Here is a 57,048-nt window from a genome sequence, read left to right on the forward strand (position 1 = left end):
CCACTTCTCCCATCCAGCCCGACCGGGGTGATTACGCTCGCATACCGTCTCGCCGGAAACCCTGTTTATACCCCGTCGGCGACCCGACGTGTACGCATGCCTTCGGAGATGACCGCATACGTCGTCGAGGAGTACGGTGACCCGGACGTCTTCACCGAGCGACGCGTCGACGTCCCCGACCCCGCGCCGGACGAGATTCGCGTGGAGGTCGCGGCCTCCAGCGTCAACCCCGTGGACTACAAGATCCGACAGGGCGCCATCCCGGACTTCACGCCGCCGCTCCCCGCGACGCTCGGCTGTGACGTCGCGGGCGTCGTCGACGCCGTCGGCGGCGACGTCGAGCGCTTCGAGGAAGGCGACGAGGTGTACGGCATGCCGGGCGGCGCCGGCCGGCAGGGCGCGCTCGCCGACTACGCCGTCGGCCACGCCGGGACGTTCGCGCACGCCCCCGATTCCATCCCGCTCGAGGACGCCGCCGCGCTCCCCGTCGTCGCGCTCACCGCCTACGAGATGCTCGCCGACAAGACCACCGTCGACATCGGTGAGGACGTTCTCGTCTACGGCGCGAGCGGCGGCGTCGGCCACATCGGCGTCCAGCTCGCCGACTGGTTCGGCGCGGACGTCACCGCCACCGGCTCCACCGAGGCGAAGCGCGACCTCGCCGCCGACCTCGGCGCGGACGCCACCGTCGACTACACGACCACCGACATCGCGGACTACGTCGCCGACCACACCGACGGAGCGGGCTTCGACACCGTCTTCGACCCCATCGGCGACGACCACCTCCAGACCGCCTTCGAGGCGGTGCGTCCCTTCGGGAGCGTCGTCACCACCGAGTCCTCCTCCACGCAGGACCTCGCCGCGATGCACGCGAACTCGCTCGAACTCGGCGTCGTCCTCGTCATCCTCCCGGTCCTCCTCGGCGAGCGCCAGGAGCGCGTCGGCGCGGAACTCGCCGACATCGCCGCCCTCGTGGACGACGGCGCCGTCGAACCCGTCATCGACGAGCGCTTCGCGTTCGCCGACGTCGCGGACGCCCACCGCCGCGCCGAGTCCGGCGACTTCGTCGGGAAGCTCCTCCTCGTCAACGAGTAGACGGCGCGACGTCGCGCGCGTGACCGGGTACTTATGACGGTGGCTCCCCAATCGGGACCATGACTTACGATACCGTCGTCTTCGACAACGACGGTGTCCTCGTCGGTCGGACGCGTTTCGACGTCCTCCGCGACGCCACCGCGGAGACGTTCGCGCAGTTCGGCGTGACCGACCCGGACACCGAGCACGTCGAGGACATGGCCGTCGGCGCCACCCCCGAGCGCGTCGACGACGTCTGCACCGTCTACGACCTCGACCCCGAGTCCTTCTGGCGGACGCGCGACCGCACGCTCTCGGCGGCCCAGCGCGTCGAAGCCCGCGAGGGCCGCAAGACGCCCTACGAGGACATCGACACGCTCGCGGACCTCGACGCCGACCTCGGCGTCGTCAGCTCGAACCAGCAGGAGACGGTCGACTTCCTCGTCGAGCACTTCGGACTCGATGCGTTCGTCGACACCGCGTACGGCCGCGAGGAGACCATCGAGAGCCTCGACCGCCGGAAGCCGAACCCCCACTACGTCGAGCGCGCGCTCGCGGACCTCGACGCGGACTCCGCGCTCTTCGTCGGCGACAACGAGTCCGACATCGAGGCCGCCGAGAACGCCGGCATCGACTCGGCGTTCATCCGCCGCCCGCACCGCGACCGCTGGGAGCTGAACGTCTGGCCGACGTGGGACATCGACTCGCTCGAGGACCTCCACGACATCTGCGCGCCCTAACCCGCGTCCCGACACGCCTTTTCGACGGCCGGTCGTAGCGCCGCGCATGGATGAGGGCATCCACCCGGACGCGCGCGCCGTCCTCGAGCGCCGGCGCTCGCTCGGACTGACGCCGGTCCACGAGCAGGGCCGACACCGAGTGCGCCTCCTCGAACGCCTCACGAGTCGTATCGGCGACGGCGGCCCGGCCGTCGCGGCGACCACGGACCTGACGGTGCCCGGCCCCGGCGGCCGGATTCCGGTGCGCGCCTACCGGCCGGAGGGCGAGGGGCCGTATCCGACCGTCGTCTACCTCCACGGCGGCGGCTTCGTCTTCGGGAGCATCGCGTCGCACGACGCGCTCTGTCGCACGCTCGCGAACGCGAGCGACAGCGTTGTCCTCTCCGTCGACTACCGCCTCGCGCCCGAACACCCGTTCCCGGCGGCGGTCGAGGACGCCTATGCCGCGACCGCGTGGGCGGCCGCGAACCCGGAGAAGCTGCGCTCGACCGGCGACCTCTCGGTCGTCGGCGACAGCGCGGGCGGGACGCTCGCCGCCGTCGTCGCCCTCGTGGCCGCCGAGCGCGCCGCCGGTGTCGAGCGCGACGGCGTCACCGTCGCGGCGGACGTCGTCCCCGATATCGACCGCCAAGCCCTCCTCTATCCGAGCGTCGGCGTCGCGGAGCGGCAGGCGTCCGTCGAGGCGTACGACGGCCTCGTCCTCACGCGCGCGGACCTCGAGTGGTTCCACGACTGCTACTACGGCGACGACGCCACCCAACGCCACCCCTACGCGGACCCGATCCACGCCGACGACCTCTCCGGCGTCGCGCCCGCGACGGTGCTCACCGCCGGCTTCGACCCGCTTCGCGACGGCGGGCGCGCGTACGCCGCGCGACTCGCCGAGGCCGGCGTCGACACGGATTTCGTCGAGTACGAGGACATGATTCACGGCTTCGCGACCGACCTCGCGCGGATCGAGCGCGCCCGCGAGGCCGTCGAGCGCGTCGCCGCCGGCCTCCCCTAGCGGCGGCTCGCGCGCCGAACCGACGTCTCGGGGCGTATCCGACGGGCGAGGCGTCGAACGAGAGCGAGGGGGCGGCGGTGTCCCGGACGGACCGACTCGCGCTCGGGTCGCGGCGAGCGCACCGTCCGACGCGTCTCGGTGACCAACGCTTATGCCGTCGGGTCTTGAGTCGGCGGATATGGCACCGGAAATCACGAAGATCGAGAGCACGGAGTTCTCCTACACGCTCGACGACGTCGGGACGGACGAGCACGGCTTCAACCTCGTCTACGAGCCCGGCGAGAGCACGGAACGCAAACTGTTCGCGGTGAAGATCCACACGGACGAGGGCATCACGGGCGAGTACGTCGGCGGGAATTCGCCGGGCGCCGCCCAGTACAACCTCGTCGCGAACTACCTCGTCGGGAAGAACCCCCTCGAGCGCGAGAAGCACTGGTCGGAGCTGAAGCGCGCGCTCCGCAAGTACGACCGCATGGGCATCGGCCCGATGGACATCGCGCTCTGGGACTTCGCCGGGAAGTACTACGACGCGCCGATCCACGAACTCCTCGGAACGTACCGGACGAAGGTGCCCGCGTACGCCTCGACCTATCACGGCGACGAGAACGGCGGCCTCGACTCCCCGGCGGCGTTCGCCGAGTTCGCCGAGGAGTGTGCGGAGATGGGCTACGAGGGCTTCAAGATTCACGGGTGGGGCGGCGGCGACCACGCCCGCGACCTCCAGCGCGAGATCGACGCCGTGCGCGCCGTCGGGGACGCCGTCGGCGACCGCATGGACCTCATGCACGACCCCGCCTGCGAACTCGAGACGTTCGCGGACGCCCTCAAACTCGGGCGCGCGCTCGACGACGCGGGCTTCTACTGGTACGAGGACCCGTTCCGCGACGCGGGCATCAGCCAGCACGCCCACCGGAAGCTCCGGCAGAAGCTCGACACGCCCATCCTCCAGACCGAGCACATCCGTGGCCTCGAGATCAAGTCCGACTTCGCGGCGAGCGAGTCCACGGACTTCCTCCGCGCGGACCCCGAGTACGACGGCGGCATCACGGGCGCGATGAAGGTCGCGAACGTCGCCGAGGGCTTCGGTATCGACGTCGAGTTCCACGCGCCCGGGCCCGCCCAGCGCCAGTGCATCGCGGCGACGCGCAACACGAACTACTACGAGATGGCGCTCGTCCACCCCGAGGCCGCGAACACGACGCCGCCGGTCTACGAGGAGTACGACGACCAGCTCGACTCCATCGACTCCGAGGGCATGATCGAAATCCCGGACGGCCCGGGTCTCGGCGTCACTTACGACTGGGACTACATCGAGGCCAACACCACCGGGAGCGTCCACACCTACGAGTAACGCGGCTCGCGCCCCGTTCGCGCTCTGCTCGCGGCCTGCTCGCGCCTCACTCCCGGACGGTGTCCGCGAGCGCGACGAACGACTCGACGGCGTCGTCCGGGTCGCCCGACGGCGCGAACTCCCCGGAGACGGCGCCCTCGTAGCCCGCCTCATCGAGCGCACCGAGGACGTGTGCGTAGTCGAGTTCGCCCGTTCCGGGTTCGTGGCGGCCCGGGACGTCCGCGACGTGGACGTGCCCGACGAGGTCGATATGCTCGGTGAGCGTCCCCGTCACGTTCCCCTCCGTTATCTGCTGGTGATAGACGTCGTAGAGGAGCTTCACGTTCGGCGAGTCGACGGCCGCGACGATCTCGAAGCCACGGTCGCTCGTCCGCACGAAATAGCCGGGATGGTCGACGCGCGCGTTCAGCGGCTCGAGCACCACCGTCACGCCGTGTGCCTCCGCAGTGGGCGCCACCTCCCGGAGGACGCGCACGACGGCGTTCTGCTGGGCGGCCGCCGAGCGCGTGTCGACGCGCTGGCCGACCGTCGTGATGACCGTGGACGCGCCGAGGTCGGCGGCCGCCTCGATCGACCGCTCGAGGTCCGCGACCGCCTGTTCGCGGTCCTCGGGATAGCTGACTGCGGGGCGTTCGGTGCTGTCGATGTTCGCGCCCGCGCCCGCCGCGAGGACGCCGCTCACCGCGACACCGCTCGCCTCGGCGGTCTCCCGGACGGCGTCGATGTTGGCGGCCTCCCAGTCGAAGAACTCGACGGCGTCCGCGCCCGCCGCCGCCGCGCGCTCGATGCCTTCGCGGAGGCCACACGAGTAGACCATCGGCACCGTGACGCCGACGTCGAAGCTCATCGCTCCACCGCCAGTTTCCCGTCGGCGTCGACGGCTTCCGTGACGGCGAGCGTCGTCGCGAACGTCCCCATCGCGTCCGCGTAGGGCGAGCGACACAGCGAGGCGTCGCCCGCCGCGACGGCGTCGACGAACGCGTCCACCTCCGTGTGGTGGCCGTCGTTCTCGCCCTCGAAGCGGACGTCCTCGCCGTCGACGACGCCCTCGCAGACGTTCTCGTGGACGCGCAGGTCGAGGTGGACGCCGTCGCCGACGAGCGTCACGCCGACGTCGCCCGACGGCGAGGCCGAACTCGTCGTCACCTGACTCGGGAGGCCGTCCTCGTGGTGGAGCGTCGCCGCGACGGCGTCGGGGAAGTCGAGGGCGTCCTCGCGCACCCGCAGGTCGCCCTCGGCGGCGACGCGCGCGACGTCCCCGCCGAAATACCGCACGAGGTCGAAGACGTGCGTGGACTGCTCGACGACCTGCCCGCCCGAGCGCTCTCGGCGCCGCCACCAGTGACCCTCGCTCCCCGGAACGCCGCCGACCCACTGGCCGTAGACGGTCGCGAGCGACCGGTCGGCGACGAGGTCGCGCGCGTGCTCGACGCACTCGAGGTAGCGGAAGTGGTGGCCGACCTGCGTGATGACGTCCGCATCCCGGAGGGCGGCCTCGACCTCGCGGGCGTACTCGCGCCCGAGCGCGAGCGGCTTCTCCACGAAGAGGTGGACGCCCTCCTCGACGGCGCGGAGTTCCTGACCCTCGTGGGCGAACGGCGGCACGCAGACGAACACCGCCTCGAAGCCGCCCGCGTCGAAGAGCGCTTCCCAGTCGTAGTAGGCGTCGGCGTCGTGCGTCGCCGCCCACTCGTCGGCCGCCGACTCGTCGATGTCGCAGACGGCGACGACGTTCGCGCGGTCGTTCCCCGTGAGGTGCTCGAGGTGCTTGCTCGCGATGCCGCCCGCGCCGACGAACGCGATGTCGACTGTCATTATCGACCACACACTATCGGCGGTGTTGTAGCTACGGGTGGCGGAAAACGTGCGCCCGACTCAGAACGTGAGTCCGACGTCCGCGACCGTCTCCGCGAGGATGTCGGCACAGCGCTTCCAGTACTGGGGCGTGTGACCGGCGTTGTGGGGTGTGACGAGGCAGTTGGAGAGGCCCCAGAGCGGGTGGTCGGCGGGGAGCGGTTCGGGGTCGGTGACGTCGAGGGCGGCGCTCCCGATGTCGTTGCCCCTGAGCGCGGCGACGAGGGCGTCGGTATCGACGACGGGGCCGCGCGCGACGTTCACGAGCATCGCGTCCGTCGGCAGGGTGAGGAAGGCCTCCTCGCCGACGAGGCCCTCGGTGGTGTCGGTGAGCGGGCACGCGAGCACGAGGTAGTCCGAGCGGCCGAACGCGTCGAAGAGCGCCTCGTCGTCGAAGCCGACGACTTCGTCGGCGTTCCCGCCCTTCTCGGGGGTGTAGCGGACGCCGATGGTTTCGACGCCGAAGTCCCGAAAGCGGGCGATGATCTCCTCGCCGATGGGGCCCATGCCGACGACGGTGGCGGTCGAGCGCCGGAGCTCGCCGCCCTGGAAGTGGTTCCACTCGGCGCGCTCGGTCTGCTCCCACGCCTGCCGGAGGTTCCGGACGTCCGCGAGTACGTAGCCGAGCACCTGCTCGGCGATGTTCGGCCCGTGCACGCCCGAGGCGTTCGCGACGGTGACGCCCGCGTCCTCGAGGGCGTCGAGCGGCAGGTGGTCGGTGCCGGCGAACGTGCAGACGAACGCCTCGAGGGTGTCGGACTCCGCGACGAGCTCGGGGTCGATCTGGAACCCGGTCGCGACGCTCGCCTCCATGAGGAGCTCGCGCTCCTCGGCGGGCGTGCGTGCGCACTCGACGTCCGCGTCCGGGAGGACGTCGCGTATCTCGGCGGCGTAGTCCGCCGGGTCGAGACCGTGAATCTTCTGTCGGAGGACGACGACGTCGGTCATCGCTTCGTGATAGCTCCGCCCGCCCAATAAAGCACGACGGTACCGGTAGTGACTCCGCCGACTCGCGGCGCCTACTCCCGGACGCGGACGTTCCCCATCATCCCCGCCGGCAGGTGGGGGATGCAGAAGTAGTGGTACCACCCCGGCACCTCGAAGGTGTGCGCGTAGCGCTCGCCGGGCGCGATGGCGCCCCCGCCGTTCGTCTCCTCGATGAACGAGCGCGTCGCCGCGACCTCGTTCGCGAAGTCGCCCGAGGAGAAAAAGGAGGCGCCCTCCGGGAGGAACGACGGGTGGGAGTGTCCGCCGTCGTCGGGGATGCCGAGGACGGCCTCGACCTCGCCGTGGCGCCGCGTCGCCGCCGTCACCGTGTGATTGCGCGCGCCCGTGTTCTCCCAGACGACCTCGTCGCCGACCGACACCTCGAGCGTCGGGACGTCGCGGGGCACCCAACTCGGGGCGTCGTCGGGCACCGCGACGGTCGACTGCGGGACGAAGCCGTCCGAGACCATCGCGACGTCGTAGGCGTCCGCCGACCCCCGGCCGAGACAGCCGGCGACGGCCGTGCCGAGCGTCGCCGCGCCGCCCGCGAGGAACGCGCGCCGATCCATGCACGACTCTTGGGGTGACGCCGGACAAGTATTGTGCGGTCTCCCCGTCGAGGACCGCGAACCTGCAGGCATTTATAGCGGGTGTCCCTACCCCGGCGTATGGACACGTCGACGACGGGCGCGTCGGCCGCCTCCCTGCCGCGACGCGTCGGTGGCGTCTTCGTCCGCCACGCGCGCGGGTTCGCCGCGCTCACGCTCGCGGTGACCTTCCTGCTCGTCCTCCTCGGGGAGTACACCGCCGCCGCCGGCGCCGGCGCGACCTGCAACAACACCTACCCGGGCTGTGCCGGCCAGTTCTCGCCCGCCGGCCTCTCGGTCCCGCAGTTCATCGAGTGGTTCCACCGCCTCGTCGCGATGGGCGTCGGCTACCTCATCGTCGGGAACGCCGTCCTCCTCTGGTGGACGCACAAGAAGAGCCGCGTCTCCCGGAGCGCCGGCCTCGCCGCGCTCCTCCTCCCCGTGCAGGTGGCGTTCGGCGCGCTCACCGTCACCGTCGCCGGCCTCTTCCCCGGTGGGTATGCGCCCCCGACCCAGCTCGTCCACCTCACCACCGCGCTCGCCATCTTCGTCGCGCTCGTCGCCGCCGTCGTCTGGCTTGACGCCGCCGAGGGCGCGGGCGCGACGCCGACGCGCCTGCGCTACGCCGCCACCGGCGGCCTCCTCCTCCCGCTCGCGCAGGCCGTCTTCGCGCGCGACCTCTTTTTCACCTTCTGGCCGGCCGTCCAGACCGCCTACCACTTCTTCGGCCTGCTCGGCCTCGCCGCCCTCCTCGCGCTCGCGCTCTGGGCGCGCGACCTCGAACGCGTCGACGTCGGGATTCTCGCGGCGCTCGGCGCGCTCTGCACGCTCCTCAACAGCTACCTCGTCGCCGGGCTCTTCGTCGTCACCGCGCGCGTCGAGGCCTTCACGTACGTCCTGCTCGTCGCACAGGTCGCCCTCTTCTGTCTGCTCGCCGTCGCCGCACGCCGCGTGAACTGAAAAAGGGGGTTACTCGCTCGCCGCGACGGGTTCCGCGAACGCCACCGTCTCCTTCACGTCCGTCACCTCGACGTTCAACTGGTCGCCCGGCTCGGTGCCGGGGACGATGACGATGAAGCCGCGCTCGACCTTCGCGATGCCGTCGCCCTGATCGCCGAGCGTGTCGATGGTGACGGTGCGGATGTCGCCCTCGTCGACCGGCGGGCGCTGGGTCTGCTGGCTCGACGACGCCGTCGACGTGCGCTCGGTGTCTCGCTCGGTCGTCGCGGAGCGCGAACTCCCGCCCGCCTCCGCGTCCGTGTCCGCGGTCGCGCTCGCCCCGCCCTCGTCGTCGGCGGCGAGGAGCGCGACGCGGTACGCATCGCCCGCCGAGAGCGTGCCGTTCTCGACGAGCTCGCGCGGGATCTGGATGTGGTACTGGTCACCGTCGGACTCGATGGACGTCTCGTACAGCAGGCGAAGCGAATCAGATATCTCAGCCATTACCTCCGCATACGGCCCGCCACGCTAAAACCTGCGGGGATTCCGCTCAGTCGTCCGCGCGCGCCTCGAAAACGAACGCCGTCTCCGCGTCCACCACGTCGCCGTCAGCGGCTTCGACGCGAAGCGTGACGTCGCGCGTGCTCCCGCAGCCACAGCTCACGAACTCCGCCCACTCGTCGCCGATCGCGACGGGGCCCTCGTGCGCTCGCGTGAGGTAGCGCCGATACGAGGGGGCGTCGAGCTCCGATGCGGTCCGCTCGTCCGCCGGCGCGAACGACACGACGACCTCGTCGGCCCGAGTCCGGGTCTCGCTCATGTCGAGTCGTAGGGGTCGAAGCCGAAAATAGCTGTCCGTGACCGAGGCGGATATTGCCCGCACCGCACACTCAATCGAGTCGAAACCACACGAAAGAGGCTCCTGTATCGGTATTCTTTATCGCAGTTGTCGGCTACGGACACGGCTACCTCTGTACTTTTCCCTCTGAGGCGACTACATCGTCGCTATGCGCACAGCGAGATACCCTGACGGCGGGCGACCCGACGACTCGGAGGTGCGCTCACCGTGAGCGGCGCCGCGACGCCGCTCCTCCTCGGCGCGAGCGAGTTCTTCCCGCGCGGCGTCCTCCCCTATCTCCTCGGTGGCGTGCTGATCGGCGTCGGAACCGCCGCCATCTACCTCGGCACCGGCATCCACGCGGGCGCGAGCACGTTTCTCGAATCGACGCTCTCCTACGTCTCGGACGTCCCGCGCTTCCGGCGCTACACCGGCTCGCGGCGCTGGCGCCTGCTCTTCACCGCCGGCATCGTCAGCGGCGCCGCCGTCTACGCGCTCCTCACGCAGTCCGCGCCGTGGACGACGGACGTCCAGTGGTGGCGCCTGCTCGGCGGCGGCCTCCTGGTGGGAGTTGGCACGCGCCTCGGGAAGGGCTGTACGAGCGGGCACGGCATCTGCGGCGTCGGCTCGCTCTCCGAGACGTCGCTCGCGAACGTCGCGACGTTCCTCGCCGTCGCGATCGGCACCGCACAACTCGTCGCCGCGCTCGGGGTGAGCCCCTGATGGGCGACGACGGACGCGGCCCCGCGTTCGGTGCCGTCGTCTACCTCGGCGGCCTCGTCTTCGGTGTCGGCCTCGCCGTCAGCGGGATGGCGAAACCCGAAGTCGTCCTCGACTTCCTCCAGCTTGAGGACCTCGGCCTCCTCTTCGTCATGGGCGGCGCCGCCGCCGTCGCCGGCACGGCCGTCTTCCTCGCTACGCGCTCCGGACGTCGCGCGCCGCTCACCGGCCGCGCGTACGGCCGCCGCCTGAAGTCGATGGACCGCAACGTCCTGCTCGGCGGCGCGGTGTTCGGCGTCGGCTGGGGGATTTCGGGGATCTGTCCGGGCGCCGCCTACGCCAGCGTCGGCATCGGCAACCTCCCCGTCCTCTGGGCGGTCGCGGGGATGTTCCTCGGCGCCTACGCCCAAGGGTACGTCCGCAGTCGCCTCGCGGGCGCGTGAGCGCCGTCGCCACTTCTTAGCGTCTGGTCGCCGTCGGTCACCCCATGTCCGAGACGGAACTCGACCCGACGGTGCTCGCCCGGCGCATCCACGCCGGTGACGCGCCGTTCGTCCTCGACGTCCGCGCGGAACCGGAGCACGAGGCGTGGCACATCCCCGGGAGCGTGAACGTCCCGATCTACGAGGACCTCCTCGAACGCGACTTCGGCTCGCTCGCCGAACACCTCGACGACCTCCCGGACGGCCGCGACATCGTCGTCGTCTGCGGCGCCGGCGTCACGTCCGCACGCGCCGCGCGCTTCCTCCGCGAACGCGGCTACGACGCGTTCTCCGTCGCGGACGGGATGCGCGGCTGGGCGCGCGTCCACCTCGACGAACCCGTCGAGGGCGTCCCCGGCGTCGTCCGCGTCGTCCGCCCCGGAACCGGCTGTCTCTCCTACCTCGTCGGCGATGGCGAGCGCGCGCTCGTCGTCGATCCCAGCCAGTACGCGGGCGAGTACCGCCGCCTCGAAGAGGAGTACGCCCTCGAGGTCGTCGGCGTCCTCGACACGCACCTCCACGCCGACCACGTCTCCGGCGCGCGTCGACTCGCCGACGCCCTCGACGTCCCGCACTACCGGCATCCGGCGGACGTCGCGGCGACCGAGGACGGCGTCACGCCGCTCGCGGACGGCGGGACGCTCGCGGCGGGCGAGCGTACCGTCGGCGTCCTGCACACGCCCGGCCACACCGAGGGGAGCGTCACGCTCGACCTCGGCGGGGCGCTCTGCACGGGCGACACGCTCTTCCTCGGGAGCGTCGGTCGCCCCGACCTCGCGGACGCCGACGACGAGGCCGTCCGCGCGGCCGCACGCCGCCTCTACGAGAGCCTCGAACGGCTCCTCGACTACCCGGACGACACCGTCGTCCTCCCCGGCCACGCCGCCGACGGCACCACCTCGCCGCTCACGGCGTCGCTCGGCCACCTCCGCGAGTCCGAGGGGAACGCCTTCCTCGCGCACGTCGTCGCCGGCGACGAGCGCGCGTTCGTCGACGCCGTCCGCGACGGCCTCGGCGAGGAGCCCGCGAACTTCGAGCGCATCAAGGAGATAAACCGGGGCGCGACGCCCGGCATCGACGTCGAGGACCTCGAACTCGGCCCGAACAACTGCGCCATCGAGTGAGCTGGCGCCGCCGAACCGCGCTCGCTCGGTCCGTTTTCACCCCGGCACGGTCGGTCGATGAGAACTGGCTACCGGCGACCACAGCCACCCCGCCGGCCTTCGGGGGGTGATGTTTTTTGTCCGCGATACACGTCCCGTCGCGTGTATGCACCCCGCCCTCCGATACGTCGCGTCGCTGTGCGTCGCGCTGATACTCACCCTCCCCATCGCGGCTTTCACAACGGCGAATCGCTTCCTCGTGGTCTCGCTGCTCCCGCTCTACTGGACCGTCGCCTCGCTGACGCTCGCACATCGGCACGCGCTCCTCTCCATTCCGCGTGACGCCGCCCCCGCCCGGAAGCGTGGCGCACTCGTCGGCGGCGTCGGCGCACTCACCGGGGGATTCCTCTTGCAGACCTCGATCCCGGCCGGCGCCGCTGGCCTCGGGCTGCTCCTCCTCGGGACCGTCAGCACCGTCGCCGACGTCGACGACCGGTGACCGACTGCACGGTGAGCTATCCGGCGTCCGCGAGGCGCTCGCCGACCTCGAGGCCGGAGCGGAGCGCGACGTGGACGCGCGCCGCCCCGCCCACCCAGTCACCGACCGGGTAGAGGCCCTCGGCCTCGGCTCGACGGCGGACGTCGGCGTCGAGGCCGGCGTCCGGGAGCGCGTAGCGCCATCCCTGATGGTCCGTCCAGTCCGGGTCGCGCAGGCGCTCGTCGTCGAGGAGGTCGGCGGCGACGCCCGCGAGCGCCGCGACGTTCGCGTCCGGGTCGGCGTCGTAGTGCGCGCGCGACCACTCGTCGTTCGCCTGCACGACGAGAAGCGACTCCCCGTCGGGAACGTGCCCGGGCTTGCACGCCTCGCGCGCCACCCACCCCACCTCGTGGTCCCGCTCCGGGTTCACGAGCGCGTAGTACGGCTTCGAGAGCGCGAACGGGTAGTGAAGGACCGCCGTCCAGATGGTGCGATACGGGACGGCCGCGGCCGCGTCCCGGAGCGCCCCGCGCACCGGCGCGTCCCAGTCGGCGTCGGCGAGCAACTCGGCGCTCTGCGGCGCCGGCGGGTTCAGTACGACGGCGTCGAACGGCCCGTGCGACGCGCCGTCGGCGTCGACGAGCGTCCACGACTCCCCCCGCTTCCGTATCGTCTCGACGCGCGTCTCGCGTTCGACCGTCGCGTCCGTCTCCGCGAAGAGGCGTTTCGCCAACTGGGTGATCCCCCGTCGATACGTCCACTTCGGGCCGTCCGGCGGGCGGCCCTCGCTCACCGCCCCCGCTCCGTCGAACGTGTAGATGGGGTCGGTGACGTCCACGAGGCCGTCCGCGTCGAGGTCCTCCGTGAGCAGATCGTTCACGCGCTCGTCCTCGCTTCGGACGTAGTTCGCGCCGTAGTCGTACGTACAGCCCTCGCGCCGGCGGGTGGCCGCGCGCCCGCAGACGCCGCGGGACTTCTCGAGGACCGTCACGTCCGCGTCCGGGCGCCGCTGTGCGAGTTCGTACGCCGCGCCGGCCGCCCCCGCGCCCGCGCCGACGATGCCGATGTGCGTCATACGCCGCCTTCTCGCGGGTTCGTGAAAGCCCTACTGCCGGCGTCGCCGACGCACGGGCGCGCACCGCTACACGTCGCCGTCGCGGACGCGTCGGCGCACCTCGGCGGCGCGCTCGCGTATCCCTCCGAGGGCGTCGGCGTCGCGCTTGTCGTCGAGGTGCGCGTAGACGAGCCCCATCCGGTGGTTCGAGCGGAGCTCGGACTCGTGCTCGGCGAGGAAGTCCCAGTAGAGCGCGTTGAACGGGCAGGCGCCGTCGCCGACGGTCGCGTCCGGGTCGTACTGACAGCCGGCGCAGTGGTCGCTCATCCGGTCGATGTAGTTCGCGGACGCCGCGTACGGCTTCGTCGCGAAGCGGTCGCCCGCGTACTGCCCCATCTCGACGGTGTTCGGCGTCGATACCCAGTGATACCCATCTATAAACGCGACGTGGAACCACCGGTTGAGCTCGTGCGGGTCGACGCCGTAGAGTAAGCCGAAGTTCGAGAGCACCATCAGGCGCTGGATGTGGTGGGCGTACCCCCGCTTTCGGACGCCGTCCACTGCGGCGTCGAGACACGCCATCGCGGTGTCGCCGTCCCAGTAGACGTCCGGGAGCGGGCGCGTCGCGTCGAGGCGATTCGCCTCGCCGAGGGCGGGCATGCCGCGCCGGTAGACGTGGCGGACGAACTCGCGCCACCCGATGACCTGCCGGACGAAGCCCTCGACGCTCGCGAGGGGGACGTCGTCGCGGGCCTCGTAGGCGTCGATGGCGGCCTCGACGACCTCGCGGGGGTGGAGGAGGCCGAGGTTCAGCGCGGGCGAGAGGAGGGCGTGGTCGAGCGCCCACTCGTCGCCGACCATCGCGTCCTCGTACGGGCCGAAGTCGCGGAGGCGGTGCTCGCAGAAGTCCGCGAGGGCGTCGAGCGCGTCCGAACGCGTCACCGGCCACCCGAACGCCTCGGGGTCGGCCCAGCTCTCCGCGTCGTCCCACTCCCGCTGGACCTCCCGCGTCGTCTCGTCCGGCTCGTACCGGGGCACCTCGGGAGGTTCGTAGTCGTCGGGCGGCGTCTCGCGGTTCTCCTCGTCGTAGTTCCACGCGCCGCCCACCGGGTCGCCGTCGGCCATCAGGTAGCCCGTCTCGCGGCGCATATACCGATAGAAGTCCTCGTGGCGGAGGCGGTTCCCCTCCAGCCAGCCGTCGAACCCCTCGGGCGTGCAGAGGAACGTCTCGTTCGTGACGACGTCGAGCGTCCCGCCGCGCTCGGTGACGAGGTCGCGCAGGCGCTCGGTGGCGCCGTGACTCGACGGCCGCATCACCGTGAGCGCGTCGCCCGGGTGGGCGTCGAAGTGCGCGTCGAGGCCGTCGGCGAACGAGTCGACGACGTGGTAGTCGACGTCGCGGCCCGCCTCCCGTAGCTCGTCGCGGAAGTGGCGCATCGCCGACGAGACGAGGACGCGCTTGTGCGGGTGGTAGGGGTGGCGCGTCGCGAACGCGCGCGCCTCGATCATGAGAGCGCGCTCGTCGGGCGCGTCCGCGAGCGGGCCGACCCGGTCGGTGAGCTGGTCGCCGAGGACGAGGACGGTCACGTCCCCGCCATCGGCGCCGACCGGTATGGTGGTTGCGGCCCGCGCTCAGAGCTCGGCGAGCACGTCCTCGAGGAGGCGGCGCGCGACTGCCGTGTTCAGCGGGTCGTTCTCGTCGCCGCAGTTCGCGTCCATCACGCAGCAGGGACAGCCCCCGACGCCGCAGTCGCAGGCGGCGATGCGCTCGCGCGCCCGCGTGCCGACGGCGTCGAGTTGCTCGAAGAGGGCCTTCGAGAACCCCACGCCGCCCGCGACGCCGTCGTAGACGAAGAGCGTCGCGCCGCCCGTCTCCGGGTGCTCGCGGACGGAGAGTCCACCGAGGTCGTCCGCCGAGAGCTTCAGCTCGAGCGGCGCGAGCGTGATGAGCGCGTGCTCGGCGGCGTGGATGCCGCCCATGTACTCGCGCTCGGCGTCGCCGGGCGCGAACTCGCGGGCGTCAGCGTCGTCGTCGCTCTCCAGCCAGTCGCCGACGAGGCGGGTCGCGGCGCCGTCCGGGAGCTCGAGCCAGCAGAGCTGCGTCTGGAGGCTGAGCGGGCCGAGCCCCGTTGGCTGAGGCGGCTCGACGAGGTCGCCGCTCTGGACCTCGCGGCGCGCGTACTCCGCGTGGTGGACGTCGACGACACCCTCGCCCCAGCAGAGCGCGTACTCGCCCAGACGCCGGCGCTCGCGCTCCTCGAGGTCGTGGATGCGCGTCGTCGAGCGCGTCTCCGTGTACTCCTCGACGGCCACTTCCGCGACGGTGACGTGCGGGCTCGCGGTGTCCTCCTCGAACGCGGTCACCTCGTAGGTCCGGCCGTCGTGGAGGAAGAGCGCGCCCTCGTGGTACTCCCGGTAGGCGCGCTCGCGGTCCACCGGCTCGTGGTCGATCTCGCCGTTCGCACAGCGGACGTCGAAGCTGACCTCGGAGCTGTTGTACATTGAGATGCCGGACTGCGGGCGGGGCGCGCCGTCGTAGCGCACGCCCCGGTCGAGGTCGCCGACGAGGTCGCCGGCGCGCCGCCACATCTCCACCGCGCGCGCCATGCGGTCGTCGGCCGCGCCCTCGACGGCCGCGCCCCCGAACCACCGCTCGTCCGCGTGCGTCAGCGGAAGCTCGGAGGCCGCACAGCGGAGGTGGCGCGCGTACACCGGGTCGTTCGCGAGGTCGACGACGGCGTCCTCGACCGGGTCCGAGAGGAGGTAGTCGGGGGTGTCGACGACGTACTGGTCGATGGCGTCCGAGCGCGCGACCAGCACGCCGAGCGCGTCGCTCGCGCCGCGCCCCGCGCGCCCGAGCTGCTGCCAGAACGACTGTCTGGTGCCCGGGTAGCCCGTGAGGAGCGCGGCGTCCACGCTCCCGACGTCGATGCCGAGTTCGAGCGCGTTCGTCGATACCACGCCGTCCAACTGCCCGCTCTTCAGGCGGTACTCGATGCCGCGCCGCGTCTCCGTCCCGAGGCCGGCGTGATAGGGCTCGACGTCGAGATAGCCCGACTCGGGGTGATCGCTCGCCGCGCGACCCGCGCGCTTCGCGCCGACCTCCGCGCCCTGCCGCGAGCGCGTGAACGCGAGCGTCTGCACGCCGTTCAGGCCGAGGTGCGCGAGCAGGTCCGCGGCCTCCTCGCCCGCCGACGCCGCCGCCTCCACGTACGCCTCGTAGCCCGCGTCGGCGTCGAGGCCCGCCGTCTCGCGCGGCGGGTTCCAGAAGACGATGTCGCGTCTGCCGCGCGGCGAGCCGTCGTCGTCGATCACCGTCGTCGGCTCCCCCGTCAGCGCCGCCGCGTGCTCCGCCGGGTTCCCGACGGTCGCCGTCGTGCAGACGATCTGCGGGTCGCTCCCGTAGTGCGCGAGCACGCGCCGGAGGCGGCGGATCGTCCACGCGACGTGCATCCCGTGGACGCCGACGTACGTGTGGCTCTCGTCGACCACGAGCAGCTCGCAGTTCCCGTGGAACTCCCGCCAGCGCGCGTGGTCCTCGAGGTAGACGTTCACGCCGCTGAAGTTCGTGAGAACCACGTTCGCTTCCTCCCTGTACTCCTTTCGTACCTCGCTCGGCGTGTCCCCGTCGTACACTTCCACGCGGACGTCGAGGCCGAGGTCGTCGTAGAGATCGTTCAGCGCGCGCTCCTGGTCGCGCGCGAGCGCCTTCGTCGGGTAGACGAGGAGCGCGCGCGTCGACTCGTCGGCGAGGTAGTTGCGCGCGATTTCGAGCGCGTAGACGAGCGTCTTCCCGGAGGACGTCGAGGTGGCGACCGTGACGTTCTCGCCCCGGTCGAGCGCGTCCAACGCGGCGGCCTGATGCGTGTAGGGGTCGACGTCGAGGCGTGCGGCGAGGGCCGGGTCCACCGCCTCGCTCGCCGGCACCGTCTCGGCCTCGCGCGCCTCCTGCGTCGCGACGGCGGCGATCTGGCCGTCGTAGTCCGGGTAGGTCGATTCGAGGTCGTGGCCCGTCAGGGGCGTCTCGCGCTGTGGTGTCTCGGACATGCGTGGTTACCAGTCGGTGAGCGAGCGCTGGACGGTGTCGTCGGTCGTCTCTCGGTCGGCCGCCCGCAGGTGCTCGTAGACGAACGCGAGCGCGCGAACGTCGTCCTCGCAGTAGGCGCGGTGCGCCGTCCAGTCGAGTTCCGTCTCGTCACTTTGTGCCGCCATCCAGCGCCGGTACTGTCGGGCGACCGTCGCCCCCGAGAGGCCGGTGTCGTCGCCGTCCCACCCGAGCGCGCCCGCGACGTCCGCGAGCGCGTTCGTGCGCCCCGGGAGGACGGCGTTCCCCTCGCGTACCGCCCACGCGTAGGGGTCGAACGTGTACGCGTCCTCCCAGTCCGCGAGGAACTCGGGGGCGTGCGCGCGGAGGTGCTCGCGCAGCACGTCGAAGTCGAAGCGCCAGCCGTTGTAGGCGACGAGCGGCCGGCCGTCACCCTCGGCGACGTACCACGCCATGAACGCCGTGAGCGCCCCGGCGGGGTCCTCGGGGTCGCGCTGGACGAAATCCCGGTACTCGTCGCTCGCCGCGTCGTACGCGCCGATCAGCCAGACGATACTGGGGTCGAGGCCGTCCGTCTCGATGTCCACGTGGATCGGCTCGCGGGACGGGAACGCCGCGTCGTCGCTGTCGGCGGGGCGGACGACGCGGCCCTCGGCGAAGGCCTCCGCGCTGCGCGCGATGGACTCGGCGGTGCTCGCGCCGATGCCGTCGACGGCTTCGAGGTCGTCGCTCGTCGCGTCCGCGACGGCCGCGCGCGTCCGATAGCCCGCGTCGCGGAGCCGGCGCGCCCGCGAGCGCCCGACGCCGGAGAGCGCGCGCAGGCCGAGTTTGTCCGGGTCGAGCGTGCGCGTGGAGACGACGCCGTCCGCGCGCAGCGTCAGACACGGCAGCGGCGTCCCGGGGTCGTCGAGGTCGCCGCCGCCCCCGCGCACGCGGAGGTCGCCCCACTCGTGTGCGTAGCCGCTCGGGAGGCCGGTCGAGACGTGCGTGTACGACCCCGGGGCGTCCGCGAGCGCGCGCTCGTAGGCGTCGCGGCCGACGAGTCGCGTCTCGAGCGCGGTCAGCGACGTCTCCAGCGAGAGCAAGTCGGTGAGGACGTACGTCTCCGTCGCAGCGTCGAGGTCGCCTTCGCTTTCGCGGGCCGCGAGGCCGGCGAGCGCGTCCGCGTCGCCCGCGACGGCCACCTGCACGTCGCCGACCTCGCGGACGGTGAGGCCGGTGGCGCGCGCCGGCTGGAGCGTCGGCAGGTCGGCGTCGAGCTGTTGGGCGAGCACGCTCGGCGCGCGCGGGTCGTCGCCGACGAGCAGGACCGCGTCCGGCTCGAAATACGCGACGGCGTCCCGGACGCGCTCGCGGCCACCGTCGAGGACGAAGCCCGAATCGAGCGCGAGCAAGTCGCACGACGCGACGCTCCCGGGCTCTCGCGCGCCGTCGCCGCTCGCGGCCGTGGAGGAGGCTGGTGCCATCGCGGTGTCAGCCACGCTTGGGGGTCGCCGAAGAAAACGATTGCCGTCGCCCCGCTCAGGTTTCGAGCGGCGCCTCGAGTCGCACGATGTCGATGATGAGTTCGTCGCCGCCCGCGCCGATCTCGACCACTTCGCCCGCGACGACGAGGCCGGACTTCGGCGTCGGCCCGATGACGATGGGGTCGCCGACCTCGACGTCGGGGACGGACGCCTCGAAGCTGATGCGCGCGCGGCACTCCTCGGGGTCGTTGACGCCGAGGAAGTCGATGCCGTTGACGGTGACGTCGACGCGGTCGTAGTCGCGCGCGAGCGTGAGCGACTCCGCCTCCTCCTCGTCGAAGGACTGCGCGTCCATCGCCTCGTAGGCGCCCGTCGTCGGCTTGTAGCCGCCGCGCGGCCCCGGAATTCCTTCCACGAGGTCGAGGGCTTTCAGCGTCTGCATCTGGTTGCGGATCGTCCCCGGATGCTTGTCGACGGCGTCGGCGAGTTCCTCACCCGTCATCGGTGACTCCGTCGACTGATAGCCCGATATCAGCGCGCTGAGTATCTCCTGCTGCGAATCCGTCAAATCCATCGATTACTGGTCGGTACTAGCGTCTATTCCCGGATATACGTTGGGATCTTTTTGGATGGACCGGTCGCGGAGTGGACGCGTGCGCAGAACGCGCGCCGTCGTGGCCGCCGCGACCGAACCCCGGGAACCTATGGCGGTACTCGTGCACTACGCGCCCATGAGCGACAGGGAGCGCATCGACGCCGGGGACGCCCCTCCGTCTTCGGCCGGCGAAGCGCACGTCGGCGTGGACGTCGGGGGCACCTTCACCGACGTCGCCCTCCACGCGGGCGACGCGCTCGTCACCGCGAAAGTCCCGAGCACCGCCGACCAGAGCGTCGGCGTCGTCGAGGGCATCGAGGCGGCCTGCGAGCGCGCCGGCATCGACCCGCGAACGATCGACGCGTTCACGCACGCGATGACCGTCTCCACGAACGCCCTCCTCGAAGGCGACGGCGCGCGGACCGCGCTCGTCACCACCGAGGGCTTCCGGGACGTCCTCGAACTCGGGCGGCAGGACCGACCCGCGCTCTACGACCTCGACGCGGAGAAACCCGCCCCGCTCGTCCCGCGACGCCGGCGCTTCACCGTCGCGGAGCGCGCCACCCCCGACGGCATCGAGGCGCGCGTCGCCGACGCGGACGTGCGCGCGCTCGCCGACGACATCCGCGCCACCGACGCCGAGAGCGTCGCCGTCTCCCTCCTCCACGCCTACCGCCACCTGGAAAACGAGCGCCGCGTCGCCGCCGTCCTCCGCGAGGAACTCGACGTGCCGGTCTCGGCGTCCCACGAGGTGCTCGCGGAGTTCCGCGAGTACGAGCGCACCGCGACGACCGCCGCCGACGCCTACGTCACGCCCGCCATCGACGCCTACCTCGGCCGCCTCACCGAGCGCGCCGTCGAGCGCGGCGTCCCGAACCCACGGGTGATGCAGTCGAACGGCGGCATCGCGAGCGCGTCGAGCGCCCGCGAGCACGCCGTGACGACCGCACTCTCCGGGCCGGCGGCGGGCGTCGTCGGCGCGGCCGCCACCGCCTCCGACGCCGTCGACGCGGCCGGCCTCGTCACCTTCGACATGGGCGGGACGTCGAGCGACGTCTCGCTCGTTCGCGACGGCGACGCCGAACGCACCACCGACGCCGACATCGCCGGCCATCCCATCGGCACGCCCATGGTGGACGTGACGACGGTCGGCGCGGGCGGGGGCTCCGTCGCGTGGGTCGACGACGGCGGCGCGCTCCGCGTCGGCCCGCGCTCGGCGGGCGCCGACCCCGGGCCCGCCTGCTACGGCCACGGCGGCACCGAACCCACGGTGACGGACGCGAACGTCGTCCTCGGGTATATCGGCGCTGACGCCGCGCTCGGCGGCGACCTCGATTTGGACGCGGCCGCCGCGTGCGACGCCCTCGAACGCCTCGCCGACGACGCCGGTCTGGGGAGCGCGCGCGAGGCCGCCCGCGGCGTCTACCGGGTCGCGAACGCGAACATGACGCGCGCGGTCCGCCGCGTCACCGTCGAGCGCGGCCACGACCCACGGGCGTTCGCGCTCGTCGCCTTCGGCGGCGCCGGCCCGATGCACGCCGCCGCGCTCGCCGCCGACCTCGACGTGGACGCCGTCGTCGTCCCGCGCGCCTCGGGCGTGCTCTCCGCGTACGGCCTCCTCGCCGCCGACGAGCGCCACGACGCCGCGCGCACACACCGCACCGCGCTCGCCGACGCCGACGCGGACGCCGTCCGCGCCGCCTACGCGGAGCTCCGGGAGTCCGTGCTCGCCGACGTCGACGACCCCGAGGCCGCGCGCCTCACCTACGCGGCGGACTGCCGCTACGCCGGGCAGAGCTTCGAGCAGACCGTTTCTGTCCATGACTTCGACCCGGAGGCGGTCGCGCGGCGCTTCCACGACGCCCACGAGCGCGCGCACGGCTATCGCCTTGATGACCCCGTCGAGCTCGTGACGCTGCGCGCGAGCGCCACCGTCGAGCGCCCGACGCCGACCGCCGCCTACGACGCCGCCGGCGACGCCGTCACCGGGAGTCGAGAGGCGGTCTTCGACGGCGCCGTCCGCGAGACGACGGTCTACGACCGCGAGCGCCTCGCGCCCGGGACGTCGCTCGCCGGCCCCGCCGTCCTCGACGGCCGCGAGAGCACCGTCGTCGTCCCGCCCGCGTGGGACGGCGCGGTGCGCCCGGACGGCACCGTCGTCCTCGAGCGGGGTGCGCGCGAATGACGGGTCCCGACATCGACGCCGTCACCCTCGAAGTCGTCCGCAACCAGCTCGAGAGCCTCGCCGAGGAGATGGGCCAGGTGTTGATTCGGGGCGCCTACTCGCCGAACATCAAGGAGCGCGAGGACTGCTCGACCGCGCTCTTCGACGCCTCGGGGCGACTCGTCGCGCAGGCCGAGCACATCCCCGTCCACCTCGGCGCGATGCCGGCGTCCGTCGCCGCCATCCGCGAGCGCGACCCGGAACCCGGCGACGTCTTCGTCCTCAACGACCCGTTCGCGGGCGGCACCCACCTCCCGGACGTGACGATGGTGTCGCCCATCGGCGCCGACCCCGACGCTCGCGGCGACGGGAGCGAGGGGATCCTCGGCTACGCGGTCTCGCGCGCCCACCACGCGGACGTCGGCGGCGCGACGCCGGGGAGCATGCCCGCCGGCGCGCGCGAGATATTCGGGGAGGGCTTGCGCGTCCCGCCGACGCGCCTCGTGACGGACGGCGACGTCGTCGAGGACGTGATGGGGCTCCTGCTCGCGAACGTCCGGAACCCCGAGGAGCGCCGCGCCGACTTCCGCGCGCAACTCGCCGCGAACGACCGGGGTGCCGAGCGCCTGCGCGACCTCGTCGCCGAGCACAGTCGCCCGAAGATTGAGGCCGCCTTCGACGCCGTCATCGACTACTCGCGCGAGCGCGTCGAAGCCGAACTCCGCGACCTCCCGGACGGCACCTATCGTGCGAGCGACGTCCTCGAGGGCGACGGCCGGAGCGAGGACGACGTTCCGATAGCCGTCACCGTCACGGTCGACGGCGCGTCCGTGACGGTGGACTTCGACGGCACCGCCGCGCAGGTCGCCGGGAACGTGAACGCGCCGCTCGCCGTCGCCGAAAGCGCGGTGTACTTCGTCCTTCGGTGTCTCACCGACCCCGAGATACCGCCGAACCAGGGCTGTTACGACCCGGTCACCGTCGACGCGCCGCGCGGGTGCCTGCTCAATCCCGAGCCGCCGGCGGCCGTCGTCGGCGGGAACGTCGAGACGAGCCAGCGCGTCACCGACGTCGTCTTCGCCGCGCTCGCGGACGCCGCCCCCGAGCGCGTCCCCGCGCAGGGCCAGGGGACGATGAACAACCTCACCATCGGGAGCCGCGACGACGGCTTCGCCTACTACGAGACGCTCGGCGGCGGCGCGGGCGCCCGCCCGACCGGTGACGGCCTCGACGGCGTGCAGGTCGGGATGACGAACACGCTCAACACGCCCATCGAGGCCCTCGAGTCCGAGTATCCCCTCCGCGTCGACGAGTACGCGCTCCGCCCGGACAGCGGCGGCGACGGCCGCCACCGAGGCGGCCTCGGTGTCGTTCGCACCGTCACCGTCGAGGCCGACGCCACCGTCTCGCTCCTCACCGAACGCCGCCGCGTCGCCCCGCGCGGCGTCGCCGGCGGCGCGGACGGCGCGACCGGTGAGAACCGCATCGACGGCGAGCGCGTCCCCGCGAAGGTCGTCCGCGACGTCGCGGCCGGCACCACCGTGTCGATTCGGACGCCCGGCGGCGGCGGCCACGGCCCGCCCGCCGACCGCGACCCCGCCGCGCGCGCCGCCGACGACGCGGACGGCAAGACCGGCGACGACGACTGAACCTTCTTGCTCGTCGCGCGCGAAGGCGACGTATGTTCGACGCCGCCACCGATGCGTTCTGGGAGCGCCACGCGAACCCGAAGAGCGGGTGGTCGCGCGTCCTCCTCGGCCCGCTCCTCCTGCTCGCCGCCTCCCGGCGCGACCCCCGCCTCCTGCTCGCGGCTATCGCCGCGCTCGTCCTCAACCCGGTCGCGTTCGCGCGCGCCGACACCGCCGACGCGGACAGTTGGATGACGCGCGGCGTCCACGCCGAGCGCTGGTGGCTCGCACGCGGCGGGGGCGCGCTCGGTCTCGGGTGGCCGAACGTCCTCAACGTGCTGAACGTTCCGGCGTTCGCCTACGCGCTCTACGCCGCCTACACCCGGCGGAGCGCTCGCGCACTCCTCGCGTACGCCGTCTCGATGGCGCTCAAGTTCGCGTGGATCGAGGCCATCGCGCGCCGCTACGACCGCCGCGAGCGCGAGGCATAACGGTCGGCTTAGGTATCTGCCGGTTCGACCCCGCTCCCGGCGATGTGACGCCCGCGCTAGCGCCGGAGGCGTCGCGCGAGGAGCGCGGCGCCGGCGAGCGCGAGGCCGCCGATCGCGACACCGAACCCGGGCGACCCACCGCTCGTCGTCGGCTCCGTCGTCGGGTCGGACGGCGTCAGCACGCCGTCCGCCGTCTCGCTCGTTGACGTGGTGGCTGTCGTAGTGGTCGTCGCCGTTGTCGTCGCCGTCGTCGTCGTGTTCGCGGTGGTGGTCGTGGTCGTCGTGTTCGTCGTAGTCGCAGTCGTGGCCGTTGTCGTCGTGGCTCCGCTTCCGGCACTCCCGCCACTGCTGTCGCCACCACCGTCCGACGTCGTCGACCCACTCGTCGTGGTCGTCGACCCGTCCGCCTCGACGGACACGCTCCGCCGGTCGCTCATGCCGAGCAGTTCGAGGGATCCGGCGACGCGCTCCGTGCCCCGAACGCCGACGTAGTAGCTGTAGTCGCCGGGCGCCAGTTCGGCCATGTCCACGAGCACGTTGTACTCGCCGTCGCCGACGCGCGTCGCCGTCACCGTCCGGTTGTAACTCCCGTTGAAGAGGACGACGTCGACGCGGTTCGGCTCGGACGACGGTCCGTCGACGGTCGTGTCGATGGAGAGGCGCTCCCCTCGCGTGACCGACGCGGACGCGTCTGCCGTCGCGGTGTAGGACGCGACGACCACGGGGACGACCGTCTGGAGCGTCCCGTCGTACGTGACGCCGGCGAGGTACGTGCCGGCGTCGAGCGAGTCACCGAGCGTGTACGTGCCGGACCCCTGCACGCGCTTCGAGGCCACGATCCGTTTCTCCCCGTTGTAGACGTTGATCGTGTAGACGTCGGCGGTCTCGGGTGCCTCGACGGTGAGCGTGAGCGCGCCGTCGACGTCGAAGCGACCGACGGACGAGATTCTGTAGTCCTGTCCGCCGATCGAGACGGTTCGCTCGGGCGTGGAGAGCTCGGTGTTCGGGTGGAGGGCGAACCCGTCGGCGGCGACGGCGACCGGCGTCGCGACGAGGGACGCGGTGAGGAGGAGGGCGGCGACGGTCCGTATCGTTCGCATCACCCCTACGGTGTCCGCGCGTGACAAAAGGGGTTTCGTCACCGGGTACTGAAAATTATACGACACCTATGCCGTCTACCGACCCATAGTTCCTACGGCCGATTCGAGATTGAATCAAATGGCCAAGGCTTTTACCACCAACTCAAAGTATGATAACCATGAGCCACAACGCTGATACCGCCAGGAGGACAATTGGGGTCTTCCTCGTCCTCCTGGTCGTCGCCTCCCCCGTCGCGTCGGGTGTCACCCTCGCGGCGAGTGGTGGCGGAGCGGGCGGCAGCACCGCTGCCCTCTCCACACCGGCGGGATACGGCGACGTCTCGGATACCGAGACGTACGCACTGACGAACGACACGAACGTCTGGGAACGCTCGGTCTTCCCGCTTCGAACCGACACCGGCACCGCGGACCACGTCTCCTCGGGGCCCGGAATCTCCCTCAAGAAGGGAGGCTCAGTCTCCGGCGCACTGAACAAGGACCTCGCGTTCTACGACGCCGGCGAGACGGTTCCGGTCACCTTCGACCTCTCGCGCGTCGGGATGGATACAGGCGCGTTCTACGGTGACACCGGTCAGCTCGTCGCGCTCCGCCTCCCGCAGAACGCGTCGATGCCGACGACTCCCACGGCGCTCCGGACGCTCCTCTCGAACGAGTCGGACGCCGAGGCATCGATGGTCGCGTCGAACGTCACGTTCCCGGACGGCGTGGCGTCCTTCGACTTCACGCCGACGAAGCCCGGCCAGTACGCGCTCGTCCTCGCCACGCCTGAATCCGGCGCGAGCGGGTACAGCGTCGATAGCGGCACCCTCGAGCAGAACGGCACGGTCACGGTCGTCGGCTTCGACTCGCTGATGGTCCAGAACCACCGTTCGACGGTCTCCACGCCCGACGACGCGACGGTCGGTTCGAACGTCACCTTCGGCGTGGACGCGAACACCGCGCCCGCGCCGAACACCACCCAGATGGTGGTCCTCTACGACAACGAGACTTTCATGCTCTCGCAGTCCACGGTCAACGTCACCGACCTCACGGGCGACGTGAACGCGAGCGTCGAAACCGGGATCTCCGAGGTGAACGGCGACTTCCGCGTCGTCGGGTCGCCGAGCGCACTCGGGATGAACGCCACGGAGCAGCGCGTCTCCTACCCCGTGAGCGCGCAGGCGCTCTTCGACTTCCTCGCCGAGAACCGCGACTTCGGCGAGAACACGACGGTGACGAACGGCACCGACGCCGTCCCGCTGAACGCCACCGGCACGCTCGCGGAGATGAACGCGAGCGGGACGGTGAACGTCTCCGTGCCCGGTGACTGGTCGGCCGGCGACTACCACTGGCTCCACGTGAGCTCCGCCGCCGACGGCGCGGACGTCTCGAGCTCGCAGGGCTCGCTCACGCTCCGCGAGGGCGTCGACCTGAACGTCAGCGCGAACGCCACATCCGTCGTGCGCGGCAGCGACGTCGCGTTCACCGTCACGCGTGCCGATACCGGCGAGGGCGTGAACGCGACCCTCACCATCGACGGCGCGACGTACGAGACGGACGCGACCGGCACCTACGTCCACACCTTCGAGTCGGGCGGCACCTACACCGTGAGCGCGACGCGCGCGAACACGGACACGACGGTCTTCGCGTCCGACGAGACGACCGTGGACGTCGCGGCGTCCGCGATCGCCGTCTCGAACCTCAGCGCGCCGAGCGTCGTCCTCCAGAACGAGACGTTCGCGGTGAACGCGACGCTCCGGAACACCGGTGACGCCGAGGGCACCCGAACGGTGAACCTCACCGTCAACGGCACCGTCGTCGAGAGCGCGACGCGGACGCTCGGCCCCGGCGAGAACGCGACCGTCTCCTTCGACCACGCCTTCGGTAGCGGCGAGCGCGGGCCCGTCACGCTCGGCGTCGGCGAGGCGTCCGCCGACGTCCGCGTCGACGCGCCGGCGACCTTCGAGTACGCCTCGCTCTCCGTCCTGCCGACGACCGTCGCCGCGAACGAGACCGTGAACGCGTCGGTCACCGTCCGGAACACCGGTGACCGCGATGGCAACACGACCGTCACCCTCACCGCGAACGGCACAGCCATCGACAACGCGACGCGGACGCTCGGCGCCGGCAACGAGACGACCGTCGACTTCTCGACGGCCTTCGAGTCGCCCGACACGTACGCCGTCAGCGCCGGCGGCCTGCCCGCGCGGACGGTCACGGTGCTCGAACCCGCGACCTTCACCTACAGTAACCTCACCGTCACGCCCGATACGGTCGACGCGGGCGCGAGCGCGAGCGTCTCCGTCACCGTCTCGAACACCGGCGGCATCGGCGGCATCGATACTGTGACGCTCAGCGAGGGCGGCCAGAACGTCACCAACGCCAGCGTCTACGTGGACGCGGGCGCGAGCGAGACGGTGACGTTCGAGCGCGTCTACACCGAGCCCGGCACGCAGACGCTCGGCGTCGGCGACCGCACGACGACGCTGAACGTCACGGCGGTCGACGCCGTTCCGCCGAGCGTCGTCCTCGCGGAGCCGTCGACCGGTGACGTCGCCTACGGCGCGACGCTCTCCTTCCGCGTGCGCGACGAGACAACGAACGTCACGGACGTCACGGTGAACGCGACGACGTCCAACGGCACCGTCGAGCGCGTCGACCTCCTCGACGCCACGGACGCGACGAACGACACCACCGTCGCCGTCGACACCGACGGCTGGCACGAGGGCGACGCGACCGTGAACGTTACGGCCGTCGACGCCGAGGGCAACGCGGTCACGAAGACCTACCGCTTCGACCTCGTCTCCGCGCCCGCCTTCACGGGCGTCTCGCCGACGACCGAGTCCGGCGAGACCCCGACCGTCACCGTGACGTACGCCGACGACGGGCCCGCGCCCGAGCACGCGGAATCCGGCATCAACGCCTCGAGCGCGACCCTCTCCGTCGACGGCACACCCGTCGACTTCGACGCCACCAGTGCGACTGAGGCGAGCGTCACGCTCGACGCGCTCGCGTCCGGCACGCACAGCCTGAAAGCGGTCGTTTCGGACGACGCCGGTCACACGAGTGCGCGCACGTGGACGCTCGACGTGGACGCGGACGCGCCCACGGTGAACGTCACGCCACGCAACGCCGTGGTGAGCGACGGGTCGCCGTTCGAGGCGGCGGTCGTCGCGAACGACCTGGCACTCGCGAACGCGACGGTCGTCTACGCGAACGAGACGGCGGTCGTGCACACGGAGAACGTCACCGACCGCGCGCGCCTCACCGGCGGGACGGTCACGACGACGTGGGACGGCCGCAGTGACGGCGCGTTCGTCGCCGACGGCACGTACACCGTGACCGTGAACGCGAGCGACGCCTACGGCCACACCGCGACCGCGAACACCATCCTCCGCGTCGACACGACCGGGCCGACGGTCACGGACGCGGCGGTGACGCCGACCGCGACGAACGCAACCGGCACCGTCACGGCGAATGCGACGTTCGCCGACCCCGCCAACGTGACGAGCGCGACCTACGTCCTCCGGAAGACCGGCACGGGCGTGCGGGTGAGCAACACGACGACCGGCGACGTGGCGTCCGCGACGTTCGACGCGAGCGACTTCGTCGTTGACGGCGACTACCGCCTCACCGTCGTCGCGGTCGACGACGCGGCCAACCGGAACAGTACGGCGACGGACGCGACCGTCACCGTCGACTCGACGCCGCCCGAACTCGCCGCGAGCGTCACGAAGAACGGCTCGAACGGCACCGTGACGGTCGCGACGCCGAGTGGCGAGAACGTCTCGAACCTCAGCGGCACCGTCGCGCACGACGGGGGCACGACCGAACTCACGAACTTCACCACCATCGGTGACGGCTCGTACAACGCGACGTTCAACGCCACCGACGGCGGCGTCTACGACGTCACCGTGAGCGGGAAGGATAAGGCCGGGAACGTCGGGCACGCGAGCGCGAGCGCCGAGATTCGGACGGTGAGCGAGCAGAGCAACGTCACCGTCTACCTCGAGGACTCCGGCATCGTCGCCGAGCTGAACCTCACCACGACGGTCGATCAGGGCTTCTACTCGATGTCCGGGAGCGACCGACCGTCCCAGAAGCTCCCGTCGAACGCGTCGAGCGTCTCGACGCTCGTCGGGCAGGTCAGCCAGAGCATCGAGGGGAACATCACGACCGGCTCCACCGTCGCGTTCCCCGCGACGGGCGCTGTGAACGCGAACGGCGGGAACTCCTTCACCGTCCAGTACTACGACGCGCGGGACGAGTCGTGGAAGAGACAGGACACTACGCGCGTCGAGAACTACAACGTGACCGACGGTAACGGAAACGAAGTCGTGAACGACACCTACTGGGTGGCGAACGTCAGCCACTTCTCGACGTACACCGGTTCCGTAGAGGACAACACCCCGCCGACGATCGGGTTCGAGTCGCTGAACGCGCCCGCGAACGCGACGTCCGCGTGGGTGAACGCGACGATTACCGACGACAGCGGCGTGAACGCGAGCACCGTCACGCTCGCGTGGAACGGGGGCGACGTCACCGGCGAGGCGTCCGTCACCGAGACGCCCGACGGGAACGCCACCGTGGCGTACGAGGCGACCGGCCTCGAACCCGGCGCGTCCTACGACGTGACCGTGAGCGCGAACGACACGAAGGCGAACGCGAACACGACGAACGCGACGTTCACCGTCGACCCGGACACCGTCGAGCCGACGGCGACCATCGACTCGCCGACCGACCACGAGGCGTTCCCCGCCGGGACGGAGTCGGTCGACCTGAACGCGACGTTCGGTGACGCGGACTCCGGCGTCGCGGACGTGAACGCAACGCTCGACGGCACGCCCCTCACCGGCGCGAACTTCACGGCAGGCACGTTCAACGCCACCGTCTCGCCCGGCACGGGCGAGCACACGTTCGCCCTCGCCGTCACCGACCGCGCCGGGAACGTGACCGAGACGAGCGCCACCTTCACCGTCCGCGAGGACACCGCGGGTCCGGTCGTCGACGTCACCTCGCCGAGTGAGAAGACGTACGAGAACGACACGACGAGCGTACCGCTGATCGCGAACGCGACGGACATCGCGTCCGGCGTCGACTCCGTCACCGTCCTCGTCGACGGGACGGACGTCACGGCCGACGCGAACACGACGGACTACACGAACGTCACGGCCGACATCGCGGTCACGCCCGGGAGCACGCACGCCGTGAACGTGAGCGCGACCGACGACGCCGGCAACACGAACTGGACGAACGTCACGTTCGACGTCGCGCCCGACGAGGGCGCACCGACCGTGGACATCACGCCGGCCGACGGCACGACCCTCTCGAGTAGCACGACGAGCGTGAACGCGACCGTGGCCTACTCGGACGACCTCTCCGCCATCGACCCGACGGACGTCACGCTCCAAGTCGACGGCACGAACGTGAACGCGAACGCGGACGCGATGCTGACCGCGAAGAACTCGACGCGCGCGAACGTCACCGTCTCGAACCTCTCCACGGGGTCGCAGCACAGCATCATCGCGACCGTCACCGACGCCGCCGGGAACACCGAGACGGTGAGCGCGACTCTCTCGGTCGCCGACGGACCGTACCTTCGGGTGACGAGGGGGGGCCTTTCCGCCGCCACGCTCGACGCCGGCGACACGCTCACCGCCGGCGAGAACGTCACCATCACCGCCGACGTGGCGAACGTCGGCGACGAACCCGGCGAGCGCGACATCACACTCCAGCAGAACGACACCGTCGTCGCCGCACAGACCGTCACGCTGAACGCCGGCGCGACGACGACGCTGGCGTTCGAGCGCACGCTCGGGACGCCTGGAACGTACGCGTTCGCGGTCGGCGAGACGAGCGCCGGCACGGTCTCCGCCGACGCGAACTACAGCGTCATCGGGAGCGTGAACGCGACGTCGCTCACCGAGGGCGACGGCGTCACCGTCACCGTCACCGGGACGAACGAACTCGCGTCGGCGCAGACGGTGAGCGTCACCGTCGCGGTGCCGAACGCCTCGCTCTCCACGCCGGTGTCCCTCGACCTCCCGGCGAGCGGCCAGAACAGCACCACCGTGGCGTTCAGTACCCTCCCCGCCGGGACGCACGACGTCCTCGTCGGCGGGCAGGTCGTCGACACGCTCGACGTCGCCGCCGCGAGCGACGGGTCGACACCCGGCGCCCCGGACGAGAGCGACGACACGACCGACGAGAGCGATAACTCGGCGGACGACGACGACGACTCGACGCCCGCCCCGCCGGTGAATGAACCGACGGTCACGCGCACGGTGAACGCGGGCGCCGTCACCGTCGACGTCACGAACGTCCCCGACAACGGGACGGTCGACGTGCCCGCGAACACCACGGGGACGAACCCGAACGCGACGCTCAGCGGATTCAACATCGGGCTGAACGGCACGACCGACACGACGTTCACCATGTCGAACGACACGGGTTCGACGCCGGCACTCGACGCCGGTGACCCGATTAGCTACTTCAACATCAGCCACGAGGTCGCCGAGGAGGACATCGCCACCGTGTCATTCACGTTCACCGTCACGGCGAGCGAGCTCGACGCGCGCGGCCTCTCGACGTCGCAGGTCGCGCTCTACCGCCACCACGACGGCGCGTGGAACGCCCTCGAGACGTCCTTCGTCTCCCGCGACGGTGACACGCTGACGTTCGAGGCGACGTCGCCCGGCCTCTCCGTCTACGCGGTCGGCGGGTCGCCCGCCGAGTTCGCGGTGACGGACGCCACGGTCGACACCACCGAGTCGTCCACGGGCGAGTCGGTGACGGTGCGCGCCACCGTCGAGAACACCGGCGGCTCCGCCGGCGAATACACCGTCCCGCTCGTCGTTGACGGCGCCACCGTCGACGAACGGACCGTCTCCCTCGACGCGAACGAGGAGACGACGGTGGCCTTCGAGCACGCCTTCGAGTCAACCGGGAGCCACTCCGTCGCCGTCGACGACGCCGACGCCGGCAGCGTCAGCGTCTCCGAGGGCTCGAACGCCCAGCAGGGCTCGACCACGACGCCCGTCTCCAGTCAGGGTGACCTCCCGGTCGTGCCCATCGTCGTGATGCTCGTCGTCATCGCGCTCCTCGTCGTCGGCCTCTACGTCTACCGCGAGGACCAGCGCTAGACGGCCCACCACGACTCACCGCTCTCCCTCGCTCTCTCCTTCTCTTCGCGTTCTCCGTTCCGGTCTTCAGTCCTCGAGCCCGCGCCCGTAGCCGAGGCGCCCCGCGAGGAACGTCGTGCAGAACGGCGAGAGGTAGCCGAGGCAGTAGCCGAGGAGGTGGCCGTAGAGGTTGACGATCGCGCCGCGTTGCGTCGCGTCGCTCGGGAATGCGACGAAGAGGACGCAGAGGAACACGACGACGGCGCTCACGCCGAGCTCGACGTAGCCGCCGTCCTCGACGGTGGCGTTGTGGAATCCCGCGAGCGAGAGGTCGGTGAGATCCGCGCGGATGTCCTGCCCGTATCTGACGACGGCGAGCGCGGCGACGGCGGTGACGCCGAAGCTCGGGCCGGTCAGCGACGGGAGCGCGACGACGCCGATGAGCGCCACGCCGGCGAAGAAGAGGATCGGCGAGTGGCGGATGCCGACGTCGTCCGTGAACTGGCTGTCGACGAACGCGAGGAGCGCGGTAGGGAGCAACCCGAAGAACGCGAGGGCGATACCGGAGAAACCGAGGCCGACGCGCGGGCGGGCGAGCGCGACGTTCAGCGCGGAGAGCACCCACGGGAGGACGAGGAGGAAGGTCGTGTAGCTCGCGAGGAAGAGCGCGCGTCGGCCGCCGAGCACACAGAGCACGTAGACGAGCGGCGCGACGAGACAGTAGGCGAGGAGGCTCCCGAGGAGGTGGCTCGTCGAGCGATGCAGGAAGTTCGAGGCGTACATCGCGAGGAGCGTCGGGTCCTCGTAGCGGAGCGCGAACCCCGCCGTCGCTGTATCCGGGAGCGCGAAGACGCCGACCATCGCGAGCGCCGGGAGCGCGAGGAGGACGAGGTCGCGTCCGCGAACGGCGTCCCTGACGCTCGCGCGGAACCCGGACTGACGGCGCATGGCCACGTGGAGTGGCGGACGCGGAAAAGCGGTAGTGGCCGACGCGGCCGGTAGGGTTTAGTCCTCCCCGGATTCGGTGACGACGTCGCGGACGACGCGGCGCTCGCCGTCCTCGTCGTAGACGTACGTGGTGTCGGCGTCCTCGTCGCGCGTCGCGCGATGCGAGCCATCGCAGAAGGGGTAGTCGTCGGAGAGCCCGCACCGGCAGACCGCGATGTCGCCCTTCTCGGGGTCGATATCGTCTTCGTCGAGCTTCAGAGGGCCGTTCGCGTCGTGGTTGACGAGTCGCGACATACTCGCGTGTGGGCGGCGCGGACGGAAGACTCCGGCGCCCTCAGCGCGCCTCGACGTCGACGGTCGCGGCGCCCGCGCGCACGAGCGGGTCGGCGACGTCCGCGTGGAGGAAGGCGACGCCCTCGCGGACGCCCTCGGAGACGGTGAGCGTCGTCTCGACGCTCGCGCCGTCCGTACTGACGCGCACCGCGTCGCCGTCGGCGAGGTTGAGCGCGGTGGCGTCCGCCGGGTTGAGGTGGAGCGCGTCGTCCGCGCGGACGTCGCTCGCGCCGAACCCGCCGGCGCGACTGCCGACGACGAGCGCGAGCCCTTCGACGTCCGCCGCCTCGACGGAGACGTCTCCCTCGGAGAACGCCGCGCGGCCGTCCGCGGTGGCGATGCCGTCACTCCCCCACCGTTCGCCGACCGCGACGTCGGCGTGCACGGGGCTGACGGCGCGCAGCTCCGCGAACGCGTCCGCCGGCGCGGCGTAGTCGAAGCCGTCGCCGGCGAGGCGCGTCCCGAGGTCGCAGAGGATCTCGAAGTCCGTGCGCGCCTCCCCCGGCGGGTCCGCGACGGCGGCGAGCGCCTGCACGCGCCGGTCGAGGTTCGTGACCGTCCCTTCCTTCTCGAGGCCGACGGCCGCCGGGAGGACGACGTCCGCGTGCGCGGTGGTGTCCGTCTCGTAGACGTCGACGACGACGAGCGACTCCAGGCTGTCGAGGCGCTCGGCCGTCCAGTCGGCGTCGCGCTTCGACACCGCCGGGTTCTCCCCGACGACGAGCGCCCCGTGAATCCGTTCGCCGAACGCCGCGAGCGCCGCCGTCTCGTTCAACCCCGGCGTGTCGGGTATCTCCGTCCCCCAGACGTCGGCGACGCGGTCGCGCGCCGCGTCGTCCGTGAGCGGCCGGTGGCCGGGGAGGCGGTCGGGGCGACAGCCGACGTCGCTCGCCCCCTGCTCGTTGTTCAGCCCGCGGAAGAGCGCGAAGCCGCCCCCGTCGGCCGCGCTCTCGGGACCGAGGCTCCCGCCGAGACAGAGGAGGTCGAGGAGCGCGTCGGCGGTCGCGCCGTCGTCCGCCTCGACGCCCGTGCCCGCGATGACGGCGACGCCGTCGGCGTCGGCGACGTCAGCCGCGAGGTCGCGGATCTCGGCGACAGGGACGCCGGTCGCGGCCGCGGCCGCCGCGACGTCGAGGTCGGCGAGTGCGTCGCGATACGCGTCGAAGCCCGTGGTGTGCTCGGCGACGAACGCCGCGTCGTGTTCGTCGGCCGCGAGGAGCGTCGCCGCGACGGCCTGCAGGAGGAGCGCGTCCGTCCCCGGGCGGGGCGCGAGGTGGGCGTCGGCGGCGCGCGTCGTCTCGTTCGCGCGCGGGTCGAGGTGAACGAGGCCGCCGTCGCTCGCGCGGACGAACGCGTTGAACGCCACGGGCTGTTGGACGGCGGGGTTCGCGCCGACGACGAGCACGAGGTCGGACTCGGCGAGGTCGGCCATCCCGAGCGTCGAGGCGGGGTAGCCGACGCGCGACTCGAGCGCGGCCGCCGCGTTGTCGTGACAGAGGCGCGCGCGGTTGTCCACGTGGTTCGACCCGAGGACGCGCGCGAGCTTCCCGAGGAGGTAGTTCTCCTCGTTCGAGCAGTGGGGCGCGCCGAAGAAGGCGAGCGCGTCCGCGCCGTGGGCGTCGCGGACGCCGCCGAGGCCGTCGGCGGCGCGCGCGAGCGCGCTCTCCCAGTCCGTCTCCACGAGGTCGCCGTCCTCGCGGACGAGCGGCGTCGTGAGGCGCTCGTCGTCGCGGACGCTCTCGAAGGCGCTCGCGCCCTTCGCGCAGAGCCGGCCGTTCGGGTTCGCCGGCCCCGGAACGCCGCGCGCGCGGCCCCCGTCCTCGCCGGGCGCGAGGTGGCAGCCGACCGCGCAGAGCGGGCAGACCGTCGCGTCCGCCGCGTCCCGGTCGTTCGCGTTCGATGCCGCGTTCGCGTCCTGCATCACCTAGGTAGTACGGCGGCCGAGCCCCTTCAGGATCTCGACGACGTAGCCGATGCCGGCGCGCGCCTCCTGACTGCGGAGCGCGCCGAGCGCGCCGAGGAACCCCATCGGCTCGGACTCCTCCTCGGCCTCGCCGACGGCGCCGAGGAGGTCGTTGAGGGCGTTCGCGGTCGTCTCGTCGGCCTCCAGCACGGAGAGCGTCGACGCGAGGTCGAGCAGGTCCTCGAGCTGGCCGGCCTTCTGGAGCTCCATCAGCGAGTCGAGGACGTCCGCGAGCTCGTCGGCGTTCTCACCGACGGTGGTCGCGAGCCGGTCCGCGTCGTCCTCGTCGAGGGGCTCCGCGAGCGTCTCCGCGATGCGGATGAACTTCGAGAGGTGGCCCTCCTCCTGCATCCGCACGACGTCGTCGATGAGGTCAGCGAACTCGTCGGAGTTCTCGCCGAACGACTCGGCGAGCGCGACGGTGCCCTCGTTGCTGATGGCGTCCCCGGCCTGCACGAGCGTCACCATCGACTCGGTGACGTAGTCGACCTCCTCGTCGTCCGCGCTCGAAATGACGAGGATCGCCGTCTCGATGACGTTCTCGAGCTCGTCCGTGTACTCGGCGGCGTCCGCGTAATCGCCGCCGTACTCCTCGATGACGGCTTCGAGCGCGTCGCGGCCCTCCTCGGGGCGCTCGGGTTCGCGGTTCGTCGCCGAATCCGGGACGGAGCGGGCGGGTTTCGCCATCAGTCGTCACCCCGAGCGGGCTCGACGTTGTTCGAGCGGTTGACGGAGTCCCGGCCCTCGACGGGGCTGATGCGGACGGCGGTCGCCTTGAACTCCGGCGTCTTCGCCTCCGGATCGAGGCGCTCGGAGTCCGTGAGGGTGTTCACGGCCGTCTCGGCGAAGTGGATGGGCGCGAACACTGTCTCCTCGCCGACGCGCTCGGTCACCTGCGCGGTGACGACGATCTCGCCCTTGTCGGACTCGATGCGCACCGGGTCGCCGTCCTCGATGCCGTAGGAGGCGGCGGTCGAGGGGTTCACCTCGACGAAGTCCCGGTCGTTGTACTTCATGATGCCCTCCTCGGGGTGCGTCATCGTCCCCGTGTGGTACTGGTAGAGGACGCGGCCCGTGGTGAGCGTGAGCGGGAACTCCTCGGTCTGGGGCGCCATCGGCTCCGCGTACCCGACCGGAACGAGGTTCGCCTTCCCGTCCTCGGTGTTGAACTCCTCGGTGTAGAGGCGCTCGGTCCCGGGGTGGTCCTCGTCCCAGCACGGCCACTGGATGCCGCCCTCCTCCTCGATGCGTTCGTGGCTGATGCCCCCGTAGATGGGCGTCAGCGAGCGCATCTCCTCGTTGATCTCGTTCGTGTTCGTGTAATTCCACTCGCGACCCATGCGGTTCGCGAGCTCCTGGAGGATCTCCCAGTCGGCCTTCGCGTTCCCCTTCTTCTCGAGGACCTGGTTGACCTTCTGGACGCGCCGGTCCGTGTTCGCGAACGTCCCTTCCTTCTCGAGGAAGGAGACCGCCGGCAGGACGACGTCCGCGTACTTCGCGGTCTCGTTCAGGAAGAGGTCCTGCACGACGAGGAACTCCATCTCCTCTAAGACCTCGTCGGCGTGCTTCTTCCCGGGCTCGGAGAGCGAGGGGTTCTCGCCGATGCAGTACATGCCCTCGAGCGGGCCGTCCTCGAAGGCGTTGAACATCTCGGTCGTGTAGTAGCCGCGCTCGGCCGGGATCTCGCAGTCCCACGCCTCCTCGAACTTCGCGCGCACGTCGTCGTCCGCGACCTTCTGGTAGCCGGGGAAGTTGTCCGGGAGCGGGCCCATGTCGCCGCCGCCGCCCTGGACGTTGTTCTGGCCGCGGAACGGGGAGACGCCCGTTCCGGGCTTCCCGAGGTTCCCGGTGATGGCGGCGAGGTTCGCGAGCGCCGCGACGTTGTCCGTCCCGTGGGAGTGCTCGGTGATGCCGAGCGTCCACCCGAAGACGGTGCGGTCGGCCTCCGCGATGGCTTCGGCGGCCGCCTGTATCTCCTCGGGCGGCGCGCCCGTGACCTCCTCGACGTAGTCGAGGGTGAACTCGTCAACGGCCTCCTTCACCTCCTCGAAGCCGGTGGTGCGCTCGGCGACGAACTCCTCGTCGTGGAGGTCGTTCTCGATGATGTAGCGCGTGACGCCGTTCACCCAGACGGTGTCGTAGCCCGGGCGGATCTCCGTGTACTGGTCGGCGTACTCCGCGATCTGCGTCTCGCGCGGGTCGAAGACGATGAGGTCGCCGCCCTCCTTCACGTGCTGCTTGACGCGCGTCCCGAGCACGGGGTGGGCTTCGGTGGTGTTCGACCCGGTGAGGAAGATGAGGTCCGCCTCGTCGAAGTCCTTCACGCTGATCGACGCCGCGCCGTAGCCGTACGTCTTCGCGAGGCCGGCGACCGTCGAGGAGTGACAGAGGCGGTTGCAGTTGTCGACCGTGTTCGTTCCCAGTACTTGCCGGGCGAACTTGCCCATCAGGTAGTTCTCCTCGTTCGTCGCCTTCGAGGAGGCGATGACGCTCATCGCCTCGTTGCCGTGCTCCTCGATGATGGACTGGAAGCCCTCGACGACTCGGGTGAGCGCCTCCTCCCAGGAAGCCTCGCGCCACTCGCCGTTCTCGTCGCGGACGAGCGGGTCGGTGAGGCGCTCCTCGGAGTTCGCGAAGTTGTAGGAGAACTTCCCCTTCACGCACGTCGAGATGTCGTTCACGGGCGACTTCTCGGGGTCGGTCGCGCGCGTCGCGAGCACCTCCTCGCCGTCCGTGTAGACGTCGAATCGACAGCCGACCGCGCAGTAGCCACAGGTGGTGTCGTCGACGGTGAGCTCGCCGAGGCGCTTGTCGCTGATCTGCTGGGCGATGTCGAAGAGCTTCCCCTCCGGCATCGATCCGGCGGCCATCCCCTCGGCGAAGTGCTCGACGTTCCGGTTCGCCTGCTCCTTCGCGCGCTGCATGAACCCGGCGACGCCCTCCTTTCGCTCGTCGCTACTCATAGCCAGTCACCCGGGTTCTCCTCCGTGCGCGCCTCGCTCGTGAGGTCCTTCGGCTCGTCGCTCTTCATGCGTGTCATTGGTCCTTTGGTCTCCTTACCGCTGCTCTCGAGGGATTTGCCGATGCTGTTCTTCTGACTGAAGCCGGGGAGCGGGATGGTCGCGGCGTCCGCGATGTCCTGCTCGACGAGGCTCCCGGTCGGGCAGACGGTGACGCAGTGCCCGCAGGAGACGCACGTCGAGTCCTCCATCGTCTCCGCGCCGTTCTGGAAGCCGATGCGCGTGTCCTGCCCGGAGCCCTCCATGCGGAGGACGCCCTCGACCTGCACGTCGTTGCAGGCCTCCACGCAGCGATTACACAGAATGCACTTGTTGCGGTCGATCTGGATGAAGTCGCTGGAGTCGTCGAGGGGCTCGTAGGCCTCCCGGTCGTCGAAGACGCCGTAGCGCGGCTCCTCGACGTCGTTGTCGATGGAGGCGTCCTGGAGCTCACAGCGACCGTTCTTCCCGCAGGTCGTACAGCGGAGGTTGTGGTCGGAGAGGACGAGGTCGAGGTTGACGTCGCGGGCCTCCGTCGCCGCCTCGGCGTCCGTGGAGACGGAGAGGCCGTCCTCGGCGGGGAAGCTACACGAGGGCACCATGCCGTGCTCCTCGGTCTCGACCATGCAGGTCCGACACTCGCTGCGCGGGCCGATCTTCTCGGCCTGCGAGCTGTCCCGGTCGTAGTAGCAGAGCGCGGGGACGTTCCCCGCCGTTTCGACGGCCTCGATGGCCTCGATGACCGTCGAGCCCTCCGGGACCTCGACCTCGACGCCGTCGATCGAGACGGTCGCCGCGTCCTCGCTCTTCACGTCCGGGTCCGTCGCCGTCCCGGGCGCGATGGTCTCCGTCAGCGGCGGTGCCTCTCGTCCGTCTACGTGTTCTGAACTCATCTATAGCTCACCCGTGCAGGCCCCCGTGGGACAGTCCCCGGCGGCGTGCGCCTCGAACGCGTCGTCGAACTCGTCCATCGCCGTCCGCACCGTCCGCGGGACGTCGCGCCCGAACGCGCAGATGCTCGTCGATGCCATCACGCGACTCAGTTCCTCGATACCCGCCTCGTCGTACGTCCCGTCGTAGACGTCGCGCAGCTTCTCCGTGAGCTGCGTCGTCCCCTCGCGACACGGGACGCAACGCCCGCAGTTCGTCTCGGAGGCGACGTTCGCGCGCCGGCCGACGAACGCGACCGGACACTCGTCGGCGCCGAGCACCTCGACGACGCCCTCGGTGCCGAGGTCGTTCGCCGAGAGCGCGTCGGGCGCGAGCGCGACGTCGAGGTCGCGCGTCAGCCCGCCGAACTTCCCGCCGACGCAGGCCGCCGTGTACTCCCCGACGCCGGCGGCGTCGACGGCGTCCGCGACGGTCGCGGCCTCCCCGAGTTCCACCGTCGTCGGCGTCTCGACGTCACCGGTGACGGAGACGACGCGCGAGTCGCTCGACGCGCCGGCGAGCGCGCCCACGAGATGCGCGTACGTTCGGGCGGTGTGGACGACCGTCGGGTCGCCGTAGACGCCCTCGACCTCGGGGCCGGGCGGGCGCAGGCGCGCCTCCAGCCGGTGGTTGCCCTCGATGGCCTCGATGGCCATCGTCGGCTCGGCCGCGCGATACACCGCCGGGCCCTCGACGACCTCGACGGGGACGTCGAAGTCGCCGGCGTCGGCGGCCGCGCGAGCGCTCGCGGCGGCCGCCTCGTCGCCCTCGCTCGCGTAGACGAAGACGGCGTCCGCGCCGACGGCGCGCGCCGCCGCGTTCGCGCCGTCCAGCACCGCGAACGGGTCGCCCTCGAGGAGGAGCGCGTCCCCGGGGTTGCCGTGCGCGTTCACGACGACGACGGCGGGGTCGTCGCGCTCGCGCACGCCCGCCCAGAGGCCGCCAAGCGGTTCGTCCTGACTCCAGTCGCCCCAGCCGCGCCCGTGCAGGTCGGCGGCGGCGTCGAGGACGGCGTCGGCGTCGGCGTCGCTGAAGCCGACGGCCGCGTCGTACGCCTCGGGGTCTCGGGGGTCGATCCAGCCACAGCGTGCGAGCGCGGCCCGGTCGCCGGCGAAGCCGTCGAGGTCGGGGGCGGGAAGCGACGTCGGCGCGTCGCCGTGCGAGACGCGCGCGTCCGCACCGTCCGGGAGGCCGCCGTCGGAGAGCGACGAAACGGCCGCCTCGACGTCGCTCACGTCCGCGTTCGTGACGAACGCGCTCTCCCCGTCGTGCGTCGCGACGAGGAGCGGTTCGAGCGCGCGCACCCCGGTCGAGCCGACGGCGGCGACGGGTACGTCGCCGCCCGCCACGTCCTCGACGACCACACTCGCGTCCGTCCCGGCGACGCGAACCGCGGTCGTTCGTCCTTGCAAATTAACCACTACGAGTCACCATTCACTCACCCACACTCACCGGAGGCAAAAATAGTTACTCGCTTCGCACCATTCCGCCTCTTTCTGCCGGTCGCCGGCTCACCGCCGCGGGAGCCACGAAACCGCCCGACGGCGACGCCTCCATGAATCGTGTTGTCTCACACCGCGGTTTCGACTCACACTCCTGCGCGAACACCTAGCTTTAACATCGATAGCCGGCCATCAATCACCTGACGTTACCCTCGCGGTGAGGACGCCGCCCTTGCCGAGGCCCGCCCCGTAGAGCGCGCCCTCGACCACCGCCGGCCCGTTGTAGACGCGCGGCCCGGACGTCGAGAGCCGCGAGCGTACCCGTCCCGTGGTCGGGTCGAGCGCACCGAGCGTCGTCAGACCGCCGTCGTCCCCCTCTTCGACGGACGCGTAGAGGACGTCCACGCCAGCGGCGAGCGCCCACCCGGAGAAGGCGTCCGCGCGCCAGCCGAGCGTCCCGTCGTCCGCGTCGACGGCGCGCAGGTGGTCGCGGCGGGCGGCGCTCACGCCGACGAACACCTGCCCCCCGGTCACCGCAAGCGTCGACGCAGGTCCCGCGAGCGCCGCCGTCCAGCGCTCGCGGCCGTCCGCCGCATCGAACGCGTGGAGGACGCCGTCCTCACCGGCGGCGTAGACGCGCCCCTCGGCGACGGCGAGCGGGCCGACGCGGGCGTCCGTCTTCGCGCGCCAGCGCACGCCGCCCGTCTCGGCGTCGAACGCGTAGACGTAGGTGTCCTCGCTCGCCGCGTAGACGACGCCGTCCGCGAGCGCGGGCGGCCCCTGCGTCTCCATGCCCGTCCGGTGGTACCACCGGCGCGTCCCGTCAGCGGCGTCGAGCGCCGCGACGCCGAGGTCGGTCGCCGCGACCACGGTGTCGTCCGTCCCGGTCAGCCACGCGAACGCGTCCGGTTCCGGAAGCGACGCCGACCACACCGCCGTGCCGTCCGACGGGTCGAGCCCCACGAGGTCGCCGTCCGCGACGAGCGCGACGACGCCCCCGACGAACGCCGGCGACACCGTCGTCACGCCGTCCGGGTACTCGGTGGTCCACGCCACCGAGCCGTCCGGTCGCAGGCCGTACGCGTCGTGCCAGCCGTTCGACGTCGCGACGCGATCCGCCCGGACGACCGGCGGAATCGCCGCCGCGTTCCCGCCGAGCGTCGTCGTCCAGTCGAGCGCGAGCGACGCACCGACGCCCGCGCCACGCGGGAACGCGTTCGTGTTCCGGGCGTCGCCGCGACTCACCGGCCACCCCTGCGTCCCGAGGTCGCGCGACGGCTCGACCGCCACTGTCACCGGGTCGTTGTCCCCGCCGCCACCGAACACGCCGGTACAGCCCGCGAGCGCGCTCGTCGCCGCCGAACCGACCGCGGCGAGGAACCCGCGCCGGCTCCCGCGGCGCGACGACCCCTCTCCGCCGTCGCGCGTCATCGTCCGCCCCCGAAGCGGTAGAGGCGGCCGTAGCGCATCGTCACGTAGAGCGCGCCGTCGCCGACCGCCGGCCCGCCGCGCGCGGGCACCGCCTCTCTCGTCGCCCCGTAGTAGTCGGCCGTCTCCTCGGGGTCGTTCCCGAACTCCCCCCAGCGCGCCTCGCCGGTCGCCGCCTCGAGACAGCCGACGCCGACGTAGAGGGCGTCGCCGGCGAGCGCGGGCGACGCCCGGAGCGGGTGCCGATAGTCGACGTGGCCGGTGCTCGCGTTCACGTAGCGCCACCGCTCGCGCCCCGTCTCCCGGTCGAGTGCGTAGGCGTTCTTCGCGGCGACGTACACCCCCGAGTCGCCGACAGCCGGCGTGCTCGGTGCGCGGTACGTCCCGAAGGCGTGGAACCAGCGCTCCTCGCCGGTCGCGGCGTCGAGCGCGCACAGGCCGCCGGACTCGGGGAGGTAGAGGACGCCGGCGTCGACGGCGGGCGGTCGGCCGATTCGGGTGCCCGGGTAGTCGCGCGTCCACGCGACGCCGCCGTCGCGCAGGCGGTAGGCGACGAGCGTGCGGCCGTCCTTCCGCCCGAAGACGGCGAAGCAGAACGCCTCGCCGACGGTGGGTTTCGCGACGGCGGGCGGGCGCGTCCCGACGACCGGCCCTTCGACGGCGGGGCCGTGCGTGGCCGACCAGACGCGCGTGCCGTCGGGCGCGAGCGCGTGGAGGCGGCCGTCGCCGTCCCCGACGAACACGCGACCCGCCGTCGTCGTCGGCGGCGCGGCCGGTGCGCCGAGGACGCGACTCCACCGCGCCGTCCCGTCCTCGGCGTCGAACGCGAGGAGCTCGCCGGCGGTCGTCGCGACGACGACGCGGTCGGCGAGGAGCGCGGGCGGCCCGCTCGCCGGCACGGTGAGCGGACGAGTCCACGCGAGCGTCTCGCTCTCGGGGTTGAGGGCGAAGAGCCGCCCCGAGGCGTCCTCGCGCGCGTCGAAGTCGCGGTTCGGGACGCGCGCGACATAGGCGTACTCGTCGCCGATGACGGGCGCGCTGTACGCCGCGAGGAGGGAGTCGGCGTGCTCGAAGAGGTCCCAGTGTGCGACGGCCGAGTCGTCCGGCGGCCCCGGACTCGTGGTACGACCGTCGTTCGCGGGCGTCCCGTGCGCGGTCGGCCACGGCGCGTCCGGGGCGACGGGCGGCGTCCCCTCGAGTGGGCCGCGCGGCGCGAGGGCCGAACAGCCGGCGAGCGCGCTCAGACCGGTCGCGCCGAGCGCGGCGAGGAACCCGCGCCGGCCCTGTGGGCGCGACCCGAGCGGCGACGCCGTGAGGGACCCGCGTCGGCTCTGCCGGTACGTGCTCGCGGAGTGGAGGGCGGGGCGGCGCATCGGGCGACTACCACGTCGCCCCGACACTTCAAGCTTCTACTGGCGTTCGAGCGCGTCCGACATGGACGACGAGAGGTAGTGCGAGAAGATCTCGTTCGTGTCGAGCGGGGACTTGCCGGTCGGGTAGTTCTCCTCGAAGACGTCGTAGAGCGGGCGGATGTACACGCGGAGCTCGTGGCCGCGTCGCTCGACCGTCTCGTGGCGCCAGCCCGCCTCGTCGAGCGACTCGCGGACGAGCTCGTCGAACTCGCCCTGGTGCCAGCCGGAGACGTGGTCGCGGACGGGCTCCTCCTCCTCGCTCTCGCGCGCGAGCTCGTCGCAGACCTCGTCGTGCGCGACGAGGAGGCGGCCGTCGCTCCGGAACCCGTCCGCGATGTCGAGGAGTTCGCTGTGGAGGCCCTGCGGGTGGAAGTAGAGGTGGCGGCTGTACTCCCACTCCGCGCTCTCGAAGCCCTCCGTGACGACGTCGTGGTCCACCTTCGAGACGTCGAGTCGCGTCTTCAGGCGGTGGTTGACGTCGGGTCGCGAGAGGACGGTGATGTCGTCGCGCACGAGGTCGTTCGCGAGATCTTCTGCGGTCTCGTAGAGGTCGTCGCTCATACTCGATACGTGCGTCGGCCAGCGGATAACCGTTCTCCCCAGCGGCAGTATTCGGTCGGTATCTGTGACGCGCCGCGGGGATGGCGAGCGGTGGAGCCACGCGCCGTGCGGACGGAGCGACCCCCGCGGGCGTGGGCTACGGGGGGCCGAGTCAGTCCCCCGCCTCCTCGTCGGTCGCGGTTTCGCGTCAGCCGCCGAGCCGGGCGCGGGCGTAGCGCCGGAGCGCCCCGGCTTTCACGAGGCAGAAGCCGACGAGCACCGCGAGAAAGCCCCCGACGGTCGAGGCCTCGAGGCCCTCACCGAGGACGAGCCACCCGAAGACCGCCGCGAACGGCGGGATGACGTATTCGAGGAGCCCCATCTCGATGGGGCCGAGGCGGTCGAGCAGGCGGAAGTAGACGAGGAAGCCGGCGGCACCGGGGACGACGGCGAGGTAGAGCACCCACAGCGTCGTCTCCGGCGGGAAGGCCGCCATCGCGAACGACTGGCCGGGGACGGCGAACGCGGCGGCGTCGAGCGCGAGCGCGCCGACGAGGAGCATCCACGCTTGGAGCGCGAGGCCGCCGAGTTCGGCGTCGTCCTCGCGCGTGAACACCGCGCCGACCGTCCACACGACGGCGGACGCGAGGACGAGGCCGACGCCGGCGCTCGCGGCGAGGTTCGACGGGTCGGGGTCGGCGATGAGGACGACGCCGCCGAAGCCGACGAGGACGCCGGCGACGCCGAGCGCGGAGAGCCGTTCGTCCGGCCGCGCGAACCGCGTCACCGCCGGCGTAAGCACGGGGACGAGACCGAGGAGCGTGGCCGCGACGGCGGGCGGAACCGTCCGCTGGCCGGCGAAGAGGAGGGCGTGGTGGAGGCCGATGTTGCAGAGGCCACCGACGAGGATGGGCGCCCAGTCGCCCCAGCCGCGCGGGCGGAACGACCGCCCGGTGGCGAGGACGACGCCGACGAGGAGGAGCGCGGCGAGGTCGAAGCGGAGCGCGGCGAGCGGGACCGGCGGGACGGTGTCGAGGGCGGCGTCCGTCGCGACGAACGCCGTCCCCCACGACGCGGCGAGTGCGAGGTAGAGTGCGGCGTCGCGTCTCGTCATCGTCGAGTGGAGGCGCGCCGGTACTGATAACGCCGACGGAACGGCGGGCGACCGGTCGCCGCGGCGTCAGCGTCGCGCGTTCGCGGTGACGTCGGCGAGTCGCGCGGCGAGGTCGTCGGTGAGCGCGCCGTCCTCGACGCGCCACCCCCAGTTCCCCGTCGCGGTGCCGGGCGTGTTGAGGCGTGCGTCGCTCCCGCGACCGAGGAGGTCGGGCATCGTCGTCATCGCGACGACGGCGGGCGAGTCCCAGACGGCGTCGAGGAGCGCCCACGCGGGCGACCCGTCCCTCTCGAAGTCGAGGGCGTAGTCGAAGCAGTCGCGCTGGCGCTCGTCGAGCGACTCGTAGTAGCCCGCGGCGGTGTCGGTGTCGTGCGTGGACGTGTAGGCGACGCAGTCGCGCGGGTAGTCGCTGGGCTTGTAGCGGTGGTGCTCGGCGCACCAGTCGGCGTACTCGGGGACGCGCATGCCCGGGAAGCCGAGGCGGTCGCGCAGCCCGAGGACGCCGTCGTCGAGGAAGCCGAGGTCCTCGACGACGAACGGGAGGTCGCCGAGGTCCTCGCGCACGCGCTCGAAGAACGCCGCGCCGGGACCGGGGTGCCACTCGCCGTCGGCGGCGCTCGCGGCGTCGGCGGGGATCGCCCAGTAGGCGTCGAACGCCTTGAAGTGGTCGAGGCGCGCGACGTCGACGAGGTCGAAGAGGCGGTCGAGGCGCCGCACCCACCAGCCGTAGTCGTCGGCGGCGAGGGAGTCCCAGTCGTAGACCGGCATCCCCCAGCGCTGGCCGTCGTCACCGGCGCTCGGCGGGACGCCGGCGACGGCCTCGGGGTCGCCGGCGGTGTCGACGGCGAACGCTTCGCGGTTCGCCCAGACGTCGGCGGAGTCGAGCGCGGCGTACATCGGGACGTCGCCGAGGAGCTGGATGCCGCGCTCGCGGGCGGCCTCGCGGAGCGCGCGCCACTGCTCGTCGAAGCGCCACTGGACGAAGGCGTGATAGCGTATCTCGTCGGCGTGCTCCTCGCGTGCGGCGGCGAGCGCGTCGGGGTCGCGTTCGCGCAGTTCGCGGGGCCACTCGGTCCACGACTCGCCGCCGTGGGCGCGCTTGAGCGCGCGGTAGAGCGCGTAGTCGGCGAGCCAGTCGCGCTCGCGCTCGCGGAACGCCTCGAAGGCGTCGCTCGCGTCGGCGTCCGCGCTCTGCTCGAAGCGCTCGAAGGCGGTCCGGAGGCGCTCGCGCTTGAACGACGCGACGGCCTCGTAGTCGACGTGTGTCGGCTCGGCGGTATCGGGCGCCTCGAGTTCTGCGTCGGTCAGCCACCCTCGGTCGCCGAGCGCGTGGAGGTCGAGGAGGAGGGGGTTGCCGGCGAACGTCGAGGGCGAACTGTACGGGGAGTGGCCGTGGACGCCGGTCGTCGGGCCGAGCGGGCAGAACTGCCAGAGCGACTGGTCGGCGGCGTCGAGGAAGTCGAGGAAGTCGCGCGCGCCCGCACCGAGGTCGCCGATGCCGTGGCTGCCGGGGAGCGAGGTGAGGTGACAGAAGACACCGCTCGTTCGCTCGAAGTTCATGCGTCCGTCTACCGGACGACCCGCCATGAACGTTGCCGAACTGACGGCAATACTTGCGACCCACAGCAGAGTGATACTCGCCCGCCACCCAGCGGTGATAATGGAACAGCGACGCGCCGGGCGTACGCCGTCACCAGTTCGCACCGCCGGTGGTGAGCGATGCCCCCGTCAGTCCTGATGCTCGGGTGGGGGTTCCCCCCGAACATCAGCGGCGGACTCGACACGTTCGTCGGTTCGCTCTTCTGGGAGTTCGACGACCGCGACGACGTGGACGTCGAACTCGTCCTCCCGGCGGAGTTCGCACCGGACGACGTCGCGGCCATCCACGGCATCCCGACCGGCGACGGGGACGTCATCGAGCGCATCGAACGCCTCTCCGAGGAGTTCGTCGAGCGCGCCGCCGACGCCGACGTCGTCCACACCCACGACTGGTTCGGCTACGACCCCGGCGTCGAGTCGCAGTCCACGCACGACGTCCAGTGGATGACGACGTTCCACTCGCTCACGCAGGACCGCAACCTCAACCCGCCGGACTACGAGGTCGAGACCGAACAGCGCATCGTCGACCGCGCCGACAGCCTCGTCGCCGTCAGCGACCTCACCGCCGGGCGCGTCCGCGAGTTCTACGGCGGCGACAGCAACGTCGTCCACAACGGCTTCCAGCGCGTCGAACCCACCGGTCGGGACGTGAAGGCGGAACTCGGCATCGACGGCCCGATGCTCTTCTTCGTCGGCCGACACACCCACCAGAAGGGCATCACGCACCTCCTCTACGCGATGTCGAAGCTCCGCCGACCCGAGGTGACGCTCGTCCTCGGCGGCTCCGGCCACCTCACCGCCCAACTCGAGCGCTTCGCGGAACTGCTCGGCGTCGACGACCAGATCGAGTTCGTCGGCTACGTCCCCGACGCCGAGCTCGCCGACTACTACGCGAGCGCGGACGCGTTCGTCTCCGCGTCGCTCGCCGAGCCGTTCGGCATGACCGTCGTCGAAGCCCTTTCCACGGGGACGCCCGTCGTCACCACCGAGTGCGGCGCCGCCGAAGTGCTCCCCGACGACTGCCTCGTCCTCGTCGACTCGCACTCCGACGCCATCGCGGACGGCATCGACGCCGCGCTCGCGATGGACGGCGTCCCCGACTTCGAGGAGCGCACGTGGGCGGACGTCGCCGACGACTACGTCGCGCTCTACGAGTCGCTCCTCGCGTAACGCCTCCTCACTCGCTCTCGAGTGAGCGCACCGGCTCGTGGAGCTCCGTCCGCAGCACCTCGTCGGCCGCCGTCATGACGTCGCGAAACGACCGGTCGTCGTCCAGTATCGGTGTGGATACCTCCTCGGGGCGCTCCGCGCCGGCCCGCTCCGTGACCGTCTGGAAGACGAGGAGCGTGTCCAAGAGCGTCTCGTATTGACCGTCGGAGACGAATATCCGCGCGCGCTGTATCGACCGGTGATACCCGTCGACCATCTCGTCGAACTCCCGCTCGTCCTCGCGGTCGTAGACCGCGTACGTGCCGGACTCGGCGATCGGGGCCAGCGTGGTGCGACACCGCGTGAACGACTCGTGTAGCTCCGCCAGCCGGTCGACCTTCTTCTCGATGAGGTACTCCGCCTGTCGCCGCTGGTTCTGATTCGCCTCCCGCACCCTCGTGGTGTGTATCGTCACTCCCGCCGAGAGCGCGGCGCCAGCGAGGGTGCCGAGGACCGCGATCACCGCCGACGAAACCATATATCGCACTCACTCGACGGCCGCGGCTTAAGCGTGGGGGTGTCGTCCGTCGGGCTACTCGCGTGGCTCGCCGACGACGCGGACGTCGTGGGCGGGTTCAGGGTGGACGACGCGGAAGCCCGACGGCGTGGACTCGACGCCGACGACGCGCTCGCCGGGCCCGTGGCCGGTGTTCCGGCCACCCATCGCGGCGTACGGGTCGGCGTCGCCGTCCGCGGGGTCGTACGGGTCGGCCTCGTCGTCGTCGGGGTCGTCGGGGCTCTCGGTGCCCTCCTCGGCGACGGGGTCGTAGGGGCTGTCCGGAAGCGTGCTCTCGTAGGGGCTGTCGATGGGCGAGCGCAGGTTCTCGATGGGGTCCTCGAAGTCCTCCGGCGGGAGGTAGATCTCCTCGCCCGAGGCGGAGTAGACGACGACGGCGGCGTCGCGCGTCCCCGCGATGGTGATCACCGTCCCGTCGGCGTCGACGGTCGCGTCGACGCTCACTCGCGGCGCGTCGGAATCGGACATACGTTCCGTTCGGCGGGCGACGCCATGGTGTTTCCGGTGGATCGCACCGCAACCGACAAGCCCCCGCTCGCCGAAGTGTCGTCTGAGAATGGATCACGTCGGGCCGCCGCGCTTCGTTTCCGTCGGAGACACCGTCGAGTTGGCGCCGTGGGACCCGGACCCGGCGGCGTCGTATCGCTGGTCGCTCGAGCGCGCGCCCGCAGACGCGGCGGTCGCACTCGCCGACCGCCCCGTTCAACAGGTCACCGTGGAGGCCCCCGGAACGTACGTCTTCGCGCTCGACGCGCCGAGCGGCACGCACCGCCAGACCGTTCGCTGTTTCTCCGCGTCCGGCGAGCGCGGCACCCGGGCGCCACCCGGCAGGAGCGGCGGCGCGCGCGACGCACCCGGTGACAGCGACGCGGACTACCCGCACGCCGAGCGCGGGGACGCGCGCGGTCGGCCGCGAATCAGACTCGACGGCCACCGCGAGGGGGACGACGTCGTCATCACGGCGACGCCGCGCGCGCACCCGGAGAGCGGGGAGTCGGCTGCCGACCTCGACGTCGTCTTCGCGCTCGACGACCGGGACGCCCTCTCGGCGGACGCCGCCACCGTCGAGGGACGCGAACTCCGCGTGCCCGCCTCGGCAATCGAGCGCCGCGAGCGCGTCCACGCGGTCGCCGTCGGCGAGAGCGGGCACAGCGTCGCCGACGCCGTCGCCATCACGCGCGAGGGGAACGCGGTGTCGGTCGAGCGCCGCTACGACGCGCCCGACTGGGCCGCCGACGCCGCCTACTACGAGGTGTACGTGCGGACGTTCGCGCCCGACGCCGCGCACGGCGAGACGCTCGCGGCGATCACCGAGCGCCTCGACCACCTCGCTGACCTCGGCGTCGACGCCGTCTGGTTGACGCCCGTCCTCGCGAACGACGACGCACCGCACGGCTACAACATCACGGACTTCTTCGCGATCGCGCCCGACCTCGGGGAGCGCGCGGACTACGAGCGACTCGTCGAGGAGGCCCACGCCCGAGACATGAAGGTGCTCTTCGACCTCGTGTTGAACCACACGGGGCGCGAACACCCCTTCTTCCGCGACGCCTACGGGAACCCGGAGAGCCCCTACCGGAACTGGTACGACTGGCAGGAGTCCGGCGAACCGGAGACGTACTTCGACTGGGAGCTCATCGCGAACCTCGACTACGGCACGCTCGACGTCCGGCGCCACCTCCTCGACGCCGTCGACGAGTGGGCGCCGCTCGTCGACGGCTTCCGCTGCGACATGGCGTGGGCGGTCCCGGACGGCTTCTGGCGCGAGGTCCGAGCGCGGGTGAAGGACCACGACTCGGCGTTCCTCCTCCTCGACGAGACCATCCCCTACATCCCGAACTTCCACGAGGGCATGTTCGACGTCCACTTCGACTCGACGACGTACGCCTCCCTCCGGAGCGTCGGGCGCGGCGACGCGCCCGCCTCGGCGGTCCTCGACGCCGTCGAGTCGCGTCGCGAGAGCGGGTTCCCCGACCACGCGCGCTTCCTCCTCTACATGGAGAACCACGACGAGACGCGCTACCGCGTCGAATGCGGTCGCCCCGCGTCGCTCGCCGCCGCCGGCGTCCTCTGCACGCTCCCGGGCGCGCCGCTCGTCTACGCCGGCCAAGAACTCGGCCAGCTCGGGCGGCGCGACGCCGTCGTCTGGGACCCCGAGCACACCGACGACGCCCTCCTCGCGCACTACCGGCGGCTGCTCGGCGTGCGCCGCGAGATGCCGGCGCTCGCCGCCGGCGGCGACCTCCGCCGCCTCGACTACGAGGTGGTCGAGGGCGACGCCGAGCGCGTCGTCGCGTACGGCCGCGTCGCCCCGGACGCGACGGCCGGCGATTCCGGTGGCGACCCGCGCGACGCAGACGCCGCCGTCGTCCTCTGCAACTTCGCCGAGGGACGCGCGACCGTCTCGCTCGACGTCGACACAGCGGCCGTGGACGTCGTGACGGGCGACGCGCTCGGCGGCGGCGGCGCCGTCACCGTCGAGGACGTCGTCGTCCTCCCGACGACGCCGGACGCGCTCGCGGCGCGCGCCGCGCCGCCCGGCGAGCGACTATAACGGCCGCGCGCCCGCGTAGGTGGTGCGGCTCACCACGGCGCCTCACGCGCTAGCGACACGCGAGGGAGCACCGTGCGGGACCGGCTGGCGAGTAGACTTTTGCGTCCGGACGCCCTTCGCGTGGGTATGTCCTACACCCCGTCGCGTGACGACGCGGCCTACGAGCGCTTCGAGCTGTCCGTCGCCGGGCTGGAGGCGGCGGAGGAGAGTCGAGTCGCGCAGCGCGTCAAGCGCGCGCCGGGCGTGCGCGAGGTCCGCCCGGACGCAGCGGCCGGCGCCGTCACGCTCGTCGCCGAAGGCGAGGTGGCAGTCGGTGACGCGGAGTGGATTCTGGAGACGGCGGGCTACCCCGTCGAGTAACCCCCGGGTTCTCGCCTCGTTCGGTCGGTCCGTGCGAACACTGACACACGGTTAGCGGCGAGTACGCGGCCCGTCACAACGCTTATACTGACACGCCACTATCCATCGACAACCTACTGACTGACCGTTCAGTCACATACCCATGTACGACAGACCGCACCCGACAGCACGCACCGCCCACCCCGGGGTGCATCGCCAGTGAGCTATCTCGACGTCGACCGGCGCATCCTCGCGCTCGCGTTCGCGCGAATGGTGGACTCGCTGGGGAACTCCTTCCTCATCGTCGTCCTCCCGCTCTACATCACGAGCGGCGTCGTCACCGGCGGCACCTTCGGGCTCTCCGCGACGCTCATCACCGGCCTCATCCTCTCCGCCTTCGGCTTCTTCAACAGCGGCATCCAGCCGTTCGCCGGAAACCTCTCCGACCGCACCGGCAGGCGGCGGATATTCGTCATCGCCGGCCTCCTCACGCTCACCGTCGCGAACTTCGTCTACACGCTCGTCGACAGCTACGGCGCCGTCCTCCTCGTCCGCATCACGCAGGGCGTCGGCGTCGCGCTCACCGTCCCCGCCACCATCGCGCTCGTCAACGAGCTCTCGCGCGAGAGCGCGCGCGGCGAAGCGATGGGCGTCTTCAACACCTTCCGCATGATCGGCTTCGGTCTCGGCCCCGTCGTCGCCGGCGGCGTCGTCGCCAGCGGCCCCTACCTCGGCGGGACGATAACCGGCTTCGAGGCCGCCTTCTACGTCGCCACCCTCAGCGCGCTCCTCGGCGCGCTCTGCGTCTACCTCCTCGTCGAGGACCCCGAACAGGAAGAAGCCGACGCCGGCGAGGACATCAGCATCGCCGTCCTCGACCGCGTCCGCGACGACAAACTCCTCGACCCCGTGTTCACGCTCGGCGTCGCCTCGCTGTTCATGGCCATCGGCATCGCGCTCCTCGAACCGCTCGAACACCACATCAACACCACGCTCGGGCAGACCGCGACGATGTTCGGCATCGAGTTCTCCGCGTTCGTCCTCGCGCAGGTCCTCCTGCAGGCCCCCATCGGGTCGTGGAGCGACGAGTACGGCCGCAAGCCGTTCATCCTCGCCGGGATGCTCATCCTCGTCCCCGCGACGCTCGCGCAGGGCCTCGTCACCACGCCCGCCGGCATGATCGTCGCGCGCTTCGTGCAGGGCGCCGCCGGCGCCGCCGTCTTCGCGCCCGCGATGGCGCTCGCCGGCGACCTCGCGACAGGTCGAAGCTCCGGGACGACGCTCTCCGTCCTCACGATGGCGTTCGGCCTCGGCACCGCCATCGGCCCGCTCTCCGCCGGGCTCCTCGCCGGCATCACCCTCCCGTTCGGCACGGCCTACGCGACGCCGTTCGTCTTCGGCGCCGTCCTCGCCTTCCTCGGGTTCTGCCTCGTCTACTCGCAGGTCGACGAGACCGTCGACACCGGCGGCGCCGAACCCGTCGAGCCGGGCGCGGCCGCCGCCGACTAACGCACATCCACAAGTACCCGCGCCGCCAACGACCGCGGCGTGCTCGCTCGACTCCCCTCGCGGCCCCTCCTCGCGCTCGGCGCCGCGATCGCCGCCGTCGCCACCACCGGGAGCCTCACGTACAGCCTCGGCCTCGGCTTCGCGCCCTGCGAACTCTGCTGGTACCAGCGCGTCCTCATGTACCCGCTCGTCGGCGTCCTCTCGTACGCGTGGTACACGCGCGACACCGGCGTCTACCGCCTCGTCCTCCCCTTTTCGGTCGCTGGCACCGCGCTCGCCGCCTACCAGTCCTACCTCCAAGTCGTCGCGGGCGGCACCTGCGCGCTCGGGGGCTGTGCGACCGTCTACGTCCGCCCCGTCACCATCCCGAACCAGTCGCTCCTCGCGTTCTGCCTCCTCACCGGGCTGATGGCCGTCCTCCTCGTCCGTGCGCGCCGACCGTGAGGAGGGGTTTTCTGCGGACGCGGTGGGGTGAGATCTCCGGACGCGGTGGTGTCTCAGTCCGCCTGCTCGACGGCGAGCGTCGCGTTGAAGAGAGCGAACCCGACCGCGACGATGACGTACGTATAGAGTCCGCGTTCTGTCAACCCGAAGACGCTCGCGCTCCCGACGATGGCGACGACGGCGGCAACGAGACCGACGACGCCCACGACCGCCGCGCCGGGTGGGAGACCGCGAAAGCGGGTAGTCGGGTTCTCGAAGCGCGTGACGAAGTAGCCGGTCGCGAAGTAGAGCAGGCCGACGGCGACGCTCAGTGCGGGGGTCGCGAACCAGTAGTGGACGATGCCGCCGACGAGGACGGCGGCGGCGACGCCGACGACCGGGGGCGAGCGGTGGAGGGCGGACACGGCAGGTCCGTTTTCGGCCGACGGTGATAGACCTAGGGTCGGCGCGGCGTCCGTGTGGCCACAACGCCCTTCTCCGCTCCCACCCCGCTACCCCGTATGAGCAGATTCGTCGTCGCGCTCGGCGGGAACACGCTCCTGCGCTCCGGTGACGGCACCGTCGCCGAGCAGCGCGCGCGGGTCCGCGAGACGCGCGACGCCCTCGCGGTCCTCCACGAGCGCGGCCACGACGTCGTCCTCACGCACGGCAACGGCCCGCAGGTCGGGAACCGGCTGCTCGCCGAGGAGCAGTCCGACGGCGAGGCCGAACCGCTCGACGTCCTCGTCGCCGAGACGCAGGCCCAAGTCGGCTACCTCCTCCAGAACGGGTTCGGGGACGCGTTCGGCGGCCCGCCAGTGCCCGTCGTCACGCGCGTCCGCGTCGCCCCCGACGACCCCGCCTTCGACGACCCGACGAAGCCCGTCGGCCCCTACTACTCGGCGGCCGACGCCGCCGAGAAGCCCTTCGCCACGACCGAGGTCCACCGCGGGGGCGACGAGACGGCCTACCGTCGCGTCGTCGCCTCCCCGGAGCCCGAGGCCGTCCTCGAAGCCGACCACATCGCCGCGCTCGTCGCCGACGCCTCCGGGCCCGTCGTCTGCGGCGGTGGCGGCGGTGTGCCGGTCATCCACGACGGCGACGGCGGCCACGAGGGGGTTCCCGCCGTCGTCGACAAGGACCACACGACCCGCCTCGTCGCGGACGCCGTCGACGCCGACGCCGTCGTGATGCTCACGGACGTCGACGCCGTCTATCGGAGCTTCGGGACGCCCGAACAGGAGCCGATTCGGGAGGCGACGCCCGCCGATCTGCGCGCGCTGCTCGACGACGGCGAGTTCGCCGCCGGGAGCATGGCGCCGAAAGTCACCGCGTGCGCGCGATTCGTGACCGAGACCGGCGGACGCGCCATCGTCACCTCGCCCGCGGAACTCGACGCCGCGCTCGACGGCGAGGCGGGAACGACCGTGACGGCCGACGACTGAACGCCCGCGATTTGGGCACGCCTATGTGTGCATCGGACCAACGGGCGCCCATGCGCACACCGGGGTGGCCGGCGGCGTGACGCGCGACGGACCGCAGACCCGACTGACGCCCCCGAGCCATCGGGGGTGGGTCGCGTGAGCGTGGACCGACGCGTGCTCGCCCTCGGCCTCGCGCGCCTCGCCGACTCGTTCGGGAACGCGCTCCTCATCGTCGCACTCCCCCTCTACGTCGTCAGCGCGCACGTCCACGGCGGCGTCCTCGCCCTCCCCGCCGCCGTCGTCAGCGGCGTCGTCCTCGCCGCGTTCGGCGTCTTCGACGCCGTGATTCAGCCGTGGGCGGGCCGCCTCTCCGACCGCCTCGGGAGGCGCCGCGTGTTCGTCCTCGTCGGCCTCTGCGTCCTCGCCGCCACCAACCTCGCGTTCCTCGGGACGCACACCTATCTCGGTCTCCTCGCCGTCCGCGTCGTCCAGGGCCTCGGCGTCGGCCTCACCGTCACCGCGAGCGTCGCGCTCATCAACGAGTACAGCACGCCCGACTCCCGTGGCGTGCACTTCGGCGTCTTCAACGCCCTCCGACTCGTCGGCTTCGGGGTCGGCCCCGTCGTCGCGGGCGTCCTCGTCGCGCACGGCCCCTTCGACGTCCTCGGGCACGCCGTCGGGGGGTTCGCCGCCGCCTTCGACGTCGCCGCCGTCGCCGCCGGCCTCTCGCTGGTCGTCGTCTACGCGCTCGTCCGCGACCCCGTCGAGACGAGCGCCGCCGCCGCGAACGACCTCGGCCTCACCGTCAGCGACGGCGCGGGCGGGCTCGACCCCGTCTTCGCGCTCGGCGGCGCCACGCTCGTCGTCGCCCTTGGAATCGCCTTCTTCGCCGCCATCGAACCCGCCATCAACGCCCGCCTCGGACAGGAGGCGGTCGGCTTCGGCCTCGAGTTCGCCGCGTTCGTCGCCGCGTTCGTCCTCGCCCAACCCGTCGCCGGCCGGCTCTCCGACCGACTCGGGCGCAAGCCGTTCGTGGTCGCCGGCCTCTGCCTCGCCGCGCCCGCGCTCCTCGCGCAGGGGTTCGTCGCCGCGCCGTGGCAGATGGCGCTCACCCGCGCCGTGCAGGGCGTCGGCGCCGCGATGGCGTTCGGGCCCGCGCTCGCGCTCGTCGGCGACTACGCGTCGGGCGGCGACGACGCCTCGACGCTCTCGATACTCACGATGGCGTTCGGCCTCGGCGCCGGCGTCGGCCCCGTCGTCGCCGGCCCCCTCGCCGACTACGGCTTCGCCGTCCCGTTCGCCGTCGCCGCCGCCCTCTCCGTGCTCGCCGCACTCGTCGTCCAGACGCAGGTGCCCGACGACCGCGTCGAGGCCGCGTGAGGGCGATGAAAACGCAACTGCTCCGAGGACGCCCTAGCGCGCGTTCTCGTACACCTCGTGCCAGCTCCCGAACTGCCCGGTGAGCGCGCCGAGGCTGCTCCCGACGTGGAGGATACGGTAGTCGCGTTCGACCTTGTTGACGGCGTCGTCCACCCCGAACGTGAGGCCGCCGAGGGTGACGTCGTGCTCGCGTGCGGCGGCCTCGACGGTGTCGACGGCCGCCTCGACCTCGGGGTGGTCGCGTTCGCCGGGGTGGCCGAGCGCGATGGAGAGGTCGTTCGGGCCGAGGAACGCGAAGCCGAGCTCGGGAACGGAGAAGATCTCCTCGATGTTCTCGACGGCGGTCTCGGTCTCGATGGTGACGCCGACGAGCACCTCCTCGTCCTCCGTCTCGGTGTAGTCCGCCGCCTGCCCGTAGCGCGCGGCGCGCGGGCCGGCGAGGCCGCGCTCGCCCGGCTGGCCGTCGTACTCGAAGTGCGCGGCTGCGAGCGCGGTGCGGACCTCGTCGGCGTCCGAGACGCGGGAGACGAAGAGGTTGCGAACGCCCGCGTCGAGGGCCTTACGGACCATCGCGGGGTTCGCCTCCGGGATGCGCACGAGCAACTCGGTGTCGGTGAGTTCTGCGGCGCGCAGGAGCTCCTCGAGAGCGTCGCCGTCCCACGGGCTCGGCCCGCCGTGTTCGAGGTCCATCCAGACGAAGTCGAAGCCGAACTCGCCCAACAGCTCGACGACTTCGGGGCTGTACGTGTTGTCGAGGACGCCGAACGCGGGGTCGTCGTCCTCGACGGTCGCTCGCAGGGAGTTGTGTCGCGGGTTCACGCCGAGGACGTCGTTCGCCGACGGTAAAAGTCGCGGGGCCGGCCCGGACGAACGCCGTCGCTACGCGGCGTGAAAGAGAGAGACAGAGAGAACCGTCAGTCGATGTGGCCTTCGCGGCGCAGCTGCTCGGCGGCGTCGTCGTCGTAGCGCCACTCGACGTTCGCCTTCTCGTCCTGCCAGTCCCACGGTTCGGCGATGACGACGTCGCCCTCCGAAATCCACGTGCGGAACTTCATCCGGCCCGGGATGCGGCCCATGCGTTCTTTGCCGTCGGCACAGCGGAGTCGGACGCGGCTGCCACCGAGCATGTTGGTGACGACCGCGAAGACCTGATCGTCGTCGGGCATACGGAGGTTCCGTCGGC

49 protein-coding genes (1 of these 49 running past the window's edge) are annotated in these 57,048 nt (G+C 71.6%); 20 read left to right on the forward strand and 29 right to left on the reverse strand.

All coding sequences use genetic code 11. The features are described 5' to 3' along the window. The first annotated feature begins 96 nt into the window (after positions 1-96). The 4 genes from IEY12_RS10520 to IEY12_RS10535 all read left to right on the forward strand — a co-directional run bounded on the left by IEY12_RS10520 (position 97) and on the right by IEY12_RS10535 (position 4,171). Positions 97-1,095 (forward strand): zinc-binding dehydrogenase, encoded by a 999-nt coding sequence (locus tag IEY12_RS10520; RefSeq protein WP_188883675.1) that lies wholly within the window; start codon positions 97-99, stop codon positions 1,093-1,095. Positions 1,096-1,154: 59 nt separating this feature from the next. Then, positions 1,155-1,814, forward strand: coding sequence for an HAD family hydrolase (locus tag IEY12_RS10525; RefSeq protein WP_188883676.1), 660 nt, complete (start codon positions 1,155-1,157; stop codon positions 1,812-1,814). A 46-nt stretch (positions 1,815-1,860) separates the two neighbouring features. Then, entirely contained in the window at positions 1,861-2,820 is a 960-nt protein-coding gene (locus IEY12_RS10530) for an alpha/beta hydrolase (RefSeq protein WP_188883677.1), read from the forward strand. A 178-nt stretch (positions 2,821-2,998) separates the two neighbouring features. After that, entirely contained in the window at positions 2,999-4,171 is a 1,173-nt protein-coding gene (locus IEY12_RS10535; protein WP_188883678.1) for a mandelate racemase family protein, read from the forward strand. Between the two features lie 46 nt (positions 4,172-4,217). On the opposite strand, the gene IEY12_RS10540 is transcribed toward IEY12_RS10535, so the two are convergent. From IEY12_RS10540 to IEY12_RS10555, 4 genes are all read right to left on the reverse strand, one after another. Then, entirely contained in the window at positions 4,218-5,018 is an 801-nt protein-coding gene (locus IEY12_RS10540) for a hydroxypyruvate isomerase family protein (RefSeq protein WP_188883679.1), read from the reverse strand. After that, complete coding sequence (locus IEY12_RS10545) at positions 5,015-5,986, reverse strand: Gfo/Idh/MocA family protein (RefSeq protein WP_188883680.1); 972 nt, start codon at positions 5,984-5,986, stop codon at positions 5,015-5,017. Before IEY12_RS10545 ends, IEY12_RS10540 begins: the two co-directional genes overlap by 4 nt. Positions 5,987-6,046: 60 nt before the next feature. Then, positions 6,047-6,973 (reverse strand): D-2-hydroxyacid dehydrogenase, encoded by a 927-nt coding sequence (locus IEY12_RS10550; RefSeq protein ID WP_188883681.1) that lies wholly within the window; start codon positions 6,971-6,973, stop codon positions 6,047-6,049. A 71-nt stretch (positions 6,974-7,044) separates the two neighbouring features. Continuing rightward, a complete protein-coding gene (locus IEY12_RS10555) occupies positions 7,045-7,581 on the reverse strand; it encodes a cupredoxin domain-containing protein (RefSeq protein WP_188883682.1) in 537 nt (178 codons plus the stop codon). Between the two features lie 99 nt (positions 7,582-7,680). Between IEY12_RS10555 and IEY12_RS10560 the strand changes: the two genes are divergently transcribed. Then, positions 7,681-8,559 (forward strand): COX15/CtaA family protein, encoded by an 879-nt coding sequence (locus IEY12_RS10560; RefSeq protein ID WP_188883683.1) that lies wholly within the window; start codon positions 7,681-7,683, stop codon positions 8,557-8,559. Positions 8,560-8,568: 9 nt separating this feature from the next. Here the strand turns inward: IEY12_RS10560 and IEY12_RS10565 are convergent, their stop codons facing one another. After that, positions 8,569-9,042: a TRAM domain-containing protein gene (locus tag IEY12_RS10565; RefSeq protein ID WP_188883684.1), complete on the reverse strand. Its 474-nt coding sequence runs from the start codon at positions 9,040-9,042 to the stop codon at positions 8,569-8,571. A 46-nt stretch (positions 9,043-9,088) separates the two neighbouring features. Then, positions 9,089-9,358 carry a DUF7968 family protein gene (locus IEY12_RS10570; protein WP_188883685.1) on the reverse strand — a complete coding sequence of 90 codons (270 nt, stop codon included), beginning with the start codon at positions 9,356-9,358 and terminating at the stop codon, positions 9,089-9,091. A 246-nt stretch (positions 9,359-9,604) separates the two neighbouring features. Between IEY12_RS10570 and IEY12_RS10575 the strand changes: the two genes are divergently transcribed. The 4 genes from IEY12_RS10575 (at position 9,605) to IEY12_RS10590 (ending at position 12,180) form a co-directional block, all read left to right on the forward strand. Beyond that, positions 9,605-10,099, forward strand: coding sequence for a YeeE/YedE family protein (locus IEY12_RS10575; RefSeq protein WP_188883686.1), 495 nt, complete (start codon positions 9,605-9,607; stop codon positions 10,097-10,099). Then, the gene (locus tag IEY12_RS10580; RefSeq protein WP_188883687.1) at positions 10,099-10,539 is read left to right on the forward strand and encodes a DUF6691 family protein; all 441 of its coding nucleotides are present in this window, start codon (positions 10,099-10,101) and stop codon (positions 10,537-10,539) included. The genes IEY12_RS10575 and IEY12_RS10580 overlap by 1 nt, the downstream gene beginning before the upstream one ends. A gap of 44 nt (positions 10,540-10,583) precedes the next feature. Then, positions 10,584-11,702 carry an MBL fold metallo-hydrolase gene (locus IEY12_RS10585; RefSeq protein ID WP_188883688.1) on the forward strand — a complete coding sequence of 373 codons (1,119 nt, stop codon included), beginning with the start codon at positions 10,584-10,586 and terminating at the stop codon, positions 11,700-11,702. Between the two features lie 145 nt (positions 11,703-11,847). Continuing rightward, positions 11,848-12,180, forward strand: a complete 333-nt coding sequence (locus IEY12_RS10590) for a DUF8153 family protein (protein WP_188883689.1) — start codon at positions 11,848-11,850, stop codon at positions 12,178-12,180. Positions 12,181-12,196: 16 nt separating this feature from the next. Here IEY12_RS10590 and IEY12_RS10595 read toward each other — a convergent pair whose 3' ends face one another. The 5 genes from IEY12_RS10595 to IEY12_RS10615 all read right to left on the reverse strand — a co-directional run bounded on the left by IEY12_RS10595 (position 12,197) and on the right by IEY12_RS10615 (position 19,298). Further along, a complete protein-coding gene (locus IEY12_RS10595) occupies positions 12,197-13,234 on the reverse strand; it encodes an NAD(P)/FAD-dependent oxidoreductase (RefSeq protein WP_188883690.1) in 1,038 nt (345 codons plus the stop codon). A gap of 66 nt (positions 13,235-13,300) precedes the next feature. Further along, entirely contained in the window at positions 13,301-14,800 is a 1,500-nt protein-coding gene (locus IEY12_RS10600) for a cryptochrome/photolyase family protein (protein WP_188883691.1), read from the reverse strand. 45 nt (positions 14,801-14,845) lie between these two features. Further along, a complete protein-coding gene (locus IEY12_RS10605) occupies positions 14,846-17,260 on the reverse strand; it encodes a DEAD/DEAH box helicase (protein WP_188883692.1) in 2,415 nt (804 codons plus the stop codon). Positions 17,261-17,266: 6 nt separating this feature from the next. Beyond that, positions 17,267-18,724 (reverse strand): ribonuclease H-like domain-containing protein, encoded by a 1,458-nt coding sequence (locus IEY12_RS10610; protein ID WP_188883693.1) that lies wholly within the window; start codon positions 18,722-18,724, stop codon positions 17,267-17,269. A 55-nt stretch (positions 18,725-18,779) separates the two neighbouring features. Beyond that, positions 18,780-19,298 carry an HTH domain-containing protein gene (locus IEY12_RS10615; protein WP_188883694.1) on the reverse strand — a complete coding sequence of 173 codons (519 nt, stop codon included), beginning with the start codon at positions 19,296-19,298 and terminating at the stop codon, positions 18,780-18,782. A 157-nt stretch (positions 19,299-19,455) separates the two neighbouring features. Here IEY12_RS10615 and IEY12_RS10620 point away from each other — a divergent pair, with 157 nt between their 5' ends. Genes IEY12_RS10620 through IEY12_RS10630 form a run of 3 tightly spaced genes read left to right on the forward strand, consistent with a single transcriptional unit; the run spans position 19,456 to position 23,602 of the window. Beyond that, complete coding sequence (locus tag IEY12_RS10620) at positions 19,456-21,504, forward strand: hydantoinase/oxoprolinase family protein (RefSeq protein ID WP_188883695.1); 2,049 nt, start codon at positions 19,456-19,458, stop codon at positions 21,502-21,504. Further along, the gene (locus IEY12_RS10625; protein WP_188883696.1) at positions 21,501-23,132 is read left to right on the forward strand and encodes a hydantoinase B/oxoprolinase family protein; all 1,632 of its coding nucleotides are present in this window, start codon (positions 21,501-21,503) and stop codon (positions 23,130-23,132) included. Before IEY12_RS10620 ends, IEY12_RS10625 begins: the two co-directional genes overlap by 4 nt. A 32-nt stretch (positions 23,133-23,164) precedes the next feature. Next, entirely contained in the window at positions 23,165-23,602 is a 438-nt protein-coding gene (locus tag IEY12_RS10630) for a DUF6653 family protein (protein WP_188883697.1), read from the forward strand. Between the two features lie 56 nt (positions 23,603-23,658). Here the strand turns inward: IEY12_RS10630 and IEY12_RS10635 are convergent, their stop codons facing one another. Then, positions 23,659-24,702 carry a hypothetical protein gene (locus tag IEY12_RS10635; RefSeq protein WP_188883698.1) on the reverse strand — a complete coding sequence of 348 codons (1,044 nt, stop codon included), beginning with the start codon at positions 24,700-24,702 and terminating at the stop codon, positions 23,659-23,661. Positions 24,703-24,860: 158 nt separating this feature from the next. Here IEY12_RS10635 and IEY12_RS10640 point away from each other — a divergent pair, with 158 nt between their 5' ends. Beyond that, complete coding sequence (locus tag IEY12_RS10640; protein WP_188883699.1) at positions 24,861-31,823, forward strand: PGF-pre-PGF domain-containing protein; 6,963 nt, start codon at positions 24,861-24,863, stop codon at positions 31,821-31,823. Positions 31,824-31,889: 66 nt separating this feature from the next. Here the strand turns inward: IEY12_RS10640 and IEY12_RS10645 are convergent, their stop codons facing one another. From IEY12_RS10645 to malQ, 12 genes are all read right to left on the reverse strand, one after another. After that, positions 31,890-32,750, reverse strand: coding sequence for a hypothetical protein (locus IEY12_RS10645; RefSeq protein WP_188883700.1), 861 nt, complete (start codon positions 32,748-32,750; stop codon positions 31,890-31,892). Positions 32,751-32,807: 57 nt separating this feature from the next. After that, positions 32,808-33,044: a CDGSH iron-sulfur domain-containing protein gene (locus IEY12_RS10650; protein ID WP_188883701.1), complete on the reverse strand. Its 237-nt coding sequence runs from the start codon at positions 33,042-33,044 to the stop codon at positions 32,808-32,810. A gap of 40 nt (positions 33,045-33,084) precedes the next feature. Beyond that, complete coding sequence (locus IEY12_RS10655; RefSeq protein ID WP_188883702.1) at positions 33,085-35,004, reverse strand: molybdopterin oxidoreductase family protein; 1,920 nt, start codon at positions 35,002-35,004, stop codon at positions 33,085-33,087. Positions 35,005-35,007: 3 nt separating this feature from the next. Beyond that, complete coding sequence (locus IEY12_RS10660) at positions 35,008-35,733, reverse strand: helical membrane plugin domain-containing protein (RefSeq protein ID WP_188883703.1); 726 nt, start codon at positions 35,731-35,733, stop codon at positions 35,008-35,010. Further along, positions 35,733-38,009 (reverse strand): formate dehydrogenase subunit alpha, encoded by a 2,277-nt coding sequence (gene fdhF / locus IEY12_RS10665; protein WP_188883704.1) that lies wholly within the window; start codon positions 38,007-38,009, stop codon positions 35,733-35,735. The genes IEY12_RS10660 and fdhF overlap by 1 nt, the downstream gene beginning before the upstream one ends. Continuing rightward, on the reverse strand, positions 38,006-38,938 hold the full coding sequence (locus IEY12_RS10670; protein ID WP_188883705.1) for a 2Fe-2S iron-sulfur cluster-binding protein: 933 nt from the start codon (positions 38,936-38,938) through the stop codon (positions 38,006-38,008). The genes fdhF and IEY12_RS10670 overlap by 4 nt, the downstream gene beginning before the upstream one ends. Further along, the gene (locus IEY12_RS10675) at positions 38,939-40,339 is read right to left on the reverse strand and encodes an NADH-ubiquinone oxidoreductase-F iron-sulfur binding region domain-containing protein (protein ID WP_229871186.1); all 1,401 of its coding nucleotides are present in this window, start codon (positions 40,337-40,339) and stop codon (positions 38,939-38,941) included. It lies immediately after the preceding gene. A 270-nt stretch (positions 40,340-40,609) separates the two neighbouring features. Continuing rightward, positions 40,610-41,848, reverse strand: a complete 1,239-nt coding sequence (locus tag IEY12_RS10680) for an outer membrane protein assembly factor BamB family protein (protein ID WP_188883706.1) — start codon at positions 41,846-41,848, stop codon at positions 40,610-40,612. Continuing rightward, the gene (locus IEY12_RS10685) at positions 41,845-43,218 is read right to left on the reverse strand and encodes an outer membrane protein assembly factor BamB family protein (protein ID WP_188883707.1); all 1,374 of its coding nucleotides are present in this window, start codon (positions 43,216-43,218) and stop codon (positions 41,845-41,847) included. Before IEY12_RS10685 ends, IEY12_RS10680 begins: the two co-directional genes overlap by 4 nt. Positions 43,219-43,254: 36 nt before the next feature. Further along, positions 43,255-43,818 carry a hypothetical protein gene (locus IEY12_RS10690; RefSeq protein WP_188883708.1) on the reverse strand — a complete coding sequence of 188 codons (564 nt, stop codon included), beginning with the start codon at positions 43,816-43,818 and terminating at the stop codon, positions 43,255-43,257. A gap of 187 nt (positions 43,819-44,005) precedes the next feature. Then, positions 44,006-44,911, reverse strand: a complete 906-nt coding sequence (locus IEY12_RS10695; protein WP_188883709.1) for a DMT family transporter — start codon at positions 44,909-44,911, stop codon at positions 44,006-44,008. A gap of 66 nt (positions 44,912-44,977) precedes the next feature. Then, complete coding sequence (gene malQ, locus IEY12_RS10700; RefSeq protein ID WP_188883710.1) at positions 44,978-46,471, reverse strand: 4-alpha-glucanotransferase; 1,494 nt, start codon at positions 46,469-46,471, stop codon at positions 44,978-44,980. 159 nt (positions 46,472-46,630) lie between these two features. Between malQ and IEY12_RS10705 the strand changes: the two genes are divergently transcribed. After that, complete coding sequence (locus IEY12_RS10705; protein ID WP_188883711.1) at positions 46,631-47,680, forward strand: glycosyltransferase family 4 protein; 1,050 nt, start codon at positions 46,631-46,633, stop codon at positions 47,678-47,680. A 7-nt stretch (positions 47,681-47,687) separates the two neighbouring features. Here the strand turns inward: IEY12_RS10705 and IEY12_RS10710 are convergent, their stop codons facing one another. Both IEY12_RS10710 and IEY12_RS10715 read right to left on the reverse strand, forming a co-directional pair. Continuing rightward, on the reverse strand, positions 47,688-48,197 hold the full coding sequence (locus IEY12_RS10710) for a hypothetical protein (RefSeq protein WP_188883712.1): 510 nt from the start codon (positions 48,195-48,197) through the stop codon (positions 47,688-47,690). A gap of 54 nt (positions 48,198-48,251) precedes the next feature. Next, positions 48,252-48,704: a DUF7510 family protein gene (locus IEY12_RS10715; RefSeq protein ID WP_188883713.1), complete on the reverse strand. Its 453-nt coding sequence runs from the start codon at positions 48,702-48,704 to the stop codon at positions 48,252-48,254. Positions 48,705-48,792: 88 nt separating this feature from the next. On the opposite strand from IEY12_RS10715, the gene malA reads away from it, so the two are divergent. The 4 genes from malA to IEY12_RS10735 all read left to right on the forward strand — a co-directional run bounded on the left by malA (position 48,793) and on the right by IEY12_RS10735 (position 53,082). Further along, positions 48,793-50,790: an alpha-amylase MalA gene (gene malA / locus IEY12_RS10720; protein WP_188883714.1), complete on the forward strand. Its 1,998-nt coding sequence runs from the start codon at positions 48,793-48,795 to the stop codon at positions 50,788-50,790. A 126-nt stretch (positions 50,791-50,916) separates the two neighbouring features. Next, on the forward strand, positions 50,917-51,150 hold the full coding sequence (locus IEY12_RS10725) for a hypothetical protein (RefSeq protein ID WP_188883715.1): 234 nt from the start codon (positions 50,917-50,919) through the stop codon (positions 51,148-51,150). 198 nt (positions 51,151-51,348) lie between these two features. Then, the gene (locus IEY12_RS10730) at positions 51,349-52,638 is read left to right on the forward strand and encodes an MFS transporter (protein ID WP_229871189.1); all 1,290 of its coding nucleotides are present in this window, start codon (positions 51,349-51,351) and stop codon (positions 52,636-52,638) included. 39 nt (positions 52,639-52,677) lie between these two features. Then, positions 52,678-53,082, forward strand: a complete 405-nt coding sequence (locus IEY12_RS10735; RefSeq protein ID WP_188883716.1) for a disulfide bond formation protein B — start codon at positions 52,678-52,680, stop codon at positions 53,080-53,082. A gap of 53 nt (positions 53,083-53,135) precedes the next feature. Here IEY12_RS10735 and IEY12_RS10740 read toward each other — a convergent pair whose 3' ends face one another. Beyond that, the gene (locus tag IEY12_RS10740; RefSeq protein ID WP_188883717.1) at positions 53,136-53,486 is read right to left on the reverse strand and encodes a hypothetical protein; all 351 of its coding nucleotides are present in this window, start codon (positions 53,484-53,486) and stop codon (positions 53,136-53,138) included. A 96-nt stretch (positions 53,487-53,582) separates the two neighbouring features. On the opposite strand from IEY12_RS10740, the gene IEY12_RS10745 reads away from it, so the two are divergent. Beyond that, entirely contained in the window at positions 53,583-54,506 is a 924-nt protein-coding gene (locus IEY12_RS10745; protein ID WP_188883718.1) for an amino acid kinase family protein, read from the forward strand. 135 nt (positions 54,507-54,641) lie between these two features. Further along, on the forward strand, positions 54,642-55,865 hold the full coding sequence (locus tag IEY12_RS10750) for an MFS transporter (RefSeq protein ID WP_188883719.1): 1,224 nt from the start codon (positions 54,642-54,644) through the stop codon (positions 55,863-55,865). 33 nt (positions 55,866-55,898) lie between these two features. On the opposite strand, the gene IEY12_RS10755 is transcribed toward IEY12_RS10750, so the two are convergent. Both IEY12_RS10755 and eif1A read right to left on the reverse strand, forming a co-directional pair. Next, on the reverse strand, positions 55,899-56,684 hold the full coding sequence (locus tag IEY12_RS10755) for an HpcH/HpaI aldolase family protein (protein WP_188883720.1): 786 nt from the start codon (positions 56,682-56,684) through the stop codon (positions 55,899-55,901). Between the two features lie 95 nt (positions 56,685-56,779). Beyond that, positions 56,780-57,048, reverse strand: the 3' portion of a protein-coding gene (gene eif1A / locus IEY12_RS10760; protein WP_188883721.1) for a translation initiation factor eIF-1A. Its footprint extends 16 nt past the window's final position; 269 of the gene's 285 nt are visible here — the last part of the coding sequence; its start codon lies off the right edge, out of view — the gene reads right to left on this strand; the stop codon is at positions 56,780-56,782.

Source organism: Halarchaeum grantii, assembly GCF_014647455.2.
GTDB classification, from domain to species: Archaea; Halobacteriota; Halobacteria; order Halobacteriales; family Halobacteriaceae; genus Halarchaeum; species Halarchaeum grantii.

Bases quoted from the DNA above. Each gene is read 5' to 3' on its own strand.
- IEY12_RS10650 (WP_188883701.1), bottom strand. From the start codon at position 33,044: ATGTCGCGACTCGTCAACCACGACGCGAACGGCCCTCTGAAGCTCGAC.
- IEY12_RS10530 (WP_188883677.1), top strand. From the start codon at position 1,861: ATGGATGAGGGCATCCACCCGGACGCGCGCGCCGTCCTCGAGCGCCGG.
- IEY12_RS10610 (WP_188883693.1), bottom strand. From the start codon at position 18,724: ATGGCACCAGCCTCCTCCACGGCCGCGAGCGGCGACGGCGCGCGAGAG.
- IEY12_RS10590 (WP_188883689.1), top strand. From the start codon at position 11,848: ATGCACCCCGCCCTCCGATACGTCGCGTCGCTGTGCGTCGCGCTGATA.
- IEY12_RS10520 (WP_188883675.1), top strand. From the start codon at position 97: ATGCCTTCGGAGATGACCGCATACGTCGTCGAGGAGTACGGTGACCCG.
- IEY12_RS10595 (WP_188883690.1), bottom strand. From the start codon at position 13,234: ATGACGCACATCGGCATCGTCGGCGCGGGCGCGGGGGCGGCCGGCGCG.
- IEY12_RS10695 (WP_188883709.1), bottom strand. From the start codon at position 44,911: ATGACGAGACGCGACGCCGCACTCTACCTCGCACTCGCCGCGTCGTGG.
- malQ (WP_188883710.1), bottom strand. From the start codon at position 46,471: ATGAACTTCGAGCGAACGAGCGGTGTCTTCTGTCACCTCACCTCGCTC.
- IEY12_RS10625 (WP_188883696.1), top strand. From the start codon at position 21,501: ATGACGGGTCCCGACATCGACGCCGTCACCCTCGAAGTCGTCCGCAAC.
- IEY12_RS10645 (WP_188883700.1), bottom strand. From the start codon at position 32,750: ATGCGCCGTCAGTCCGGGTTCCGCGCGAGCGTCAGGGACGCCGTTCGC.
- IEY12_RS10555 (WP_188883682.1), bottom strand. From the start codon at position 7,581: ATGGATCGGCGCGCGTTCCTCGCGGGCGGCGCGGCGACGCTCGGCACG.
- IEY12_RS10710 (WP_188883712.1), bottom strand. From the start codon at position 48,197: ATGGTTTCGTCGGCGGTGATCGCGGTCCTCGGCACCCTCGCTGGCGCC.
- IEY12_RS10540 (WP_188883679.1), bottom strand. From the start codon at position 5,018: ATGAGCTTCGACGTCGGCGTCACGGTGCCGATGGTCTACTCGTGTGGC.
- IEY12_RS10705 (WP_188883711.1), top strand. From the start codon at position 46,631: ATGCCCCCGTCAGTCCTGATGCTCGGGTGGGGGTTCCCCCCGAACATC.
- IEY12_RS10725 (WP_188883715.1), top strand. From the start codon at position 50,917: ATGTCCTACACCCCGTCGCGTGACGACGCGGCCTACGAGCGCTTCGAG.
- IEY12_RS10620 (WP_188883695.1), top strand. From the start codon at position 19,456: ATGAGCGACAGGGAGCGCATCGACGCCGGGGACGCCCCTCCGTCTTCG.
- IEY12_RS10670 (WP_188883705.1), bottom strand. From the start codon at position 38,938: ATGAGTTCAGAACACGTAGACGGACGAGAGGCACCGCCGCTGACGGAG.
- IEY12_RS10550 (WP_188883681.1), bottom strand. From the start codon at position 6,973: ATGACCGACGTCGTCGTCCTCCGACAGAAGATTCACGGTCTCGACCCG.
- IEY12_RS10690 (WP_188883708.1), bottom strand. From the start codon at position 43,818: ATGAGCGACGACCTCTACGAGACCGCAGAAGATCTCGCGAACGACCTC.
- IEY12_RS10585 (WP_188883688.1), top strand. From the start codon at position 10,584: ATGTCCGAGACGGAACTCGACCCGACGGTGCTCGCCCGGCGCATCCAC.
- IEY12_RS10745 (WP_188883718.1), top strand. From the start codon at position 53,583: ATGAGCAGATTCGTCGTCGCGCTCGGCGGGAACACGCTCCTGCGCTCC.
- IEY12_RS10545 (WP_188883680.1), bottom strand. From the start codon at position 5,986: ATGACAGTCGACATCGCGTTCGTCGGCGCGGGCGGCATCGCGAGCAAG.
- IEY12_RS10630 (WP_188883697.1), top strand. From the start codon at position 23,165: ATGTTCGACGCCGCCACCGATGCGTTCTGGGAGCGCCACGCGAACCCG.
- IEY12_RS10560 (WP_188883683.1), top strand. From the start codon at position 7,681: ATGGACACGTCGACGACGGGCGCGTCGGCCGCCTCCCTGCCGCGACGC.
- IEY12_RS10635 (WP_188883698.1), bottom strand. From the start codon at position 24,702: ATGCGAACGATACGGACCGTCGCCGCCCTCCTCCTCACCGCGTCCCTC.
- IEY12_RS10680 (WP_188883706.1), bottom strand. From the start codon at position 41,848: ATGACGCGCGACGGCGGAGAGGGGTCGTCGCGCCGCGGGAGCCGGCGC.
- IEY12_RS10715 (WP_188883713.1), bottom strand. From the start codon at position 48,704: ATGTCCGATTCCGACGCGCCGCGAGTGAGCGTCGACGCGACCGTCGAC.
- IEY12_RS10580 (WP_188883687.1), top strand. From the start codon at position 10,099: ATGGGCGACGACGGACGCGGCCCCGCGTTCGGTGCCGTCGTCTACCTC.
- fdhF (WP_188883704.1), bottom strand. From the start codon at position 38,009: ATGAGTAGCGACGAGCGAAAGGAGGGCGTCGCCGGGTTCATGCAGCGC.
- IEY12_RS10685 (WP_188883707.1), bottom strand. From the start codon at position 43,218: ATGCGCCGCCCCGCCCTCCACTCCGCGAGCACGTACCGGCAGAGCCGA.
- malA (WP_188883714.1), top strand. From the start codon at position 48,793: ATGGATCACGTCGGGCCGCCGCGCTTCGTTTCCGTCGGAGACACCGTC.
- IEY12_RS10615 (WP_188883694.1), bottom strand. From the start codon at position 19,298: ATGGATTTGACGGATTCGCAGCAGGAGATACTCAGCGCGCTGATATCG.
- IEY12_RS10565 (WP_188883684.1), bottom strand. From the start codon at position 9,042: ATGGCTGAGATATCTGATTCGCTTCGCCTGCTGTACGAGACGTCCATC.
- IEY12_RS10570 (WP_188883685.1), bottom strand. From the start codon at position 9,358: ATGAGCGAGACCCGGACTCGGGCCGACGAGGTCGTCGTGTCGTTCGCG.
- IEY12_RS10640 (WP_188883699.1), top strand. From the start codon at position 24,861: ATGAGCCACAACGCTGATACCGCCAGGAGGACAATTGGGGTCTTCCTC.
- IEY12_RS10660 (WP_188883703.1), bottom strand. From the start codon at position 35,733: ATGGCGAAACCCGCCCGCTCCGTCCCGGATTCGGCGACGAACCGCGAA.
- IEY12_RS10525 (WP_188883676.1), top strand. From the start codon at position 1,155: ATGACTTACGATACCGTCGTCTTCGACAACGACGGTGTCCTCGTCGGT.
- IEY12_RS10655 (WP_188883702.1), bottom strand. From the start codon at position 35,004: ATGCAGGACGCGAACGCGGCATCGAACGCGAACGACCGGGACGCGGCG.
- IEY12_RS10535 (WP_188883678.1), top strand. From the start codon at position 2,999: ATGGCACCGGAAATCACGAAGATCGAGAGCACGGAGTTCTCCTACACG.
- IEY12_RS10605 (WP_188883692.1), bottom strand. From the start codon at position 17,260: ATGTCCGAGACACCACAGCGCGAGACGCCCCTGACGGGCCACGACCTC.